The 57,671-nt window shown below is 42.1% G+C and carries 50 protein-coding genes and 1 pseudogene (1 of these 51 running past the window's edge); 28 read left to right on the forward strand and 23 right to left on the reverse strand.

Going from position 1 to position 57,671, the window contains the following annotated elements; genetic code table 11:
• Positions 1-72: 72 nt before the first annotated feature.
• Together MSHOH_RS08635 and MSHOH_RS08640 are read right to left on the reverse strand one after the other, a co-directional pair.
• Positions 73-1,569, reverse strand: coding sequence for a C45 family autoproteolytic acyltransferase/hydolase (locus MSHOH_RS08635; RefSeq protein ID WP_082089284.1), 1,497 nt, complete (start codon positions 1,567-1,569; stop codon positions 73-75).
• Positions 1,570-1,757: 188 nt separating this feature from the next.
• Positions 1,758-2,639 (reverse strand): damage-control phosphatase ARMT1 family protein, encoded by an 882-nt coding sequence (locus MSHOH_RS08640; protein WP_048138947.1) that lies wholly within the window; start codon positions 2,637-2,639, stop codon positions 1,758-1,760.
• Between the two features lie 317 nt (positions 2,640-2,956).
• Between MSHOH_RS08640 and MSHOH_RS08645 the strand changes: the two genes are divergently transcribed.
• Together MSHOH_RS08645 and MSHOH_RS08650 are read left to right on the forward strand one after the other, a co-directional pair.
• Positions 2,957-4,477 carry an alkaline phosphatase family protein gene (locus tag MSHOH_RS08645; RefSeq protein WP_048138948.1) on the forward strand — a complete coding sequence of 507 codons (1,521 nt, stop codon included), beginning with the start codon at positions 2,957-2,959 and terminating at the stop codon, positions 4,475-4,477.
• A gap of 680 nt (positions 4,478-5,157) precedes the next feature.
• Positions 5,158-6,168 carry a cation diffusion facilitator family transporter gene (locus MSHOH_RS08650; RefSeq protein WP_158024098.1) on the forward strand — a complete coding sequence of 337 codons (1,011 nt, stop codon included), beginning with the start codon at positions 5,158-5,160 and terminating at the stop codon, positions 6,166-6,168.
• A gap of 59 nt (positions 6,169-6,227) precedes the next feature.
• Here MSHOH_RS08650 and MSHOH_RS08655 read toward each other — a convergent pair whose 3' ends face one another.
• From MSHOH_RS08655 to MSHOH_RS08665, 3 genes are all read right to left on the reverse strand, one after another.
• A complete protein-coding gene (locus MSHOH_RS08655; protein ID WP_048138950.1) occupies positions 6,228-6,506 on the reverse strand; it encodes an acylphosphatase in 279 nt (92 codons plus the stop codon).
• Between the two features lie 571 nt (positions 6,507-7,077).
• Positions 7,078-7,293, reverse strand: a complete 216-nt coding sequence (locus MSHOH_RS08660) for a hypothetical protein (protein WP_048138952.1) — start codon at positions 7,291-7,293, stop codon at positions 7,078-7,080.
• A gap of 411 nt (positions 7,294-7,704) precedes the next feature.
• Positions 7,705-8,280 (reverse strand): MBL fold metallo-hydrolase, encoded by a 576-nt coding sequence (locus MSHOH_RS08665; RefSeq protein ID WP_048138954.1) that lies wholly within the window; start codon positions 8,278-8,280, stop codon positions 7,705-7,707.
• Positions 8,281-8,571: 291 nt separating this feature from the next.
• On the opposite strand from MSHOH_RS08665, the gene MSHOH_RS08670 reads away from it, so the two are divergent.
• From MSHOH_RS08670 to MSHOH_RS22715, 5 genes are all read left to right on the forward strand, one after another.
• Positions 8,572-8,979: a PKD domain-containing protein gene (locus MSHOH_RS08670; protein ID WP_048138956.1), complete on the forward strand. Its 408-nt coding sequence runs from the start codon at positions 8,572-8,574 to the stop codon at positions 8,977-8,979.
• A gap of 617 nt (positions 8,980-9,596) precedes the next feature.
• A complete protein-coding gene (locus MSHOH_RS08675; protein WP_052730777.1) occupies positions 9,597-12,074 on the forward strand; it encodes a PAS domain S-box protein in 2,478 nt (825 codons plus the stop codon).
• A 536-nt stretch (positions 12,075-12,610) separates the two neighbouring features.
• Positions 12,611-12,718 carry a PAS domain-containing protein gene (locus MSHOH_RS26000; RefSeq protein ID WP_394297767.1) on the forward strand — a complete coding sequence of 36 codons (108 nt, stop codon included), beginning with the start codon at positions 12,611-12,613 and terminating at the stop codon, positions 12,716-12,718.
• A 29-nt stretch (positions 12,719-12,747) separates the two neighbouring features.
• A complete protein-coding gene (locus MSHOH_RS08685) occupies positions 12,748-13,194 on the forward strand; it encodes a response regulator (protein ID WP_048138960.1) in 447 nt (148 codons plus the stop codon).
• A gap of 32 nt (positions 13,195-13,226) precedes the next feature.
• Positions 13,227-14,756, forward strand: a complete 1,530-nt coding sequence (locus MSHOH_RS22715) for a hybrid sensor histidine kinase/response regulator (RefSeq protein WP_082089285.1) — start codon at positions 13,227-13,229, stop codon at positions 14,754-14,756.
• A 213-nt stretch (positions 14,757-14,969) separates the two neighbouring features.
• On the opposite strand, the gene MSHOH_RS08695 is transcribed toward MSHOH_RS22715, so the two are convergent.
• The 4 genes from MSHOH_RS08695 to MSHOH_RS08710 all read right to left on the reverse strand — a co-directional run bounded on the left by MSHOH_RS08695 (position 14,970) and on the right by MSHOH_RS08710 (position 19,344).
• The gene (locus MSHOH_RS08695; RefSeq protein ID WP_048138961.1) at positions 14,970-15,872 is read right to left on the reverse strand and encodes a PrsW family intramembrane metalloprotease; all 903 of its coding nucleotides are present in this window, start codon (positions 15,870-15,872) and stop codon (positions 14,970-14,972) included.
• Between the two features lie 437 nt (positions 15,873-16,309).
• Positions 16,310-16,792, reverse strand: a complete 483-nt coding sequence (locus MSHOH_RS08700; protein ID WP_239451284.1) for a hypothetical protein — start codon at positions 16,790-16,792, stop codon at positions 16,310-16,312.
• A 252-nt stretch (positions 16,793-17,044) separates the two neighbouring features.
• Positions 17,045-18,421: a COG1361 S-layer family protein gene (locus tag MSHOH_RS08705; RefSeq protein WP_048138963.1), complete on the reverse strand. Its 1,377-nt coding sequence runs from the start codon at positions 18,419-18,421 to the stop codon at positions 17,045-17,047.
• A complete protein-coding gene (locus MSHOH_RS08710; RefSeq protein WP_204245405.1) occupies positions 18,418-19,344 on the reverse strand; it encodes an ABC transporter ATP-binding protein in 927 nt (308 codons plus the stop codon). Before MSHOH_RS08710 ends, MSHOH_RS08705 begins: the two co-directional genes overlap by 4 nt.
• A gap of 704 nt (positions 19,345-20,048) precedes the next feature.
• On the opposite strand from MSHOH_RS08710, the gene MSHOH_RS08715 reads away from it, so the two are divergent.
• Positions 20,049-21,515 (forward strand): right-handed parallel beta-helix repeat-containing protein, encoded by a 1,467-nt coding sequence (locus MSHOH_RS08715; RefSeq protein ID WP_048138964.1) that lies wholly within the window; start codon positions 20,049-20,051, stop codon positions 21,513-21,515.
• 290 nt (positions 21,516-21,805) lie between these two features.
• A complete protein-coding gene (locus tag MSHOH_RS08720; RefSeq protein ID WP_048138965.1) occupies positions 21,806-22,066 on the forward strand; it encodes a hypothetical protein in 261 nt (86 codons plus the stop codon).
• Between the two features lie 108 nt (positions 22,067-22,174).
• Here the strand turns inward: MSHOH_RS08720 and anfO are convergent, their stop codons facing one another.
• The 5 genes from anfO to MSHOH_RS08750 form a co-directional block, all read right to left on the reverse strand.
• Complete coding sequence (anfO, locus tag MSHOH_RS08725; RefSeq protein ID WP_048138966.1) at positions 22,175-22,804, reverse strand: Fe-only nitrogenase accessory protein AnfO; 630 nt, start codon at positions 22,802-22,804, stop codon at positions 22,175-22,177.
• Positions 22,805-23,205: 401 nt separating this feature from the next.
• The gene (locus MSHOH_RS08730) at positions 23,206-23,478 is read right to left on the reverse strand and encodes a winged helix-turn-helix domain-containing protein (RefSeq protein WP_052730778.1); all 273 of its coding nucleotides are present in this window, start codon (positions 23,476-23,478) and stop codon (positions 23,206-23,208) included.
• Positions 23,479-24,639: 1,161 nt separating this feature from the next.
• Positions 24,640-25,890: an ABC transporter permease gene (locus tag MSHOH_RS08740; RefSeq protein WP_048138970.1), complete on the reverse strand. Its 1,251-nt coding sequence runs from the start codon at positions 25,888-25,890 to the stop codon at positions 24,640-24,642.
• Between the two features lie 33 nt (positions 25,891-25,923).
• Positions 25,924-27,252, reverse strand: coding sequence for a COG1361 S-layer family protein (locus MSHOH_RS08745; RefSeq protein WP_048138972.1), 1,329 nt, complete (start codon positions 27,250-27,252; stop codon positions 25,924-25,926).
• Positions 27,253-27,300: 48 nt separating this feature from the next.
• The gene (locus MSHOH_RS08750) at positions 27,301-28,245 is read right to left on the reverse strand and encodes an ABC transporter ATP-binding protein (RefSeq protein WP_048138974.1); all 945 of its coding nucleotides are present in this window, start codon (positions 28,243-28,245) and stop codon (positions 27,301-27,303) included.
• A 738-nt stretch (positions 28,246-28,983) separates the two neighbouring features.
• Between MSHOH_RS08750 and MSHOH_RS08755 the strand changes: the two genes are divergently transcribed.
• Positions 28,984-29,196, forward strand: coding sequence for a DUF2795 domain-containing protein (locus tag MSHOH_RS08755; protein WP_449405456.1), 213 nt, complete (start codon positions 28,984-28,986; stop codon positions 29,194-29,196).
• A 299-nt stretch (positions 29,197-29,495) separates the two neighbouring features.
• On the opposite strand, the gene MSHOH_RS08760 is transcribed toward MSHOH_RS08755, so the two are convergent.
• From MSHOH_RS08760 to MSHOH_RS08785, 6 genes are all read right to left on the reverse strand, one after another.
• The gene (locus MSHOH_RS08760; RefSeq protein WP_048138978.1) at positions 29,496-29,777 is read right to left on the reverse strand and encodes a helix-turn-helix domain-containing protein; all 282 of its coding nucleotides are present in this window, start codon (positions 29,775-29,777) and stop codon (positions 29,496-29,498) included.
• A gap of 289 nt (positions 29,778-30,066) precedes the next feature.
• Positions 30,067-31,086: a glycoside hydrolase family 130 protein gene (locus MSHOH_RS08765; protein ID WP_048138980.1), complete on the reverse strand. Its 1,020-nt coding sequence runs from the start codon at positions 31,084-31,086 to the stop codon at positions 30,067-30,069.
• A gap of 143 nt (positions 31,087-31,229) precedes the next feature.
• Positions 31,230-33,209 carry an amylo-alpha-1,6-glucosidase gene (locus MSHOH_RS08770; RefSeq protein WP_048138982.1) on the reverse strand — a complete coding sequence of 660 codons (1,980 nt, stop codon included), beginning with the start codon at positions 33,207-33,209 and terminating at the stop codon, positions 31,230-31,232.
• A gap of 282 nt (positions 33,210-33,491) precedes the next feature.
• The gene (locus MSHOH_RS08775; protein ID WP_048138985.1) at positions 33,492-35,471 is read right to left on the reverse strand and encodes an amylo-alpha-1,6-glucosidase; all 1,980 of its coding nucleotides are present in this window, start codon (positions 35,469-35,471) and stop codon (positions 33,492-33,494) included.
• Between the two features lie 175 nt (positions 35,472-35,646).
• The gene (locus MSHOH_RS08780) at positions 35,647-36,612 is read right to left on the reverse strand and encodes an alpha/beta hydrolase (protein WP_048138987.1); all 966 of its coding nucleotides are present in this window, start codon (positions 36,610-36,612) and stop codon (positions 35,647-35,649) included.
• Between the two features lie 81 nt (positions 36,613-36,693).
• Entirely contained in the window at positions 36,694-37,503 is an 810-nt protein-coding gene (locus MSHOH_RS08785; protein ID WP_082089286.1) for an alpha/beta fold hydrolase, read from the reverse strand.
• Between the two features lie 599 nt (positions 37,504-38,102).
• Between MSHOH_RS08785 and MSHOH_RS08790 the strand changes: the two genes are divergently transcribed.
• The 3 genes from MSHOH_RS08790 (at position 38,103) to MSHOH_RS08800 (ending at position 41,028) form a co-directional block, all read left to right on the forward strand.
• A complete protein-coding gene (locus MSHOH_RS08790) occupies positions 38,103-39,263 on the forward strand; it encodes an iron-containing alcohol dehydrogenase (protein ID WP_204245406.1) in 1,161 nt (386 codons plus the stop codon).
• A 16-nt stretch (positions 39,264-39,279) separates the two neighbouring features.
• Entirely contained in the window at positions 39,280-39,858 is a 579-nt protein-coding gene (locus MSHOH_RS08795) for an LURP-one-related/scramblase family protein (protein ID WP_239451285.1), read from the forward strand.
• A gap of 147 nt (positions 39,859-40,005) precedes the next feature.
• On the forward strand, positions 40,006-41,028 hold the full coding sequence (locus MSHOH_RS08800) for an AI-2E family transporter (RefSeq protein WP_048138988.1): 1,023 nt from the start codon (positions 40,006-40,008) through the stop codon (positions 41,026-41,028).
• A 443-nt stretch (positions 41,029-41,471) separates the two neighbouring features.
• On the opposite strand, the gene MSHOH_RS08805 is transcribed toward MSHOH_RS08800, so the two are convergent.
• Both MSHOH_RS08805 and MSHOH_RS24295 read right to left on the reverse strand, forming a co-directional pair.
• Positions 41,472-41,735, reverse strand: a complete 264-nt coding sequence (locus MSHOH_RS08805; protein WP_048138990.1) for a hypothetical protein — start codon at positions 41,733-41,735, stop codon at positions 41,472-41,474.
• A gap of 43 nt (positions 41,736-41,778) precedes the next feature.
• Positions 41,779-42,111 carry a hypothetical protein gene (locus MSHOH_RS24295; protein WP_162197620.1) on the reverse strand — a complete coding sequence of 111 codons (333 nt, stop codon included), beginning with the start codon at positions 42,109-42,111 and terminating at the stop codon, positions 41,779-41,781.
• A 154-nt stretch (positions 42,112-42,265) separates the two neighbouring features.
• On the opposite strand from MSHOH_RS24295, the gene MSHOH_RS08815 reads away from it, so the two are divergent.
• Positions 42,266-43,315 carry an AI-2E family transporter gene (locus MSHOH_RS08815; protein WP_048138993.1) on the forward strand — a complete coding sequence of 350 codons (1,050 nt, stop codon included), beginning with the start codon at positions 42,266-42,268 and terminating at the stop codon, positions 43,313-43,315.
• A 278-nt stretch (positions 43,316-43,593) separates the two neighbouring features.
• On the opposite strand, the gene MSHOH_RS08820 is transcribed toward MSHOH_RS08815, so the two are convergent.
• Positions 43,594-45,486: a DUF1254 domain-containing protein gene (locus tag MSHOH_RS08820; protein WP_052730780.1), complete on the reverse strand. Its 1,893-nt coding sequence runs from the start codon at positions 45,484-45,486 to the stop codon at positions 43,594-43,596.
• A 382-nt stretch (positions 45,487-45,868) separates the two neighbouring features.
• Here MSHOH_RS08820 and MSHOH_RS08825 point away from each other — a divergent pair, with 382 nt between their 5' ends.
• From MSHOH_RS08825 to MSHOH_RS08880, 14 genes and pseudogenes are all read left to right on the forward strand, one after another.
• Positions 45,869-46,888 carry an AI-2E family transporter gene (locus tag MSHOH_RS08825; protein ID WP_394297768.1) on the forward strand — a complete coding sequence of 340 codons (1,020 nt, stop codon included), beginning with the start codon at positions 45,869-45,871 and terminating at the stop codon, positions 46,886-46,888.
• A gap of 245 nt (positions 46,889-47,133) precedes the next feature.
• Positions 47,134-47,268 (forward strand): hypothetical protein, encoded by a 135-nt coding sequence (locus tag MSHOH_RS25610; RefSeq protein WP_269849907.1) that lies wholly within the window; start codon positions 47,134-47,136, stop codon positions 47,266-47,268.
• Between the two features lie 41 nt (positions 47,269-47,309).
• Complete coding sequence (locus MSHOH_RS08830) at positions 47,310-47,867, forward strand: DUF1269 domain-containing protein (RefSeq protein ID WP_048138996.1); 558 nt, start codon at positions 47,310-47,312, stop codon at positions 47,865-47,867.
• Between the two features lie 994 nt (positions 47,868-48,861).
• Positions 48,862-49,302: a DUF1269 domain-containing protein gene (locus MSHOH_RS08835; protein ID WP_239451287.1), complete on the forward strand. Its 441-nt coding sequence runs from the start codon at positions 48,862-48,864 to the stop codon at positions 49,300-49,302.
• A gap of 404 nt (positions 49,303-49,706) precedes the next feature.
• Positions 49,707-49,904: pseudogene (locus MSHOH_RS25110) on the forward strand (S-layer protein domain-containing protein); the annotation flags it as partial.
• Between the two features lie 654 nt (positions 49,905-50,558).
• Entirely contained in the window at positions 50,559-51,071 is a 513-nt protein-coding gene (locus MSHOH_RS08840; protein WP_239451288.1) for a DUF1269 domain-containing protein, read from the forward strand.
• A gap of 228 nt (positions 51,072-51,299) precedes the next feature.
• Positions 51,300-51,587, forward strand: coding sequence for a hypothetical protein (locus MSHOH_RS08845; RefSeq protein WP_239451289.1), 288 nt, complete (start codon positions 51,300-51,302; stop codon positions 51,585-51,587).
• Positions 51,588-51,714: 127 nt separating this feature from the next.
• A complete protein-coding gene (locus tag MSHOH_RS08850; protein ID WP_048139000.1) occupies positions 51,715-52,080 on the forward strand; it encodes an AI-2E family transporter in 366 nt (121 codons plus the stop codon).
• A 150-nt stretch (positions 52,081-52,230) separates the two neighbouring features.
• Positions 52,231-53,547 (forward strand): anaerobic sulfatase maturase, encoded by a 1,317-nt coding sequence (locus MSHOH_RS08855; RefSeq protein ID WP_048139002.1) that lies wholly within the window; start codon positions 52,231-52,233, stop codon positions 53,545-53,547.
• Between the two features lie 69 nt (positions 53,548-53,616).
• Positions 53,617-55,107: an arylsulfatase gene (locus MSHOH_RS08860; RefSeq protein ID WP_048139004.1), complete on the forward strand. Its 1,491-nt coding sequence runs from the start codon at positions 53,617-53,619 to the stop codon at positions 55,105-55,107.
• A 368-nt stretch (positions 55,108-55,475) separates the two neighbouring features.
• Entirely contained in the window at positions 55,476-55,604 is a 129-nt protein-coding gene (locus MSHOH_RS25615; protein WP_269849916.1) for a hypothetical protein, read from the forward strand.
• A 32-nt stretch (positions 55,605-55,636) separates the two neighbouring features.
• Complete coding sequence (locus MSHOH_RS08870; RefSeq protein ID WP_048139007.1) at positions 55,637-56,554, forward strand: HAD family hydrolase; 918 nt, start codon at positions 55,637-55,639, stop codon at positions 56,552-56,554.
• A 490-nt stretch (positions 56,555-57,044) separates the two neighbouring features.
• On the forward strand, positions 57,045-57,572 hold the full coding sequence (locus MSHOH_RS08875; protein WP_048139009.1) for an LURP-one-related/scramblase family protein: 528 nt from the start codon (positions 57,045-57,047) through the stop codon (positions 57,570-57,572).
• A 20-nt stretch (positions 57,573-57,592) separates the two neighbouring features.
• A protein-coding gene (locus MSHOH_RS08880; RefSeq protein WP_048139013.1) for a bile acid:sodium symporter family protein crosses the window boundary here: on the forward strand, positions 57,593-57,671 show its start. The gene runs 833 nt beyond the window's last position; 79 of the gene's 912 nt are visible here — the first part of the coding sequence; it begins with the start codon at positions 57,593-57,595; its stop codon lies beyond the right edge, outside the window.

The raw sequence follows: 57,671 nt of genomic DNA on the forward strand, positions 1-57,671 counted from the left end.
CCCGAGTCCCTTCTAATATATTGCCCGCTTGATAATTTGATACCCCCTGATTGACCAAAAGATGAAAGCAATTCAATGTTCGATCTCAAAATTTTGTCCATTTTTACACTGATAACCGGCACTATTTTCTAGACGCAACAGTTCTTTTAAATTTAAGTGTACGTACCCTCCGTATTGTGCAGGAAAGTCGTTAATTGCAAGCCAGAAGTCTCCGGTTTCAGGATAAGCAACCAGACTCCACATGTTTGCGATATGCGCTTTAAACGGACCCACAGGTTCTTTTGCTTCGTAGGAGAAATCAGGATATAATGCGCAAATTGTACAGAGGATATTGTTTGTCCAGGATGGAAAAAATTTGTCACGTGTCAGACGGGTATAAGGATCATAGCAGTCGCTCAAGATTTTAATTGCATTCTCAACAGTGATATTTCCATAGTACTCGTGAATCAGCTCTTGATAACGCTCAAAACGGCTGGGTGCCTGGACATAGAAGTTATAAGGCTCTTTAAGGCTGTTCTGCCAGTTTTCTATTGTGGAAATGTCCTTGAGCTGGTTTACCGGGACCTGGTCAGCTACCATATTGTAACCGGAGTAGCCCATCCAGCCCGGATAGCAATTGGAATGATTTGTCTGCCACAGGGCTTCAACACCCGGCATTGGGTAACGGCAACATACATTCCTGGAAGAAGTTTCTACTACTACTGCTTTTTTAGCCTTGGCATCAGCTACATGGTAAGCAATCCCGGCGCAGCGAGGATAATTCTGGAAAATCCTTATCGCATCTTCCACTGTCCGTGCATGGGTCAACAACAAACGAGTAAATATTGCAATTCCGCAGCCTTTCATGCTTTCATATTGCATGGAGTTTAGCTGGGTCATCATCGCGAAGCCATCCGCATTTATACCTCCGTCAAGTCCGATCATTCCCGGATACGTTAAGAAAGCATGCCCTATTCCATCATCTGGACTGGCTACGACCAGTATTCTGTTAGCCAACTGTTTCGGCATATTGAAATTGTCTTCATTTTTTCCGAAGATCAGTTTTCCATCACCTCCAGCCCATTCTCCCCAGGCACAAAAACTGCTGCAACCTCCCCCAGCTAATGTAATTACATTCTGTTGTGAACCTTCACTGTTTTCAATTTTATTAGTTATCTGGTTGTCATTCTGGTTATCACCCTGCCAGTAATCAGGATGGCAGTAAATGCACCACTGGTCATAGTTGGTATTCCAGAGCAAAATCTGCTCAAGGGTTACTTCTATTCCGGCATCCTTCACACCATCAGCAATTCCTCTCATTTCTTCTTTGAACTCCTGTGGTAAAAAAGGTTCAGCTGCCTTTTGCCCCATCCACAAGGTTTTCTCCGCTTTATCGAGGTCCGAGCCGGTCTGTGCAGCAACATAAGCAGCAGTAGCTAAAAGTGTCCTGTTAATCATCAGGTCGGTTTTGTCTGCCAGCAGATAACCATGTTGATAACCCATTTCATAAGGCTTGCCTTTAAGACGCAGTACCTTGATTCCTTTTATCTCTTCAAAACTTGCTTTTCTCAGGATTTCACTTTTATTCATAATAAATACTCCCTTTCACTCTAAAATTATTTATATACAAATAAATTGAACAGAATAGGTTTAAAACCCTTTGGTCATCAGAAAAAGTAATGTTACCAGAAAAAGCTGTTTTTACCGATGGACTCTCCCTCCTCCATCTCAGAATGAGGGGTATTCCTACTCACCTACAAAGGGAACAGGTAATCAGTTCACGGATAGTTCATCAGTTTTGCAACCGACAGGCCCTGCTCAAGCCCGAGATCTTCAGCCACACACTCGCATTTTGTAAGAAGCATATAAGCAATAGGTCCGAAGTTGTGCTCTGAGAGGGTTTCGTAGTTTGCCATGCCCTTACTGATTATCAAAGTCGCATCCTTCATGGCTTTGAGAAGTTCGGCAGGAGCTTCTTCTACGAGGATACCCACAGCATTTGAACCCGTAGTCATCACCCTGTCGACCTTTTTATCTATTTCGAACTCTGTTACTTCTTCCATAGTCACGTCTGTAAGGATAGGGGCTCCGCGCACAACCAGGGTAATCTTCCCGCCGAGCTTTTTAATCACGTCAAAAACAATCATATCAAAAAGAATCTCTCCGCAGTTGTCAGCAATATAGACAACATCCTGAAGGAGACAAAGCATTTTCGGAGTGTCATCTACATCAAGCCCCTGCTCGAAAAATTTCAGAAAAGCAGCTTCAAATTTATCCTCGCTGGCATCAAACCCCATAATCCCGAAATCAAAGTAATTGGCAACAACCGATGCCAGCACTGCCCGCCTGAAGAGTTCCCGGTCATCAGGAGAATTTTCGTAAATCTTTTCTTTTGCTACAGGCAGAACTTTCAATGCGGCCTGGTTGATTAGCTTTTTAGTAACTGCATACGGGTCACTGTCTTCCAGGACTTCATAGCATTTTCTATGGATCTTTGTGGCCACGCTTGCTGATACTGCCTCAGGGCTGTAATGTTTGTTCATCACTCCAAGGCATTCATGTAGCGTCTTGCTTATCAGATCCTCGTCGTCAGTAGAAAGCTTTGATTGAAAATGCACTCGGGAAAGAAGGCAGTAAGTACAGCGTGGGTTCATCTTCATGTGAATTCTTCCTGTTTTTTGGATTATGATATAGATTTTTCAGGATTTTTCGGAATATTACTGATATGTGCGGCAAATATTATACATTTACTTTTCCAGTATAATAAACCTAAAAAATGAACCTTTAAAAAGGTAACCTGAAATCCGTGTCTGAAGTAAGAAGTTTAGATTTAAACATTCCATTGCAGATCCATGTATACCTCCCTCCATATCTCACAAAACCGATAAAACAATAGCCTTTGAAGCAGGGAACTTTGCCAGCAGGATTCTTAGAAAAGGTAAATTCTTTATAGCTGATATGTGTAAAATAATTTACGATGTTAGTTGGAACCCGAAATCTCAAACCATTCTCAATTCTTTATTTACTTACAATTGCACTGCTAATCTTCTCTGCGGCTTTTTCATTTCCGGCCTGCGCACTTACCGAAGTAGATGTAAGTCCTGTCAATACACCTGATGGTGCAGTCGTGCTGATCATAGACGGCTTAAGCTCGCCTTTTATCTATTCTGAACTTACGCCGCATGCACTTGACGGCGCAACGCTTGAAAAAGCAAGGCTTGAGAATATTCCTGAGATAGGAAAAAATAGTGCCAGGATTCTCGAATTTCGTGCTCCTCAGACCTTTACCGAAGGAGGGCACTCGGTTCTTGTTACCGGAAACCGGGGTGCAGACAGTGAATTTGTCAGTTTTAAAGACGCAAACATTTTCGATATCTTACATAGCAGGGGATATCTCTGCATCGCAGTAATGGAAAAAGGAGATTCCTGGTCAATCTGTGCAGAGCAGGATGCTGTCCTGAGAGATGAAAACAACTCCATAAAGAATATGGAAATAGTACTTGACCAGTATGAACATTCTCAGGATCTTTCCGTACCATCCGGGCTTTTGCAGTTAATGCAGGGCAGAGCTGACAGGGCTCCCGGATATGTTACTTCTAAAGAGACAAGGGACAGGTATAACGGGTATAACAGGTGGGGTATTGAAACCGCCTGCGCTGTTGTGGAGTACATGGCAAAAAACAGTCCAGAACAGAAGTACCTGCTGACCGTCAACGTGGGGGCAGTCGACATGAGTGGGCATTACAGAGACAATTATGGGTACATAGACTGCATTGAAAGCCTTGACTCCGAACTTCTGCCTCTCTACAACCTGTGCGAAAAAAACAACCTTGCCTTTGTCCTGACCGCAGACCACGGGATGGCTTTTCCGGCAGAGGGTTCCAAGGGAGGTCACCAGTCCGAAAAATACTCCGTTTCGGACGAAGCGCAACTGGTTCCACTCATCGTATCTGCGCAGGATGTTGAAATCGGGGTTATCGAAGGAGAGTTCGGACAGGAGGACTTTGCTCCGACTCTGCTTGGAATCCTTGATATCCCGGACAGGCCCAGGTTTGCCGAAGGAGAACAGATCCTGCTTACAGGGCACGTAAACCTTGAAGTCATACTCCCGGAAAAAGGAACTGTAGAAATCAGGAAAGATGGAAAAGTTCTCGAATCTTCAGGAAGCGATAACCAGTTCGTTTTCTACGGACTTGAGCCGGAGAAATCATATACGATCAGGGCTGTGCTTGATTCCGGAAAGGGCCTTGCAGAAAAGGAAAAAGAGGTTTTTCTTAAAACTGACTCCGTGATCGATTTCGGCAAAAAAGGAACCGGGGAAGGGAAAAGCGCGTACTCGTCGACGGAATCAAAAGCAGGAATAAACTTTGCGGGTATTTCAGAAGAAGGAAATTCAATTTTTGGCAGGAACTCAAATCACCTGATAGGATATTTCCTGATAGGAGCAATAAACCTTGCAGGATTTTTTATCATCATGAAAATTCTAAAAAAATACTGAAGAACCACTTAAGACCATTAAAAAACTTCATATCTCTTAAAAAGCCTCAAACCTTAAAAAACTGTTCTGAAAAACGGAAACATCTGTCTTTCGGTTAAGATTCCTGGATTCCCTGTTAAGATTTCCGAATAAAAGTTCCTGTTCAGTTAATGCTTTCGTTTTTTACAAATGGTAAAGTTGAAGAAATAGTAAAGCGATCAAAGTGGTTAAAATATATAACATAAATTTTACATTTTTGTTATATAAGATATGAGCCTATCCCAAAACTCTAAATTTCCTCCCTTAATCTCGAGTTTGGAATAACCACTCCCCCCTCTGACAATGAACACAATTATGAAACTCTTATTGATATGAAAATAAAATTGGTTTTGGGATGAGCTTTATATTTAATATAGCTTGTAGAGACATATATATTATGTCCCCATTGAGCGAAAATCATTTAGCGAATGTTATAGAGCAAATACTATTGAGCCAATCTGAAGTTGCCTGATACTGATTGGCCTTAAAATGCTGAATATCCCTGGCTTCCTGGAGTGGCCATTGAAGATAAGTTCCTGACTCAGCTGCAGTACAACCCGGCTGTGTACATCACTTTATGGTTCTAATATAAAGACCTGCAGAACCGCAGAGATGGAAAAAAAGCCCGAAAAATTGATTCCCTTCAGCGGAAGTGACCAAAAATGGAATATGAAGAAAGATTTGAGAAGGCTGTCCAGGTTACAGGCGTCGGGCTCCTTGTGAATCTCGGGCTAACTCTTTTCAAGTTATTTGCAGGAATTCTTGGGAGCAGTGCGGCAATGGTCGCAGATGCTGTCCATTCCCTTTCGGATTTTCTGACCGACATTGTGGTGATCTTTGGCTTCAAGGTCGCAAAAAAACCGGTAGACAAAAGTCATAACTACGGGCACGGAAAAATTGAAACTCTGAGTGCAAGCCTTGTCGGGCTCATGCTTTTAATTGTAGCCGGGCAGATTTTATTTTACGGACTCCGGAAAATTCTGCTGTTCGTGGAAGGAGAAAACCTTGAGCAGCCTGCTCTTATTGCCCTGTATGCAGCTCTGCTTTCCGTAATCTTAAAAGAGCTCATGTACCACTATACAATCCTTGAGTCCCGAAAGATCAACAGCATGGCCCTGACCGCGAATGCCTGGCACCACCGCTCTGATGCTTTTTCTTCTCTTTGCACCATGATTGGGATCGGGGCTGCAATCTTCCTGGGAGGAAAATGGGTTGTGCTAGACCCTCTTATGGCGGTTTTTCTGAGTTTCATCATCCTTAAAGTCGCCCTGAAGATATTCCGTAGCAGCATAAACGAACTCATAGAAGCATCACTTGATGAGGAAACCGAGGGCAAGATCAGGCAGATTATCCAGAATACCGAAGGAGTAAAAGCTCTTTCAAACCTCAAGACACGGAGAATAGGAAATAATATTGCAGTGGATATCCGCATCAAAGTTGACAGTGCCCTAGACATCGGAGAAGCAAACCGTATTTCCATTCATGTAGAACACAACCTGAAAAAAGCCTTCGGGCCCTATACCTATGTCCTTGTGAAAGCCGAGCCCTATGAACGCGAACCCGCAGGAAAACCTGAGGACGGGAAAATTCCCGAACATGCAGAGCATTCTGAAAAACATGACATCTGCCTTAGAAAGCAGCCGATAAAAGAGGGCAAAAACAACAGGTTCTAAGGATTCAAAAATGCCGCAAAGTTCACAGAATCGTGAGCCTCAAAAAGATCACTTTCATCTCAGGAAAGATCATATACATTTCCCAGGGCTTCTTTAAAGGTAACATCAACATCTTCTACGTGGGCAAAAGTCGGCCCTCTTCGAAGCTCGTTTATCAGGAGTTCAAGAGCTTCCCGCCTGCCTTCAGCGAGAATAAAAACCCTCCCGTTCCTGAGGTTTATGGGGTTGCAGTCCACTCCAAAGCGCTCGGCAGCATTTCTTGCAAACCTTCGAAAACCAACGCCCTGTACCCTGCCGGATACAAGGATTTCCGCCCGCACAGTTTCTCCAGAGGTCACAACTGGCTATTTTGAATAACCCTGATATATATCTATGGTTATTTCAAGACCGGGAATCTGGCGGGAAGTGGTTTTTGGGATAAGAGAAAAAGATACTTAATATAAAAATAAAATAAGTAAATGTTTTCTTAACCTATATTAGAAAGATCAATCGAGAATAAACAGGTTGGAAATGTACTAAATACAGGATCGAGTACCAAAGAGGATGTATGCAATTGTTTTGGGCAGCTACACAAATCATGCGATTTGACAAGTTCCCGATAACCCCTAACTCTTAAAAAAGATTCCTTAAATTCTACAGAATTTTTCCTGCTCTTTCTCTAATTCTCCTAAAATTCTTTAATTCTCCTAAAAAGCCCTATTTCTTCGCCTACATAATCTTTTCCGGATACGCATATCCAGAGGTAAGAACAGCATGTCACTGCTTTTACTCGCTCCATAATTCTGCTTGAGCTCTTTCCAGGCTGCCTTATCCAGTGAATGAAATTTTTTAGATAGTTTTTCAGTTATTATTTTTCAGGAAGATAAGGAATGAAAAATAACGGTGCTGGATAATTCAACCAGCTTGTAATCAGGATATCTCACTCCTTGGGACCCCACTATCCAGATAGTGGAGTGTAATGTCATCTCCATTACGGTCAACCTGAACAAGTTCGTATATCTCTGCAAACATTAAAATATCCAATTCAAAATCGTTATCACTTATAGGGACATCTTCAGGAACAATTATTCCAGCTTTAGAGAGTTCTTCTGCATCATTATATAGTTTTATTGTTACCGCCCTCATTTTTTAGCACACCCATACCAGTAATTTTCTTCCACGCAGTTTGGCTTACTGCAGTACACTATATAGTATCATTTCTATATAAGCAAAGCATTAGATATTAATTCTAAAAGAGTTCAGATAGTAAAAAGACGAGGGATGGCGGGAAATTTATTATGGGCAGAAGGAGATAATATATTAAAGGAGATAATATATTAATATTGTTGGTACTCGGGTAACGGGTGCGAGTTATTGAAAAACAGTAAACATAAGAATCTCTACGTTTTTCTTAAACATGGGAGATATGCTCACTTTTTCGGAATTGATCAATAACTCACTGACACGACCCATAATTTGGAGGAGAAATTATGAGTATTGGGACGAGCTCAGTAAAAAATAATGTCAGCTAACTTCCTTTAAGTAAAAGACAAATGTTTACACCTCAAAAGAGTGGCCATGCCCGGGATTTACACGTTTGGCTCCAAGTTCTTTAAGCTTAAGCCAGCTGTTTTTTGATACAATATCATCTTCCATTATTTGATTTTCCGGCCGGAGGTCACCTATAAAGGCATCTCCTGAGTCAAGAAAGACAGAAATGCTATCGCCGGAATGTCCTGGTGTATGAATAACTTCTCCTGACAGGCCTATGCTCTGCAGAACCTTTCTGGACTCTGATAGAGTTATTATAATGTTATCCTCCAAATTGATCGGCTTATAACTCATTTTCTTTTGTATCACAGCTTCCATTTGAGCTATACTTTGGATTTGCATATCAAATAAAATAAACTTAACACCTTTATCTTTGAGTTCTTGAACTAAACCTGCATGATCAACGTGGAAGTGGGTAACAATTAGATAATTTATTTCCTGCACCCTTTTTCCTGCAGGGCGTAGTTGCCTGCCGTAATCGTTTATTGTTCCAGGCCATCCGATATCAATTGCCAAACAGTATTGATCAGCATCAATCAGATAATAATTGGAGGATTTATAGCCAACGTTAAATATTTTCATTATCCTCAACTAAACTAACACATTTATTCATAATTGTTTCAAACTCTTTTTATTCAAATTTACCCCTATTATTAAGAAGATAAATCATTTGTCTGTTATATACTTTTTATGTTGATTTTGCAAAAACACCTTTATTCTACTGTATTTTGTAATCTTCACTTGTGAAACAATTCTTATTGGGCTGATAACGTTTATGAAATAGAATTGTTTAAATTAAAGGCGCTAAATGGCAAAACAGCAAAAAGGAACAGTAAGTACTGATTATAGAGAAAATTTAAGGTGGGGGATCATATGAAGCTAAAACAAACGATTGGTATAGTTTTAATCAGCATTCTTTTATTATCTGCAACTGCAATTGCAGCACCTACGAAATATAAAACAAGGTATGACACAACAACGCTTACATCTAACCCTGAAGTCGTTGCCCCAAATCTTATTGCTGCTTTTACTGCAACTCATGACCCAAATAGACCATTGACAATAAGATTCAAAGAAGAGTGTATTGGGGAACCAGTTCCGTACAAGTGGGGCGAGAGAGAATGGACATACTACTGGGGCTTTGGAGATAATACTACAGCAAATCAAAAGAACCCTGTACATCCATTCAAAGAACCAGGAAGGTATAAAGTTAATTTAAGGATAAGAAACGCTGAGGGTCAAGAGAGCAAAGCAGTAATGTACATTAATGTAAAATGGTGAAAAAATAAATTCTCAAAATTGAAAAAAATTATACGAATGAAATTATATATGCAGGGAATTGGTGTGTCAGAAGATTTGGGAGCGTCTAAGGCTAATTCCCGTCATTTTAATGGCAGGATACAGCCGTCAACTCTCCTTTAATATGGTTACAGATAACGTTTTTCTACTTACAAATCTATACTTTATTGTTAAGTTTTGTTCTGGGAGCTGTAAACGCTACAGAAGCCGCTTAACTTTGCTCTGAAACTCCAAGTATAGGGTTCTTTGAAGTAGTTTCAAAGGTAAAACTTGAAACGATTGCTCTTGATGTATAGCTTATCTCAAAAATTTATCATTCTTTTTAAACTTCATCTAGAAGATTAAACTCAGTAATAAACGTTTTTTCTAAGTCAAGTTTTTGTACACAATACATAGAATTGGTCTACTAATATTGGATTTTTGATTAGGTACCTTTTTAAAATTTATACTTTTACGGATAAACAGGCATATCGCCTTAGATTACTAGTTTAAAAGTTAATATGTGATTAATCTCATAAATATATTTAGACAATGTATGGACGATTCGTAGAAAAACAAAATATGTGTACCCTACTTTGAAACAGGGTTGCTGGGGAATTATGACTACTTCTGAACGCCTGAGTGCCGACGAACTGGGAACTCGAGTGCAGGAACAGATCGCCGAACTGGAAAAAGCCAATCAAGCTTTACATACCGAGATTCTCGAATGTAAGAAAGCTAAAGAGGATTTGCGCGCCAGCGAGGAAAGGCTACGCTTCATGAGCGATAATCTACCGGACAGTGCAGTTTATCAGTATACCCATGAGCCCGATGGAAGTGTCCGTTTTCTTTACTGCAGCGCGGGTATTGAGCAGCTTAACGGCGTCAGCCCCACGGACGTACTTCGAGACCCAGGTACACTGCACCGGCAAATCCCTCCGGAATATTTCGAACGGCTCGTAGAAGCCGAGGCACGCAGCGCCCGCGAGCTTTCTGACTTCGACATGGAAACACCTATGCTGCGACCCGATGGTCAGGTGCGCTGGATGAGATTGCATTCCCATCCTCGCCGGCTTCCCGATGGTCGAACAGTCTGGGACGGTGTACAAACCGACATTACCAAATACAAGCTCACTGAGGAAGCTCTTAAAGAAGCATATCAGAGTTTGGAAAAGAAAGTAAAGGAACGTACATCTGAACTTGAAGAAGCTTATAAATCATTAAAAGAGAACGAAAGAAGGCTCTCTGAAGCTCAAAAAATGGCTCATCTCGGAAGCTGGGATCGAAATTTTGCAACTAATGAAATATACTGGTCTGATGAAGCTTATCGTATTTATGGTTATAAACCTCAGGAATTCGAAGTAACTTACAACACATTTTTAGGTCACGTACATCCCGATGATCGGGACTATGTAGCTAATGCTGCTAAAAAAGCTGTAAATGGAAAAACCTACAGTATTGATTTTAGAATAACACGTGCTGATGGAGAAGAGCGTATAGTTCATTCACAGGGTGAAGTCACTTTTGATGAGCAGAATAACCCTGTTCGAGCGAAAGGAACAGTTCAGGATATTACGGGACGCAAAAAAGCAGAAGAGAAGATTCAGGGCCTGGCAAACATAGTGGAGTCATCAAATGATGGAATTATAACTGAGTCTCTCGATAGTGTTATTACCAGCTGGAACAGAGGAGCAGAGCAAATTTTTGGCTACTTGGCAGAAGAAATTCTTGGAAAGCCCATATCCGTGCTGGAACCATCCATATTGGCCGGAGAAACAAAAGAATTGGTCGAACTGGTTAAACAGGGAGAAATGATCCAGCAGTATGAGACTTTAAGGTTAAGAAAGGATGGTAGCATAATAAATGTTTCAATAACTCTGTCTCCGGTTTTTGATATTTATGGAAAGCTTACCAATATCTCGGTTATTTATCGAGATATAACCGAAAGGAAAAGAACAGAAGAAAAGCTTCGAGAAAGTGAGGAAAGATATCGCAACATCGTAGAGACAGCAAACGAAGGCATACTCACAATTAACGATAAAGCCGTAATCACTTACGCTAATAAAAAAATAACGGATATGTTAGGATACAGTATGGAAGAAGGTATCGGTAGACCGATATGGGACTTCATCAGTGAAGAAAGTAAGGCGCTCGCCAAACTGAATCAGGAAAAGAGGCGAGAGGGTATCAATGGGAGCTATGAATTGAAATTAGTACATAAAAATGGCTTACCATTATGGGTGCATATAAACGCTAAATCTCTTTTTGATAAGGATGGCAAGTTTATGGGCTCTCTGAGCATGCTCACTGACATCACCAAGCGAAAAGAAGCTGAAAGAGCTCTCGCAAATATCGGGATAGCCCGCCAGAAGGAAATCCATCACAGGATTAAAAATAACCTTCAGGTAATTTCTTCTCTTCTCGACCTTGAGGCTGAAAAATTCAACAGTAAAAAGCACATTCAGGATTCTGAAGTTCTCGAAGCCTTCAGAGAAAGCCAGGATAGAGTAACATCCATTGCTCTGATCCATGAAGAACTGCACGAAGAGGACGGAACCACCGATGCCCTGAATTTCCCTCTATACTTGCAGAGACTTGTAGAAAACCTTTTCCGGACATACACTCTTGGAAATATCGATATCAGTTTAAACACGGACCTGGAAGAGAATATCTTTTTTGATATGGACACTGCGGTTCCGTTAGGGATAATTGTTAACGAACTTGTTTCAAATTCATTAAAACACGCATTTTCAGGCAGGAAAACGGGGACAATTAAAATTAAACTCTTTAGTGAAGAGGCTGGAGATGAACCTTACGCTGGAAATGAGCCTAAGAGTAAAGAAAAGCTTACTAAAGAGGAGCTTAAGAAAGAAAAGCTTGCTAAAGTGAAATCTGCCAGAAAAGGTGCTGCATATACTCTCATAGTTTCAGACAACGGAACTGGCATTCCAGAAGAAATCGATTTTGAGAACCCGAAAACCCTTGGTCTGCAGCTTGTAAACATTCTGGTGGATCAATTGGACGGTGAAATAAAGCTTGATAAAAGCCACGGAACTGAATTTATCATAGGGTTCAATGTAAAAGAAAAAAGGAATTAATAAATTTCTGTTCTTTTACTTTCGATATCCCCTTTACATAAAATATAATTTTGATCGGATATTTTCAATTTTTTATGTAATATGGATATAACATCGTATTATTCATCATAAATAATATTTTATTTATCATCTTAAAAATTAATATATGATAAGTATCATAAAATATATCTAAAGCTTAATTGATGATTGCCAGAAAGGCAAATTTGCTTTGAGAGAATTCTGGTACGATATTATTGGGGAGTCGCCTGGATCATATTCTTGTCAATTCTATCAGGCAAGAAGATCAGACAAAAAGGGTTTAATTGAGGTACTAATGCCCATTTAAAGCAGGGTTGGGGACTTATGGTTACTTCTAAAAGCATAGCTGCTGACGAACTGGATATCCTGATGAAGGAACGGATTGCCGAATTGGAAAAGTCCAACCAAGAGTTGCGCGCAGAACTTCTTGAACGCATGCGCTCTGAAAAAGCCATGCGTAAATCAGAAGAAAAATACCGCATGCTGTTATCGCCAGGTTTGACAGGCAGAATCGCCACCTGTATGCTAATCCTGCAGCCAGATTACCTTATGGCTGGCTTCCAGAAGAGATCATTGGGAAAACTCACAGCGAACTGGGTATGGACACTGCAAAGGTAAGGTTATGAGAAGAACACCATGAGAAGGGGTTTTAGAAATGAGAACAAAAATAGCAGCTAAACCAGTGGAGATTCTTTTAGTAGAAGATGGTGAAGGAGATGTCGGATTAATCGAAGAAGTTTTTGAAGATGCAAAAATTCGAAATAATCTTCATGTTGTGGCGGACGGAGAAGATGCGATACTCTTTTTACGTGGTGAAGGACAGTTTTCAGATGCCCCCCGCCCGGACATAATACTCCTGGATTTGAATTTGCCGAAAAAAGACGGACGTGAAATTCTTGAAGAAGTAAAGGAAGACGATGACCTTAAAAATATACCAATAGTGGTCTTAACCACCTCCAAAGCTGAAGAAGACATACTTAAGTCTTACAATCTTCATTCTAACGCCTATATTACTAAACCTGTTGACTTTGATCAGTTCATAAAGGTAATTAAATCCATAGAAGACTTCTGGCTTGAAGTTGTGAAATTACCGCCAAAATAAGATCAACATGACCCGGATAGGACGGTTCAGTTATGGATGAAAAAGTTGAAATCTTGCTTTTTGAGGATAACCCAGGGGATGCAGGTCTGATTGAAGAGATGCTCGAAGAATTCGCCAGTTTCCCATATGAGTTTAAAAATGTCGAAACACTGAATGAGGGTTTGAGTCTTCTTAAAGAGCATCCGTTTGATGTTATACTATCAGATCTGAGATTGCCAGATAGCGACGGCATCGACACTTTTCTTGATATTTATGCAGTAAATCCACGAATTCCCATAATAATTTTAACTGGCATGAATGATGAAAAAATTGGAATTGATGCTGTAAAAAGGGGTGCCCAGGATTATCTGGTCAAAGGACAAATAGATGGCAGATTATTAGGACGTTCTATCCGGTATTCTATTGAGCGTAAAAAAACAGAAGAGAGAATTCGAAACCTGGCAAATATAGTGGAATCATCAAATGACGCTATTATAACCGAATCTTTTGATGGTGTTATTATCAGCTGGAATAAAGGGGCAGAGCAGATTTATGGTTATCTGGCTGAAGAAGTTCTGGGAAAAAACGTGTCCATACTTGAACCAGATTATCTTAAAGGAGAAATAAAGCAATTAGCTGACAAGATTAAACAGGGAAAAAGGGTCAAGCATCACGAAACTTTACGGTTGAAAAAGGACGGCACAATATTAAATATTTTATTAACTTTGTCTCCGGTTTTTGACGTATCTGGAAAGCTTGTTGCAATCAGTAATATTGCCGGAGATATCACGGAAAAGAAAATCTCAGAAAACCTGCTTCGTGAAAAACAATTGGCTGAAATCGCAAACCGTACCAAGAGTGAGTTTCTGGCAAATATGAGTCATGAACTTAGAACTCCGCTTAACTCAATAATAGGTTTTTCTGACATGCTCTATGAGCAGGTATACGGAGAATTGAACAAAAAACAGCTGAGAGCCGTAGGAAATATTTCTAACAGCGGAAAGCATCTTCTGAACTTGATCAACGGCATTCTGGACCTTTCTAAAATAGAAGCAAACAAAATGGAGTTTAATTATAGAGAATTTGAGCTTGCTACCAAGCTTGATCTGGTACGGAATGTGCTGTATCCAATAGCAGAGAAGAAAAGTATAGAAATTGAAATAGATATGGATAGCAAGCTTACGAAAATCCGTGCAGATGAGGACAAGTTTACCCGGATAATGTATAACCTTGTAGACAATGCTGTAAAGTTCTCCTATGAAAACAGCCTTGTAAAAATAGGAGCAAGAAAAAAAGGTGATATGGTCGAAATAATGGTGAAGGATACTGGAATAGGAATAAAAGCTGAAGACCAGCATAAACTTTTCAAGCCATTCAGCCAGGTTAACTCATTATCTTCGAAAAAATCCCAGGGCACCGGGCTTGGTCTCTCGCTGGTTAAACAAATTGTTAACTTGCATGGAGGTTATGTTTGGTTCAGAAGCGAGGAGGGAGAGGGAAGCACTTTTGCTTTTGTGATTCCGATAACAGCAAAAAAGTGTTCGCCGGCTGCCATTAAAAAAGTGATTATATGTCCAATGTGATATTGAGAATAAATGACGAATCCCGGGAAACTCTCAAAGCCCGGCCAGAAGATATTCAAAACACTGCTTGAAATTATAAATGGACTTCAGGCTTTGAGCTCTCGAAATCGAGAACCAGTTTCAGCTATAAAAAAAATCAGACCTGAGCGCTCACTTATCCATACCCGCAACAATTCAGATGTTTGATATTCCGTATACTTCTCCTTTCAGGTGTTATATGCTCTCGGTTTCCGGCGGCAAAACAGTTTGTAACCTGACTGCTTCTCGCCAGCGCAGCCAGAGAATTACCAGTCCAACAATACCGATCACACCATCGGTGATGAATACGGCTAACACCGGATTTAAGACAGAACTGATGACCAGGGGCAGCCCGTTCCACATCGCGTGCAGGATAGAAACGAGAATGTAGGCGCCAATTACTTGCAGGTTGATCCGGAAGCAGCAGTTTCTGCTTTCACGGAACAGTACACTGGCTAAAATCGCTGTCCAGGTTCCGTGCCCCAGCGGAGAAAGCAGCCCACGGAGCAGGGTCACTGCCACTGTTGCCGAAACGCTACCATTGCTCGCCAGAAAGGCGGTAAAGGCGTAACCGTTGCTTTCCAGAGCTGCAAATCCCATACCAGACGCTGCGCCCAGGATCAATCCATCCATTTCCGAGTCATGTCGCATGTGGCGTGCAATCACCAGTACTCCGAGGATTTTGGCAAATTCTTCGATGAGTCCTATTCTTAGATTGGCGCCAAGATACAACCTGGGAATAAAAAACGGTTCAAGAAGAGAAGCGGCCAGGACACCCACCAGCCCGCCATACAGGAAAGCCAGGGAAACCGTAGACATTGTCAGAAGGCTGAGATGCCTGCGCTCATAAAAGAATGACACGTAGGCGACAGGAACCATAAAGTTACCGACCATTACCACGGTAGGGAACAGGTTGGGGTTGTTGGTCAACAGCAAGGCTACTAGCAAGAGAACATAGAAAACTGATGAAGTGACTAATACTTTTAGCCAGGCATTCCGCCGAATCACGGGTGCAGGCGGCTGAACTTTTGGCGCATTGTCCGTGGTTTCTTCCCTATTCAATTCGTTCATCTCATCCGGTAAATCAGATTCCTCCAATCTGCTTGCCTCAGTGAGGAAATTGATGCCATAATGTAGATTGATGTCATGATATAGATCAGTAAATCAATTATTGATGACTTATCTAGCGAGGGTCTCGCCTTGTATCAATTAACAGGACCCAAAACATCGTTCCCCCTGTTATCAGATAGTAGTATGAGTGGGGCTTTAAATATTACACCTCTGATAGCCGTTTCCAGCAATAACACTTCCAATAAATTTATGGTATTTGAGTAGGATTGGGAGGTTTGAGTAGAAGCGTGAAGCAGTGAAGTAAAGAGTATCCTTATGGTGGTATCGAGAAGCTCGCTAAAGAATTTAGTGCCTTGAAAAGTGAGAGGACCTCTAGAAATACTGGAGAGAGGATTTCTAGCAATAATGCTGGAGAGAAGCTTCATCGGCACTACATAATGTTCAGGATTAATATCATGAAGTACTCATTTTCCTTGAATATAGGACATCAGTTTCGTTAAAATTTCTGTTCCACGTCTACGTAATTCTTTGATATTTTCCTGGTATACGACAGCTGCCGGCACTAACAGTAATGGAATAGTTGCTGCAGCTTTAATTCCTTCCGAAACAGGCAGTGCGGCTAAAAAGCTCGCTCCGGTAACACCATAAATAGGAACTATAGGAAATAGCATAGCTAAACCAAACGCTCTTCTGAAATGGATACCTAGTTTTGCAGCTAGAAAACCGTTGGAGCCTATGACCACACCAATGCCGATACTGGGCCCTATAGTCTGAAACGGATTGTATGACGGCCCGATATAGAGTCCAAAATCGATGCCAAAAAACGAAACAAGGCCGTTTAATTGATTCCTTCCCTCATTGGAGTTTCCTCCAAGGCCTGATACAACTATACCTATGTCCAGCTGCAGAGGCCCTCTTCCTCTTTCCCTTCCACCCGTTATATCCATTATACTATTACTTTCTCTGATCAATAATATAATTTACCTATCTTCCTATTTTCCAAAAAAGGTACAGCCCTTATCTTGATATTTAGATCTCGTAAAAAATTATTGGAACCAGCTTCCGGATGCTCGAAATAATTGCTTTAAGCTTTTCGGTTCAAAAGAATGGAAGTTTACTATAAATAGAATCCAAGATTCAAAAAAAATGCTCGAAAACAGAATCTTGCATCTTTTTTTTCTCTATTCGTGCTGCTCTTTTCAGTCCTGCCGGTCTTCTGGGTTTTTGTTTCCGGACTGCATCTTTCCTTTTGCTTGCTGTTTCTTCCGATATACAAATATCCCTATTCCTGCAAGCACTATCAGCACAATGTATGAAATGTATGAACCGATACCATTACTGTTCCCAGGACTCTCGGTTCCCCGTACAGTCATATTATCGGTCGTCATTTCAAGTTCTACTTCCTTATCTACTGTTATTCTTTCTCCTTTTGCATCCGTGTACTCGATTCGAACTTTTAAAGGATCTTCGTTCATTGAATATTCATTCATTGAAGCAAAAGTTATATCTCCGGTTTCATCGGTATCTGTCGCTTCTGCACTACCTTCTTCAGTTTCCCCGGTAACCTGTGTGCTCATAATGTCAAAGGAAGCGATTGTATAGTCACCTTTCTCAAGATTTCCAACGATAGTAGAAGAGCTTCCCAATACCGTATAGCTGTCCTGTTTCGGGATTGATACTTTCACTGAGTATGCGATATTGTTCCCCACATTTGCAACTGAAAGAGAAATCTCTCCAGAGTCGCTTTCCGAAAAGGAAACATCAAAGTCCGTTTCTCCACCTACGAAAAGCCCTGCAGTGGTCTGGATGGTTTGTTCACTGGATTCATAGTCTTCATAGCTTAGATTTACATCCAGAGTATATAGGCCAGGGGCTGCGTTTACGTCTGCCATTACAGCGTAAACAACGTTTACTGATTCACCTGCATCCAGGTATTTAATGTACTTGGTGTTATCGGAGTATACAGGGAGAATCACGCTCTTAGGATCATTCCATGATACTACCATATTCTTTATGGAGGAACTTCCGGTGTTTGTGATGATAAATTCCAGAGGTTCTTCTTTTGCGATATCAATATTTGCCTTGCTTATAGTCACCACCTGAGCGTATTCTTTACCCCTTACATCAATAGTAACGGTTTTTGTAGTTGTGTATGTGGTTGACGAGGATCCGGAACCGCTTTTATAGGTACTGACAATGTCTATATCGTATGTTCCTGCAGATGCATTTGAATCTGTCATGAGCTTGAATTTAAGGACAGCTCCTTCATTGTCATCCTGCCGTGCATTCAGATAGGAGATTTCTTTTACAAGATTTTCCCCGGAAATCTTGGTAAAAGGATATTCGGGGTTCACAGCAATAGTAATCTCACTCAGGTCCTTTGTTCCTGTATTCTGTACGCTGACAGTTAGTTCGACAGGCTCTCCGGGACGAGCATAATCAGGGTTCTGATTGGTTAGATTTACCTGCATGGATGGAGAATTTATGTTTCCGTTTGAGCCAAGTGATGTTCCGGTTCCAAAGAGTAAGAATGATGAAAACAGTAGTAAAAATGTTAGTAAAGAGAACTTTTTCACTTTAATTCCTCAGGTTCGCTTTTAGTTCGTTTTTCGATTTTTTCTATCTCTCCGTCCCTGATGTACACAACTCTTGTTGCGTACTTTACCAGGTCAAGGTCATGGGTTACAACGATAACCGTCTTTCCTTCTCTTTCGTGCAAACCGTGCAGAAATTCCAGTATATAGTTCCCTGTTTTTGTGTCCAGATTTCCAGTAGGTTCATCTGCCAGAATTATAGGCGGGTTTACAGCAAGGGAACGAGCTATTGCAACTCGCTGTTTTTGCCCACCTGAAAGCTGGGAAGGCAGGTTGTGTTTTTTGTCCGAGAGCCCTACTATGTCAAGCAGGTATGATGCTTTTTTTCGAGCTATCTGTATGTCTTCCTCCTGGAACTCCATAGGTAAGAGCACATTTTCTTCCGTACGGAGAGTTGGAAGGAGATTAAAACTCTGAAAAATGAATCCTATCATCTGTCCCCGAATACGGGCAAGCTCAGACTCGTCAAACCCTGAAATATCTTCTGAGTTCAGGTAAACTGTGCCTTCTGATGGTATGTCAAGGCAGCCCAGCAGGTTCATAAGAGTGCTTTTACCACTTCCGCTGGGACCCAGAACCACCAGGAACTCCCCTTCGTAGATCTCCAGATTGATTCCTCTAAGGGCTGCAAACTCGACCTCACCCATCTGGTAAATTTTCCAGACGTCAGTTAGTTTGATAAGTGGTTCTTTTTCATCCCGTGTAATTTTGGTAAGTCCAGAGCTTTTGACAGAGTCGCTCGCTGAGTTACTATAGGGGTTATTTTTTAGATCATCCCCGGAATCATCCTCCCCAAAATCGTTATCCGATTCATCGTAGAAACTCGCTGTTTTTTCGAGAGAATCCATAATTTTTGAGGGATTCAGCTTCGTCTTGAACGTCTCTATAATTTCAGTGAGTGTCATAAATTAAATACCTCTAAAAAGCTGGTCATATTTCAGCTGAAGTTTTCAGGCTTAAGCTAAACCTTTTCAGGGTAGCTTGAGCTCAATTTTCTACCTTCCGCAGTTTCAATTGTTCTCCTTAACGATTTTTGAAAATTCTGTACCCCTCAAAAACAAAAACTTGGACTGCATTGCATTATAAGTGCCAGACAATCTGAAATCGTGAAAGCCTCCCAAGCCCTACCACCAATCAGACTGAAAATCCTCTGATTTTTTTATTTCTCCGCAACTGCTCCCGCAATCAAGACTCTTTATACCCCCTATCTATTATATCAAGCCTGATATTATTAAGCCTGATATACTTGCGGTTTTAACATTGGTATTAAATATGCTTGAAACTACATAAGGATGTACAAAATTAATTATAATAAAAGGTACCGATTCAAAGAAACTGAACTTATATGCCAAATCAACGGACAGATCACTTACAAACAACTTTTTCGTTCACTCTAGAATCTCTTATTGTGCAGTATTAAATATATTGTTATATAGTTGACTAAAGTAACAATTATGTATCTTCAGATAACTCAATAAAAATATTAAGCATAATAATTCTTGAATATATTTATAGAATTAATGTTGTGTTTATTTTATCGCTTTCAATCAAGAATTTACTTTCAAAACCTTTTCAAGATTGAGGTTTATATCTCACAGTAGGAGATAATATGAATGAAAAACATTTTAGATATTTACGGCAAAACAGAAAAAAGATAGGAGTTTCCATTGTAGTTCTTGTTTTCCTGACTGCACTGGGAGTATTCTTTCTTTATACCACACAATCCGACTATTCTCTTATTCCGTTAAATAAGACTGTGTATATAGCTTGCGATGGGAGTGGAAACTTCACATGTGATGGGAGTGATGATCAGGTAGAGATCAATAAAGCCCTTGAATACGTTGCAAAAAACCGACACTATTCAACCGTTCATTTAAAGGGTCCACATATATACGTTATCTCTGACAGTATTTTAATTGGAAGCAATACAGTCCTTGAAGGGGACTCTACAGCCGTAATTAAACTTAAAGACAAAGCAGGCTGGCCAGCGGGTAAGCCGATTATAACTCAGATGGACAGTGCAGGAATCCAAGGAGTTACTATAAAAGGATTTGAAATCAACGGAAATCATGACCAGAATGAGGACAAAAAGAAAGGGGAAGGATATTACAATATGATCAGTTTCCTCGATTCAAAGAACATACAGGTTCATAATATGTACATGCATGATGGGCACGGAGACGGGCTGAAAGTAGAGAGGGGATCCAACATCCAATTTTACAATAATACCGTGTATAAGCTCGGCCATGATGGTTTTTATGCCATTGACTGCCAGAATATAGAAGCATGGAACAATACAATAACTTGCAGGACCAACAGCGGTCTTAGAATATGGAACTCAAACTATGTAAAATTCCACGATAATGTAATCGACTCCTTTTACCACTGGAGTGCAGGCGGTCCGGGACTCCTGATCGAGAAATCAACACGTATCGTGAACTGCGTAGAGGTCTATAATAACACTATCCATAACACTTATGGACCTGGAATCTGGCTGATAGGTTATGGAGAGCCTTATCCCGAGGAAGAGGCACAGAATGTCCATATTCATCATAATACCTTTTACAGCACTGGTACGAACCCAAGTATTGACTGGGTAGGAGGTATAGTAACAAGTGGATTTTACGATACTCTCATTGAGAATAACGTATTTGACAGCATATATCATGCTGCCATTCTCAACACGTACCCTTCGGCTTCCACAGGCACAAGTGATCCCGTCGATCTTTCCCCTCAAGGTACGGGATATACAACGATTATCCGCAACAATATAATTGTAAATACCCGGAAACGTACAAAAGATCCTGATGGAACAGGATATGCAACGATCAATTATTTCCCTGAAACTCATACCTTTGTGTTGCAAAATAACTGCCTTTACAATAACTCTGCAGGGGACTATAGAAATGCGAGCTCAAGCACTGATATCTATGCGGATCCTCTCTTTGTAGATCAGAAGAAACATGACTACCACCTGAAACCAGGTTCTCTTTGCATCGGTGCCGGGTATACTACATCAACTTCTTCAATAGCTGGAGAAAATGGTAGCCAGATCAACATAGGGAGATATTGTTAATAGTGCAGGAATTATGCAATAAAACTGGGATATAAAATAGAATTTCAAAAAACCTGAATTATACAGGACTTGTGCAGTTGAACGAAAAATCAAGAGCGTTAATCTTTAAAACATTTATGTACAGCTTTTACTATGAAAGCTATTATACTTGATTTTGTATCTCAACTGTGTAAGTTCTAATAATTTTTGAGGTGAAATTGTCAGATTCAGAATGTGATCAGAAACTATTATATATTTAATACACAGCATAAATATATATTCTTTTAATTGTCGCAAACAGGGAGAATCATATGCATGTTATAGACGAACACATCGTTGACCAGAGTAAGTATATTGTCGATGTTGCTTTGAAACTACGAAATCTCGATCTTGAAATCGCCAAAAATCCAAACTGCCACGAGCTTAAGGCTAGGCGGTTTAAAGTACTGGAAGACCTCCATGACAAAACCCGTGCAGAGATGGTGCAGGCTGCAGCCGAGCTCCGTAAAAACAGGAATCAGGAACATTGTGCTGATTGTATGAGATGTGATTATTATAAGGAGTTTGTTTGAAGTATAACAATGTATCAACTCCCCATCACATCCATAAGTACAGTGGTAGAAGGTAATATCCCCTAAAACACTATATTTGGACTTGCCATTTCCGGACAATCTCACCTTTTACGGGATTTGCGCACGCACAATCCTTACGGTCTTTCTATTCTGCGATTCGTTCACAGTTTCATATTCAAACCCCATGACGCCTAAATCCGTGAGAAACCACTTTGGAACATGACTGCAAATGACATCCAGCCTGTTGAATTCTCCTTTTTTCAGATAGGGGATCAGGATTTTCTTTGAACTCAAATCCGGATTTTTAAACATGATATCTTCGATATTGATCGAAAAATCACCTTTGTTCTCACCGGGTTCCAGAAATTCCATGATATCAAACTTGCGGGGTTCTTCCTTCCGTTTCTCAATTGTCTCAAGCATTTCTTTTTTGATTGAATCAAGGACATCCAGCACGCCACTGTCCACAAGGAAGATGTCAAAGCCCGCTGCCTGAAAAGTGCCGGATGCAATTCCCGGAATTTCACTTGCAACCACTACTTTTACATCACCAAGCTGCTTTACGGTATCAGCTACAACCGTGCGTACCGCAGCTATGCCTTTTGCATTGCAAACTTTATTTTCGAAACGGTTCAGAGTCTTCCATTCCCCGGCTTCTTCCTCATATACTGCAATGAATCCGGGTTCAAATATTGAACTCGTTTTTTGGTTCTCATTTTCCACAACTGCGATTTTCAAGGCTCTTCCTCCTTTAGTATTACAATTCATGATGGTTTCAGGCTGTGATTAAAGCAATTGATCGCCTCTTGAACTTTTGCCCTATTTGCATAAGCGATGCAGAATTAGTTCTGCAATCAAAAGAATATAGTGTTTACGGACGTGTAATTAAAGTTATACCGCCAATCATTGCCAGCAAAAAGACAAAGATGTAAACGTTGAGGCATTCCCAAATCAGGAGTCAGTATTGAGACTGCGAGTCTCAATACTCATTGATATAAATGAGGATTGGATTACTGGAAATAAGTATATAGTAATAATGGAACAGTAATCAGAAAAGAAGACTTTGGGATGGAGAGCAAATTTTACAGAATTTTCGGTACCTACCAATTTCAATCAAGGAGCTTATTTTTTGTATTTGACTAAAGATCAAAATCTTCTATAATTTTTAAGATCACTTTGTATTTATTGATATATTCAAAACCCTTCTTCGTAAGTTTATAATATTTTTTTGAATCAACAACTGAAAATTCAATAAATTTTTTTTCAAGAAGTTCTCGAATATATTTATCGAATTGGCTTGAAGAAAGATTGGATTTTCTAAGGAGTGGAGTAGGTTTCATTTGATTATGATTATTGTTTATTAGAACCAATATATCATATATTATCTCCAGTCTTTCTCGTTTTTTAATCAATTCTTAACCTCATTCCAGATTTTCAAATAAATAAAAATTTGAAATATGTACATTATAATATTAATAAAAACAAGTTTTCCCTTTATGATCGGAAAGAACTCCTCGACTAAATGTATTGTATAAATTAACTGGATTAATTCTATTGTATAAAACAGTATTAGCAGGTTATATATGAGAAAATAATTTAAGCTTTTTTGGCTTTGTTTCATTTTCCTATAAACAAGATAAAAAGCAAAGCATGGGAATAATAAAAATGAAGCTCTGATTACAGGAGTAAAAATTATCCCTAATATAATTACGAATAAGAAAATTAACTTTTCATTCTTTAATACAAAATAGAATATCTTGTTTTTTTCATTTATATCATTAAAATAAAAGGACATATAATAGTAATACCAGAATAAAAAAATGGAGATTGTGAGTGAACTATGTAATAATAACTCATCATTAATCATACTGTGGATATTAAAGAATGAATCAAAATTATTCAAAATTTCAATTGTTTTCCAGACATAAATAGTAATGAAAGAAAATAGCAGAGTTATGAATGAGTTTTTAAAATATTTCAAGCCCTCATAGGCTGTTAGCTCATAATAATTATTGAGTTTTGAATAAATTAAAAAAGAAATTACAAATATAACCAACGTATATGCGGAATCAATCAAGAATAAAGGTTCTAAGAGAATGGGATGCATACCAACACTTCATAAAATTTTAATATGTCTATTTGATAAATACTAGTTGAAGAACTGATTCGACAAATGTCATAAGATACAGAACTGTAGTAGCTGTCTACATGAACAGCAATTAGGGGTTGTAACGAAATAACCTAAGTGATACATATAATTATGGAAGCAAATCGATTGAATCACTAGTGTCATGAAAATTTAATTGTGGATCATCAATTTAAGATCAAAACAATATCAACTGATGAAAGCCACCAAAATATATGTTCCATATTTGAATTTTCACTATACTGGTGAAAATGTAAAGTACAGTGTAAAAATGTACTTAAGTTATTTCGTCGCAGGTACTTTAGTATAATTTTATGGTTTCTCTCCAAACTATTTCTATATTCTCCAAAGTTCATTCAAAAATTACTTTAAATATTTTTTCCTAATCCCGTATCTTTAAGGAACTTAAAACTAGCAAATACTCCGATTATTCGTACCTCAAAGCATCTACAGGTTTCAATTTTGAAGCCCTGTAAGCAGGGATAACTCCAGAGGTCACTCCTGTCAAAACTGCAAGGATAAGTCCTCCAACTATCAGGTAAGGGCTTACTCCACCTCCTAATGTCGTATTTCCCATCATCGACTGAAGACCACTTGAAAGAATCGACCCCAGAAAAACTCCAAGGAAACCGCCAACAAGACCTACCATTGCTGAGTTAAAAAGGAAAATCATAAGGATATCCCTGTTTTTCGCTCCTATGGCTTTCATAGTTCCTATTTCCTTTGTCTTTTCAAGGACAGAGGTAAACATAGTGTTGGCAATACCAACGGATCCTACAAGAATTGACACTGCTGCGATGGCTCCAAGGAAAAGAGTTAATGAACTTAACATTTCGTTGATAGAATCAGCCATAGACTTTGAAGCTGTTACTGAAAAGTCCCTGTCATCTTCCTGGATAATATGTCTTGAAATCATGAGCTTATCTATGATCTCTTCTGATAGTCCATCTACCAGATCTTCATTCTTTGCTTTTACAGTGATGCTATCGTAAACATCATCTTCTGCATCCTCAATAAGCTCTACTGCTCCATCTATTGGCATGTAGATATTTGAGTCGTCCCCCATACCTCCTTCTTTCAGGATTCCGACAACCCGGACCGATTTATTGTTTATAGTTATTACCTGGTTAACTCCAATATCATGGTCAAAAGTTTCACTGGCAATGTCGCTTCCTATGACTGCGACATACTTATCAGCTGGTTCGAGCAATCTTCCTGATTGTGTTTTCAGGGTAGTCATGTATTTCCAAACCTGGGGGTCTACACCTGTAATCGAAAGGGTTGCAGATTTTCCTATATATTTCACCTTTTCACTGCCAGAAATTTCACCAGAAATGTACTGGATACTATCTAAGCCTTGAAGAGCGTCAATGTTATCATCTGTCAATTCAGCATCCGTTGTTGAAGCGCCCGCTCCACTTGTTCCAGGACCGTTTGTAGGATCTCCATCCATCATAGTATTAGATGAAGCCCTGGTATACCCCGGACTTATGGTTATTTTTGTCAGATCAAGATCGGCTAGATTGCTCTGGACGTTTGCCTTCATGGCATCCCCTAAAGAGACAATGCCAATTACGGATCCGACTCCTATTACTATCCCGATAATGGTCAGCCAGCTTCTGAGCTTACTGTGAACAAGCATGTTCATGCCCATTTTCAGATAGGTTGAATTTCTCATATTGCATCCTTCCGCTTTACACTTGTGCTGTTTTCAGTCCTTCTTATCTTCAGGCTTCGGAACACCGGATTTTTCCGCTTTAATTACCTGTATTTTTTCCTGAATATTTTTGCGGAACATGAATACCCCTCCAGCAAGTGCTATTATTGCGATGTATAACAGGTATGAACTAACTCCGCCGCTTCTTGATCCTCCGGCTTCTCCCTGAGTAGTCATATTTCCAGAGTTTACATCTACTTCTTTATCTACCGTTATCCTTTCTCCTTTCGCATCTGTATACTCAATCTGAACTTTTAGCGGATTAGAAGTAGAAGCGCTTTCTCTTTCGTCCTCTGTTCCTTCGATGTTCTTTGTGTTTGTAATGTTAAAGGAAGCAATTGTATAATCTCCTTTCTCGAGGTTTCCTACAATTGTAGATGAACTTCCCGATACCTTGTAGTTGTCCTGTTTCGGAACCGATACTTTCACTGAATATGCAATGTTGTTTCCTACGTTTGCAACTGAAAGCGAGATCTCTCCTTCATCGCTTTCAGAGAACGATACGTCGAAATCAGTTTCTCCGCCTACAAAAACTCCTGCCGTAGTGTTGATAGTTTGCTCGTTTGAGTCGTAGTCTTCAAGTTTGAGATTTATATCCAGAGTGTAAAGTCCAGGATCTGCATTTACATCCGCCATTACGTTGTAAACAACGGTCACTGATTCACCTGCATCCAGGTACTTGATATACTTTGTATTGTCTGAGTATACGGGGAGAATCACTCCATCCAGATCATTCCATGAAACAACCATGTTTTTCAAGGGAGAAGTTCCGGTGTTTGTTACTATGAACTCCAGAGTCTCTTCTTTTGCAATGTCAATATTTGCTTTGTCTATGGTTACAATTTGAGCGTATTCTTTGCCTCTTACATCAATAGTGACAGTTTTTGTGGTCGTGTATGTGGTCGACGAAGATCCGGACCCGCTTTTATAGGTAGTAACGATGTCCACATCGTATGTACCTGCAGATGCGTTGGAATCTGTCATGAGCTTGAACTTAAGGACTCCTCCCTCATTCTTATCCTGCCTCGCATTCAGGTAGGAGATGCTTTTTTCAAGGGATTCTCCAGAAATTTTGGTGAAAGGATATTCCGGATTGACTGTGACTGTAATATCTTTTACATCCTTTGTACCCACATTCTGCACGCTGACAGTGAGTTCAATAGGCTCTCCGGGACGAGCAGCATCAGGGTTTTGATTGGTCAGATTTATATCCAGATTTGAAGAGGTTATGTATCCGTTTGATGCACCAAGTGCTGTTCCAGCTCCAAGGCATGTGAATATTGAAAATAGCAGTAAGATTATAAGTAAAGAAAATTTTTTCATTTCGAATTCCTCTATTTAACGTTTTGTGAGTTTCGTACTATTTATCGGTTAATTTTCATTTTTTGATTCAATTTTCAAGTCGGATTCATTTTTCATTCGCGTTTCTATTTTTTCAATTTCCCCATCTCTAATGTACACAACTCTTGTTGCATATTTTACCAGGTCTAGGTCATGTGTTACGATAATGATTGTTTTGCCTTCTCTTTCGTGGAGCCCGTCCAGAAATTCCAGAATATAGTCTCCGGTCTTGGTGTCCAGGTTTCCTGTAGGCTCGTCTGCCAGAATTATAGGAGGGTTAACAGCCAGAGAACGGGCTATGGCAACTCTCTGCCTCTGTCCGCCTGAGAGCTGAGAAGGAAGGTTTTTCTTCTTGTTCGTAAGTCCGACAATGTCCAGCAAGTATGCTGCTTTTTGTCTGGCTATTTGCCTGTCCTCTTCCTGAAATTCCATGGGTAAGAGTACGTTTTCTTCTGTACTGAGGGTGGGAATGAGGTTGAAACTCTGGAATATGAAACCGATCATCTGCCCTCTTATGAGAGCAAGCTCAGATTCGTCAAGTTTTGAGATATCCTTTGAATTCAGGTAGACACTGCCTTTTGATGGTATATCCAGGCAACCCAGCAGGTTCATAAGAGTACTTTTTCCACTTCCACTGGGTCCAAGAATAATCAGAAATTCCCCCTCGTAAATCTCCAGATTTATTCCTTTAAGAGCTGCAAATTCAACCTCTCCCATCTGGTAAATTTTCCAGACATTGGTTAACTTGATTAGTGGACTTTCCCCGTTTTGATAAATCTTTACTGCACCAGAACTTTTATCAGAATAATCGACTAAATTGCAGTGTGGATTATTTTTTAGATCTTCCCCTAGATCACTCTCCTCGAAATTATCATCTAATTCGTTATAGAAACTGACCGTTCTATCAAGCGAATTAATAACTTTTAAGGAACCAAATTTCATTTTAAATTTATCTATGATTTCAGTAAATGTCATACATAGCCTCTAATCTTACCTGCCACAATATTTTTGGTTTACATCCATTATAGTAGAACCAATATATACTAAAAGTGGAGAAGAAATCCACATTTTCATTTTTGATTAATAATTAGCCCTTTTAAGCTCTGGAACAGATTCACATCATCGTTTCAATTTCACAAAAGAAGAAAACAAATCGTATTTTCACTTATTTTTATGGTTCCGTTGCAAAGAGTCTTTTCTAATCAGGCTGTCTCAAAACTCGACCCATTTCTACAATTGGATAATAGACATTGTTGACATTAAATGCCTGTAGGAAGTTATTCCAAAATTCAGGTATAACTTAACCTTATTGTGAAATAAATTACCCCAATTGTAGAATTAAATGTAGTTTTGAGACAGTTTGTATTATTATATTTTAATTTCCGGAAACTGGAAATTGGATTAAAAATTATTGTAAACTTATTTATCCGAACATTGTTGAAAAGATGGAACTGGACAATTCAATTGCTTCAGTCATTCCTTAAAGGTAGGTTGGTTCGTTCTGATAGTCCAGTCTTCAGGTACTCTAAATTCCCAATTCCACAAGAGAAAACTGAACTCAAGAATCTGCTGATTATCCTCTTAGAAACTTTTGGTTGAACTCTTTTTATATAATTGTCAATATAATATTTAATCGAGGGTAGACAACCAGTGGGAAAGGTAATAGCTACCTGAATCTATGGAGGTGAACTTATTAAAAGAAGTCCAAGCCAGATTGAAGAGATTATAATCGGCAGGGATATGGATTATCCTGCGACCAGAGATGACCTCGTAAAGTTTGCTGAAGGAAAGAAGGCAGAGAGTGATGTTCTGGACCTTTTGAAAGGGATACCTGAGATAGAGTATAATACCCCTGCAGATGTTACTAGAGAAATCGAACATCTGGAAAGACAGCGTAGTAGAGAGTATACTAAACTAGAGTATTAAATCAGAGTACAGAGTCTATTGGATAGGTTTTTTCTCAGGTAAACTCGTTCAAGAGTACATTATAATACGTTATAGTACATTATATAACTTAGCAACAGAAAGAGAATTTCAGAGAAAAACTTCTGAAAGAGTAGAAACGGATCTTAAGTTTTGAGATCGGCTCTTAATAAAAAAAGTAATAAAAAGATATCCAGAATATACAATTATGTAAGTCCGATATCTACGTAAAGCCTGGAAAGAGAGATCACTATGTCTGTTCAATCTCAAATTTCAATTTTCCATTCTTCTTTTGTTTGTACTTAATCTAGCAGCTGGTTGATTTTATTGTGAAAATCCACTATTAACTTTGCTGCCTCGCTTTCCATGTTCAGCTGGAAAGTTCTGATTTGTTTTCCGAGGGGTTTTTCCAGGACAACGCCTGACTCGATCAAAGGTGTGATAACCCTTGATACGCTGGAATTGGATAACCCGGTTTCCTCAGCTATTCCTGAAAGGTAAGTCGGTTCGTTCTGGTTTTCGATCAGATTCTTAAGAACTGTCATCTGTGCAGTTTTCCCGAAGATTTTTTCTAGTGGGTCCATTGATTTCATCTCAGAGGTGGCTTTCTCTATAAGTGACTTTCTTCTGTCCCAATAACTATCCACGGTTATAAACTTATCTCTTCAATAAATAGATTAAAAATTTATAGCCTTACGAATTGCCAAAATTTTTATTTTTTAGTTTTCCGGATAGAATGAAATCTTTTTCTTAATTTTTCAAGCTATTTCGTTTAAAAGAGACTGCTGCTTCGTCTTATCTTTAAGTAGTATTCTTCGATTTGCGATTTTCATTAAATCTTTGAGAAAAAAATCCCGCTATTCAGTTTTATACTCAACCTTTTTTAGGATCGGTATACTTCCCCCTGTGCCCCTCAAAAAATCTGCAGTAATCTTCAGGGCACTGCTCCTCAGGGCACTCGCGGAGATACTTCATGATATCGTCCATTTTTGCGCGTGCCAGGGATACGGAGGTATCCGCGCCTCCGTAATAGATGCGTAATTCATCATTCACCACGACCCACCCGCAGGGGAAAACAACATCATTAACATCTCCACTGCGCTCATAGGATTCGTGAGGCCCGAAGACCCAGCCTTCTGACCTGCGGAGCACTTTTCTGGGATCTTCAAGGTCAAGGAGAGCTAATCCAAGCCGGTAACTTATTTTCGGCGTTGTCTGGCGCACTCCGTGGTACATAATCAGCCATCCCTCGGATGTACGCATTGGCTGCGGGGATAAGCCTATTTTGTAGGCATCCCACCATCCCCCTTCCCGGGCGTACAGAAGGACCTCGTGCCATCCCCAGGCTTTCATATCCGGGGAAAAAGAGATCCAGATATTTGCTTTCATAGTGTGGCCAGTAGGTGCAGGCCTGTGCAGCACTGCCCATTTGCCATTAAAGCTTACAGGGAAAATAGCAGCATCTTTGTTATCAGGCGGCAGGATAGAACCTACTCGCTCAAAGGTATGAAAATCTTCTGTAAGAGCAAGAGCTGGTAAGGGACCGGAATCAGAAAAAGCCGTATATGTCACAGCCCATTTTTTTATCTCATCCATGTAAGTTATACGCGGGTCTTCAATGCCATATATCTCTTCAGGGTATTTTGCAGGCTCAGGAAAGAATGTTGGTTGACTGTCAATTTCCCAGCCATCTACCCCGTTTTTACTCCGGGCTGCCGTAAAATGAGAAAAGCCCCTGTGGTCTTCAACCCTCACCAGCAATAGAGTTATACCATCAACTATAGTGGCTGCGGGATTAAAAACCGAATTAGCCTGATAGGGCCAATCTTCAACGGTAAGTATAGGGTTTCTATTATATCTTACGAAAAGTTCTCCATGGTCTTTCCAGGTCATACTATCCCCTCATTTCCCTTCAACATTATGTTATTCCCTCATTTCTCCTGATTTACTAAAAAACAGATTATTTCTTTTTTAATGGCTTTTTTCCTCTTTCCCTAATTTTAACTAAGATATGGAAACTGTATGTAAACTCCTTTTCAGGGCTTGATCCCGAGTACATCCTCTACATATGCCCTGAAAATTTCTGCAACACTCCATGCCTGGGCAATAGTACCGCCTGGAGAGTGGGGGTAATCTCCATCAAACACCTCAGAGATGGTGCCTATACCTGCCGTTTCAAGATGCTCATCAAAGCCCTCAAGAAGATCTCTCATATATTCAAGACTGCTGTTCGAATAGTCATGTACTTTCAGGTAAGCTTTCACATAAGCTCCAAGGAGCCAGGGCCAGACTGTCCCATTATGATAGGCTGTGTCCCTGTTTAAGGCGTCTCCGAGGTACTGCCCTTTATATAGAGGATGATCACTCGATAGACTTTTGAGCCCGAAGGGGGTAAGAAGATCAGTCTCAACCCTGTCAACGATCGCTTTTTCTTTCTCAGGGGAAAGCATAGTGTAAGGGAGCGAGACAGCAAAGATTTGATTGGGGCGAATTGCAGGGTCTTTAATCTGGTTTCCTGCCTCGTCCTGATATACAAGGTCAAAGAGACAGTTAGTCTCCGGGTTCCAGAAAGCGTTCTCAAAACTCAAAGCTACCCCATCTGCAAGAGTCTCATATAAAGAGACGTCTTCGCCAAGAAGCGTACCAAGGTAGGAAGCCGTTTTCAGGGCATTATACCAGAGGGCATTCACCTCACAGGCTTTACCTACCCTCGGAGTCACAGCCCATTCCCCGATTTTCGCGTCCATCCAGGTCAGTTGAGGTCCCTGCCGAATAAGGTAATCGGAATCCATGCCTATTCCGAAATCCGTACTATTACAATAGTTGTTTATAATCTCATCTACATTGTCCCAGATATCCGAAAGGAAAAGGAAGTCTTTGGTATATGCGAAATAGCGGTCAAGGGCATGAACAAACCAGAGAGATGCATCGACTGTATTATAGACCGGGTCTCCTCCAAAAGCCGGAAAGGTGTTAGGGACCAGACCTCTTCGACAATACCTGGCAAAGTTTCTGAGAGTTGACCTTGCCTCCTGGAAACGGTATGGAATTAAAAGCAATCCGGGTAGAGAAATCATGGCATCTCTCCCCCAGTCAGAGTACCAGTGATATCCCGCAATTACTGTATTTTCCCCTGTAACTCGGTTTTTCACTACAAAAGAGTCGGTTGCCTTTAGAAGTTTGAGAGCAAAAGGCTCGACAAGCTTCGAATCGAGAGCTAGAAGGTTCTGCCGATTTGCTTCCCTTATATAGAGTTTATCAACCTTCTCGAGGGTAAGAGAAGAAATATCTCCTGTTGAAGCAGCAACAAAAAAGCGGGAAGTCCCGGGTTCGAGTTTGCCTTCAAAATAACCAGGATTGAAGTTATCCTCCTGAAAATTAAGCCCCCGTTGCTTCTCGGTATCGTACTCAAGGTTATAGTACCATACAGGAGCAGGGTGATACTGAAGATTGGATGAAATCGAGAAAGTAAAACCAGTAGAGCTTGCCAGCCGTACTTCCGTAGACCCGGATCTCTGGAAGAAAGAAAGGTATCCTGAACGAGCAGTCAGATTAAAATCTCTTGAGCTTACCAGAGGGAAAATTTTCAGCAAAGCTCCCTCTCTTCTGGATGTAATATCATAGAGGACATAGGTTGTGTTACTGTTATGGGCCATGAAGACCTTTTTCTTTATGGTAAAATCACCGGGATGGTAAACCCAGAGAGGAAACGGGTTACGAATAAATTCAGAAAGATACTCAAAGCCTGTAGGACTGATAGTATCCGGATATTTATGGACGGCAAGTTTATAAATTTCTTCATTAATAGAAATTTCCTCATCAAGGGAAGAAAGCAGCAAAAGCCTTCCAGGAGAATTCTCCGGAGTTGCTACAAGCAGTCCGTGATAAGTCCTTGTCCCTGCCCCGATAATTGTAGAAGAAGCATATCCTCCAAGCCCGTTTCCTATAACCCATTCTCTTTTTATTCCTTCTTCGTATGTTGAAAGAAAATCTGTTCCAAACCTGCCCCCATTCATGTATATTTGATTAGAGTTGATTTATTAAATAGCTGTACGTTTGGAAAAAGCTAGCTCGGTCTTCGGTAGTATCGCAATTTTACTGTAATTCTAAGTCAAATTTTGCATATTGCAATTTGGCTCCTATGATATCCGCACACTGTCACCAGAGTGCATTATTTTAGGGGGCGGAGTTAGGAACGATCCATAATGCTTCCGTTGATCCGAGACGAGGTAAAAAAACTGCCGAATAATTATGTCAACAAACCAGAGATTACAAAAAGTTGTACACAAACTCCTTTTTCAAGGCTTGATCTCAATTATATCCTCTACATATGCCCTGAGAATTTCTGCAACGCTCCAAGCCTGGGCAATAGTACCTCCAGGAGAGTGAGGGTAGTCACCATCAAACACTTCGGAAATGGTACCTATGCCTGCGGTTTCAAGATGTATGTCAAAGCCCTGGAGAAGAGCCTTCATATCCTCAAGGCTGCTTTCCGAATAATTATTTACCTTTCTGTAAGCTTTCACGTAAGCTCCGAGGAGCCAAGGCCAGACTGTCCCGTTGTGGTAGGCTGTATCTCTGGTAAGGGCGTCTCCGCGATACTGTCCTTTATATAAAAGATGATCTCTCGAGAGAGTTCTGAGCCCGAAAGGAGTAAGAAGATCGCTTTTAACCCGATCTACGATAGTTCTTTCTTTTTCAGGAGAAAGCATGGTATAGGGAAGTGATACAGCAAATATCTGGTTCGGGCGGATTGCAGGGTCTTTAATCTGGTTTCCTGCTTCATCCTGATATACGAGATCGAAGAGACAGTTAGCCTCAGGGTTCCAGAATACGTTCTCGAAATTTGAAGCGACTCCAGCTGCAAGAGTCTCATATAAGGAGGTATCCTTGCCGAGAAGGGTACCCAGGTAGGAAGCCGTTTTTAAGGCGTTATACCAGAGAGCATTTATCTCACAGGCTTTACCTGCTCTTGGAGTCACTGCCCACTCTCCAATCTTCGCATCCATCCAGGTTAGTTGGGGTCCCTGCTTAATAAGGTAATCTGAATCCATACCTATTCCAAAATCCGTGCCATTACGGTAGTTGTCTATAATATTGTCTACAGTGTCCCAGATGTCCGTGAGGAAAAGGAAGTCTTTGGTATATGCGAAATAGCGGCAAAGGGCATGGATAAACCAGAGAGAAGCGTCCACTGCATTGTAGACCGGCTCTCCTCCAAAAGATGAGTAAGTGTTGGGAATCAAGCCTTTTCGAGAGTGTCTGGAAAAATATTCGAGAGCGGATCTGGCTTCTTTGAAACGATACGGAATTAAAAACAGGCCAGGCAGAGAAATCATGGCATCCCTTCCCCAATCAGAGTACCAGTGATATCCTGCAATCACTGTATTTTCACCTGAAGAAGGATGTTTTACTATAAAAAGATCAGTTGCTTTTAGAAGTTTGAGAGCAAAAGGTTCGGTAAGCTTCGAATTGAGAGCAAGAAGGTTCTGCCGATTTGCTTCTCTTGAATAAAGTTCGTCAACATGCTCGAGGGTAAAAGAAGAAATATCTCCTGTTGAAGCAGCAATAAAGAAGTGGGAAGTCCCGGGTTCGAGTTTGCTTTCAAAATAGCCGGGAGTGAAATCGTCTTCTTCGAAGTTGCATGCCCGTTGTTTCTCGATATCATATTCTAAATTATAGTACCATTTGGGGTCAGCATGATACTCGAGATTGGATGAAAGAGAGAAAATAAAACCATTGGAGCTTTCCAGTTCTACTCCCGCAGGGTTAGTTTTCTGGGAAAAGGAAAGGTATCCTGAGCGAATAGTATAATGGAAGTCTCTTGAGTTTACCAGAGGGTAAATTCTTAACATAGCTCCTTCTTTTCTGGATGTAATATCATAGAGAATACAGGTTGTATTACTATTATGCACCATGAAAACTTTTTTCTTTACAGTAAAATCCCCGGGCTGGTAAACCCAGAGAGGAAATGGGTTGGGGATAAATTCGGAAAGATAATTAAAGCCCTCAGGAGAAATTATGTCCGGGTATTTATGGGCTGCAAGTTTATAAATTTCTTCGTTGATAGAGATTTCCTCGTCAAGGGAAGAAAGAAACAAAAACCTTCCAGGGGGATTTTCGGAAGCTGCTACAAGCAGCCCGTGGTAAGTCCTTGTCCCTGCCCCGATGACCGTAGAGGAAGCATATCCTCCAAGTCCGTTTCCTGTAACCCATTCTCTTTTTATTCCTTCTTCGTATGTTGAAAGAAAATCTGCTCCAAACCTGCCCTCACTCATGTATATTGATAAGAGTCGATTTATTAAATAAATGCACGTTTGAAAAACTAGCCGGGTCTTCGGCAGTATCGCAATTTTGCTGTAAATGCCAAGGGACCCTTACCTGAAATATCACATCCTCAAGTGCTTTCTTTCATGCTAAACAGCCAGCTTACAGCAAGCAAGAGCTGCAAAATTACGATCTGGCAAAAACGATCTTGAGATTTTCATTCGCCAGACCGACTGCGCTGCAGGTTGCAGGCGTGCCTGCAAGTGCGTTTAGCATCACGAAATCGTGTATAGTTCCCATGTATCGAACGGCTGTAACATTGACCCCTGCCTGAATCAGTTTATGTGCGTATGCCTCGCCTTCGTCGCGAAGCACATCATTTTCATCAGTAATAATAAGAGCCGGAGGCTGTCCCTTAAGCTGTTCAATAGATGCCTGTAGAGGAGATGCTGTCGGCTGCTTTCGTGCTTCTTCATCAGGTAAATAATTGTCCCAGAACCACTTCATTGCTTCCCTGGTAAGCCAGATTCCGGTTGAATACTGCTGATATGACTGAGTATCAAAATTAGCATCAGTCACAGGATAGAAGAGCACCTGATAATCAATTTTAGGCCCACCCCTCTCTTTTACCAGGAGCATGACAGCTGCAACCATATTCCCGCCTACACTGTCTCCAGCAACTGCAAGCCGTGAGCTGTCCAGTCTGAGTTCTTTTCCGTTTTCAGCAATATATTTAGTCGCAGCATATGCCTCTTCGATCTGCGCAGGATACTTTGCCTCAGGAGCCGGCGTGAAATTGACAAATACAACCGCAGCGTTAGCTCCATTGGCGATTTCCCTGACCAGCCGATCATGCGTATCTTTTCCCCCGAGAACCCAGCCGGCGCCATGAAAATACATCACGACCGGTAAGTTTTCCTTACTTCCTTCTGGTCTTAGTATTCTAATCGAAACTTTTCCCTGAGGACCGACCGGAATATCCATGTCTTCGATGTCTGCAGGCAGTTTTGCGACATCACTAGCCTGCAAATCTGAAAGAACTTTACGGGCATCTTTCGGAGAAAGTTTGTAGATTGGCGTTCCACCCTGCTTGTTGACATTTTCTACAAATTCTCTGGTAGCTGGTTCGAGTAGCTCAATAGTATGATTCATTGATAATCCTCCTGTATGAAAATCTGATTAAGCTGACAATCATACCTGGTTTTTATTCGGTTTATTGTATTACCTCATTGCCTAGCACTTTGTCGTGGCATTTGCTGCATCTGTTATCAGCCTGGTTACCTCATCAGGATGTGAGACTAAAGAGGCGTGGTCGGATGATATTGAGACAACTTCCCTTGCTCCAATGCGTTCTGCCATAAAACGCTCCAGGTCGGGATTGATAATCCTGTCGTTCTCTGATATCAGGTACCAGGAAGGCTTGGACTTCCATGCTGCCTGAGTGGTTTTTTCGCCGAAAATGCTTGCTGGGACAGGTTTTTGTACTGCGGCCATCACCCTGGCCTGAACAGGATCGACATCCTGAGCAAACGATTCCGGAAAAGCCTCTGGATCAATCCATAGAAAGCCCTCGGAGTCAGGGAGAAGATTTGCCATGCCAGGTGCAGCGGGCATTCGCTCATTGAGCTCACCAAGGACTTCTCCTTCGTCAGGAGCAAATGCAGAAATATAAACCAACCCGACAACATTGGACGCATTAGCCCCCGCCTCAGTAATCACCGCGCCACCGTATGAGTGGCCGACAAGGATTGTAGGGCCGCTTTGCATAGCTAATACGCGGCGTGTTACTGCAGCATCCTCAGCTAGTGAGGTCAAAGGGATCTGGACAGCTGTAACATTATACCCTTTTTCCTGAAGTAGCGGAATAACCTTGCTCCAGCTTGACCCATCAGCCCAGGCACCGTGCACCAGGACAATGTTCGGTTTGGAGAGCGTTTCGGAATCTCTGGAGACGTTAGCAGGTTGTGCCTGAGCATTTATGAAAGCAATACTTACTACAAAAATGATCGCGGATAATGCGACAAGTAAATACTTCTTTGTCATCTGAATCCATCCCCATTCGTTATAGCTGAATGACCAAATATAAATCATGGAATTAAAGAAATATGCGAACGATCAAACCCCACATCAAATGACAGCCTTATATCCCGCGATCGTTCACTGATTGATGTTTCAAATTTTAATTATAGTCCTCACAGTAAACATCCACAGTAAAAATTCACAATAAATATTTACAGTAAACATTGACACTTCATAATCCAGCACTGTGCTGTGGAGTGACAGTTAAAATGTACTTAATTCGTGAGTTGACTATTAATCACTCTCACTTTTAACTAACTACTTTCATTTTTGACTAAAAATTTAAATTTCGATTGCTGATGAATAGTGTATAAATTACTGGAAAATATATAAATTAAATCGAATAAATTTTCCTTATAATTAACAATTCTGGAAAGTATGGACAAAAGAAATCAAAAAATATTTGCCATTTGTCAACTGCATTTTTATGCACCGGTTTCAGAAACCCTATCCCGGAGCAAAACTTTAATAGCTTTCGGGAAAAATCATTTCCATTAATATTCTGTATTTTTAATAAAAATTTTAGGAAGATATAAAGGATTTCTAAAGGGGAGTAGAAAAGCGTGGCAGAAAACAGGACATACACTTACCTGAACCCAAAAGTAGCCCTTATGGGGCCTGGATGCGTAAAAGAAATCGGCAGGCATGCAAAAGACTTTGGGGCTACGAAAGCCCTAATAGTTTCAGGGAAAAGCAGACATGGAGAAGAGCTTGCACTGGACATATATAAAATTCTTGAAAAAGCAGGCATAGAAGCAGTAATCTTTCCGGGAGCGGACCCGAACCCTACTGATACGTCAGTTATGGAAGGAGCAGATCTTTACAGGAAAGAAGACTGTAATGTGATAGTTGCTGTCGGGGGAGGAAGCCCTATGGATTGTGCAAAAGCGGTCGGCATTGTGGTATATAATGGTAAAAGGATTAATGATTACGAAGGTGTGGGAAAAGTTACGAAAGGAATTCCTCCTCTTATTACAGTAAATACGACTGCGGGTACTGCGAGTGAAATGACGAGTTTTACAATTATTACGGATACGGATAGGCACATCAAAATGGCTATTGTTGACCCGCGGATCACACCCGATGTAGCAGTCAACGACCCCGAATTAATGGTAAGCATGCCTCCTGCGCTAACGGCTGCAACAGGAATGGACGCGCTGACACACGCAGTCGAAGCTTATGTTTCCACAATGGCTACCCCGACAACAGACGCAGCTGCTATCAAGTCCATAGAACTCATTTCAAAATATTTACGTGAAGCCGTTGCCCATGGGGAAGATGTGCAGACAAGGGACATGATGGCACACGCCGAATATCTTGCAGGCATCGCTTTCAATAATGCAAGCCTTGGTTATGTACATTCTATGGCTCACCAGCTAGGAGGTTTTTATAACCTTCCGCACGGGGTCTGCAATGCTATCCTTCTGCCTTATGTCGAGGCATACAGTAAGCAGGTTGTCCCGGAACGCTTTGCCGATATCGCAAAAGCAATGGGAGAAAAAGTTGAAGGGCTAAGTCCGGAAGAGGCTGCAGACCGGGCTATAGACGTAATCAGGAAACTTGCATCCGATATAGGAATTCCTTCAGGCTTAAAAGAGCTTGGCGCAAAAGAAGAAGATCTCGAACTTCTGGCGAAAAATGCCATGCAGGATGTTTGCCGCCTCACAAGTCCAAGAGAATTCTCGAAAGAGGAGATTATTGAGATTTACCAGAAAGCTATGTAACCTGAAAGAGTACCTTATGAACGATCTGGAATCAAAAATCAGGGTTGAAGATAAAAAAGAGAGGAATTTTATGATCGGTTATGGTGGGCTTAAAGGCCGTGGGGGAGAAAGCAGGCACATCTACAGGATGCATGAAAAACTCATTTCCATTGGAGACGATTACTGGATTGAGGACGAAAACGGAAAAAAAGCTTTCTATGTGGATGGAAAAGCCCTCAGCCTGCGCAATACCCTGGTTTTAAAAGATACACAGGGAAATGATCTTTACAAAATTCAGAAAAGATTGCTTAAAATAAGGGATACGATGGATATCAAGCGGGCTGACGGTGGTCTCGCAGCAACAATTAAAAAAGCCTTCATTAAGATTTTACGGGGCAGATGGATAGTTGAAGTTCCAGACGGGCCAAATATGGAGATCCGGGGCAATATTCTGGATTACAATTATGAGATTGATTCCAATGGACAGAGAATTGCACAGGTCTCAAAAAAATGGTTCCGCATGCGGGATACCTACGGAGTGGAGATTGAGCCCGGACAGGATGCTGCTCTGATCCTGGCAATTGCAGCTACTCTTGACCAGATGGAGCATGATTGATAGGACTACAATTTTGAGATAGACTACTATTGATATCGGAGAGCATACTGTTGTAATCTTCTCTTCCATGATAGTCTTTTCTTCCATGCGAATCTTATTGACAAGTTAGAAAAGAAACACCTTAATGAAAATAAATACGTGGGAGGTATGGACATAAATGTAAGCAATTTTTCAATGCAAACTAAAGTTATGATCTACAGTATTGCTGCGGTTATCCTGACAATCGGAATGCGAGATATAGCCACTATACTCATACCTATTTTTTTCTCGGTTTTTATTTTTCTAATCTTTGCCCCTCTCATCTACTGGCTCAAGAGGAAAGGAATTCCGGGGGGAGTAAGTATTGGTCTGGTAATCCTCTTCTTTATCATGGTTTTTACTGGTACCGGAGTTCTGCTTATGGAATTTTTACCTCAATTCACCAGCCAGATCCCTGACTATCAGATCCAATTAACGGAAAGCATGGAAAGCCTTGCAGGATATCTGCCGGTAGGAATGCCACTGGAAGGATTTCTACCTGATATAGGAGTGTTTATTGTTGGCCTGACAGCTGGACTCCTTACAACGATTTTGAATGCCGGAACCACCGTAGGCCTCATTATCATAACGACAATTTTTTTACTTCTGGACATTGCAGTCCCGGGAAAAATTCGAAAAGAAGCTAAAAAACACCCTTTCCTGTTATCCCGAACTAATGATCTTGGGAGTAAGCTTGTGGACTATATCGTTATAAGAACAGGAATTAACCTGGTAGGAGGTATAGGGGCTGCCCTAATTCTTTTCATAGGTGGTATAGATTTTGCGATTCTCTGGGGTATATTAACATTTATTCTCGGTTACATTCCTTACATTGGATTTTTTCTGGCCGTTCTTCCACCGACACTCCTCGGATTATTTAAGTACGGAATTGCAGGAGCGATGGCCGTTTTTGTCGCTATATGGCTTCTTAACCTGCTTATAGAAAACATCCTTTTTCCATCCGTTGCAGGGAAAGGTTTTGAATTACCTCCGTCAATCATTTTTATATCTCTTATGTACTGGACTTATGTACTGGGTACTCCTGGTGCACTTATAGCCGTACCCCTTACAATGGTTGTGAAAATGGTCATAGAAAGTTCCGGTGATATGCGATGGAGGACAGAGTTGAGAGAGTCTGAAAAAGAGGATTAATAAAAAGGAGATTAGTAAAAAGAGGTAAATAAAAAGGATTAATAAAAAAGAGCAAGCGGAGTAAATGTAAGAGAGCAAGCGGAGTAACTGCAAGCAAAAATAATTTTTTGAAAAATCCGAAGATTTTTCGACAGGACAGGATGGAAATCAGTTGATTATCTGGCACTTCTTTCAAATCTATTTTTTCTCAAAAGACATATAAATAGATGCAAAATTATAAATCGAGTAAATATATTTATTAATATATCTGTAATTAGGATAGGAAATATCTTTGACCGATTCAGGGTAACTTTTACTACCGATATCCAGAAGAGTATGCCTCGTTGGATACCGAAACCAAGGTATTTACTAAGTTCATATGGGAAAAAGGATCAGAGGAAAATAAGGAATCCTTTAGCATATCAGGAAAGTTCAGGACTGAGATAAAACAGAGGGAGTAACTTTCAAAGAATAGAGATGGATGAGCTGAAGCGGTAGACTACACAACAATGAGAGCAACCTGAGACAAAAGGAATTTCCATGACATCAGAAATTGCAAATTTTGTCATAGCTTTTGCAGTGTTGCTCTTTGTCTTTGGCATTGTCTCCCGAAAGATCTCAGGTACTGCAGTCACCGCCCCCATGATTTTTGTAGCAGCTGGAATGTTGCTCAGCCCTGAGGGGCTTGACCCTGCAGGTCTCACTCCAAGAAGCAGTCTAGTTCTCATGATAGCTGAGCTTGCACCTGTCCTGACTTTATTTCCGGATGCCTCAAAAATTGAACTTCAGACACTGTTGCGTGAAGAGAAACTTCCAGGCCGGCTTCTTATTTCTTGGAACGTCACTTACAATTGCCTTTGGGGCTATTGTTGCTGCTTTTCTTTTAAAAGGTATTACACTTGCAAAAGCGGTACTGAGCCTCACGCTTATTTGTATGATACCTGTGGCAATCTCCCTGATTGGCATGAAGTTGAATACTGAAACCGTATTTTTCCTGGGCTGGTTTGGGCCCGGAGGCCTTGCATCCGTTGTTCTGTTATTGACTGCTATGGAAGAAACGGGAGGAATTGGGGGAAGTGAAACTGTAAGTCTTTCAGTGATCACGACTGTTTTTCTAAATGTTTTTGTCCAGGGGGCTACAGATAAAAGAACATCAGATAGTTGTTTATCTGAAAACGTGAACCAATCAAATTTGCATTAACTGATTATGAAAGAAAAGGATTAGTTACTATAAACCGACATGGGGGAGTTGTAAAATATGGAAACAAATAGCAGTACAGTACCAGCCAAGATTTTAGTATACACTACTTTTGCTGTTGTCCTTACAATCGGAATGAGAGAAATATCTTCTATACTCACAACCGTTATCTTTTCTATATTCGTTGCACTGCTTTTCACCCCGCTCGTTCGCTGGCTAAAACAAAAGGGAGTTCCAGGTTGGTTGAGCATTATTATGGCAATTTCTTTATTCACTGTAATTATCCTGGTCCTCGGGGTAATAGTTGTCAGAGCAGCATTTCAGTTTGGGAGCCAGATCCCTATTTACCAGGATCAATTAACTGCTTTAGCGAACAACTATGCAAAATACATTCCTTCATACGAAGGTTTTTCCATACAGTCAATTGTTCGCGGTATCGTGTCAATCACGATTTCTCTTATGATAAACATCGTTAACGGGATTGTGAACGCTTCGACAACAGCTGGAATCGTCATAGTCACAGCAGCCTTCTTGCTAATAGATGCCGCTAATGCTCCTGAAAAAGTAAATCAGGAAATTGGGAAGCAATCTGAACTCCGATTTAGGCTGAGTAATTTTAGCAAGAAGCTGGTAAAATTTATTGTCATAAGAGCAGAAGTAAACATTATCACATCCTTTGTAATTGCTCTTCTTCTCTTTATAGGTGGTATAGACTATGCTGTCCTCTGGGGAGTTCTTATATTCCTGCTAAGTTATATCCCCTATATTGGTCTGGTTATAGCTTCTATTCCTCCCATAATGCTTGCACTTTTCAAGTATGGGCCTTTAGGGGCTCTTGCAGTCATTATCATTATCTTTGCTGTCGATGCGCTTACAGAAAATGTTCTTTTCCCGTCAATGATGGGAAAAGGCCTGCAATTATCCCCTGCTTTTTTATTTGTTGCTCTTCTCTACTGGAATTTCGTACTTGGACTTGGAGGTGTGCTGCTTTCCATACCTCTTACATTAGTTTTGAAGATTTTACTTGAGAGTTTTGAGGAAACAAAATGGATGGCCAGATTAATGGGTCCGGCAGAAGATATGGACGAGGGAGAAATAAGCAGCGGGTGAGGATAAGAAAGAGGGAAATTGCAAAAACAAGAAAATAGAAGGGGGGAGACGAATGGGATGGCAATTGTGCAGAGAATTGTCGCCCTGGCGTCAAAAGCACGTGGTTATTAAGCAGCCGATCGTCTCACTGGCAGACAGGACGAAATCCCGATTATAACTGGTAGCTGCAAGTTTCCTCATTGCACATGTTATATACGTTTTGCATTTAAGCCATAGGATGAAAGACCTCCGCTTCTGGGAGCGGAAGCAAATCAAATATTAACCGGGTTTTGTCCATATTAGTCTACTTTTGTAATCGGCGGACATTTCCATTCCGCATTGATCACCTCAGCGTGTGGAATGTACATGCGCAGAATGATGAACCACGCTTCACTGCCAGTCGGCAGCCAGTTCGACTCTTTATCTGGGCCAGGCGACCCGTTCTGGAAGTAAAAGGTTGTCCCCCCGTCAGCATTCTTCTTGACGCCCGGGGTACGGTCACCGATAGAGTAGCGGTTGATCTGGTTGGGAATTAAGTTATAATCGTTACCGTAGACGGTCATCGACCAGAATGCATCTACGGGCGGCTCGTAGCCCTTGGTGAAAGTTATCTCATACCTGTGAGCGCCCGTCAGCGGCTCGCCGAAATTGTCAGTAAGGTTGACAAGATAGACCGCCTCTACAGGGTCGTTGGCAGCGATCCCGGCCAGAGATTGGTCCGCAGCACGCTTCAGGAGCTCATCCCCAAAGCGGCCCATATTGGATGGAGGGTAGCGCCAGCCGTTGACAAACTTTGCCCAGACCCCACTCATGAACTGCTGCCTGAGCAACGGTATGCCGATGCCCAGCACACGCTGCAGCGCCTTCTTCACTACCTCTGGCTGCTGCTCTACATCCATATCCGGCCCGATCCCGATAGATGCGAACTGTTTGAGTAACACTTCATGGTGGGCTGCCGGGGGGTTCTCAGCCAGCATGGCGTTGAGCGTCTTCCACGGCCCTAGCGGGTCCTCGGTCCCGGCGGGCGCAACAACTGGCTTGTAGACGTCGCGGCTTTCGGGCAGCTTTGCCTCGGGTTTGCCCCAGAAACTCAGTGGTGTCAGCCTGTACTGTGCCTGTAGCGCATGCACGGCTGGCAGGTCATCGATGCCATCCGCCAGAGTGCGGCCAAGAATTAATATCCACGACGTCGGGGAGGACGGCGTAACGGCGGTTACATCCTCAGGTAGATTACCGTGCCAGCCAGGGCCAATGAGAGCATAATTGCCAGCCCTGGAGCCAACCCTCTGGCCGACATAGGCAAAGTTGTCCGAAGTAAAAGACATTAGTTCAAACGTCCAGTAGCGATCAGCCGGGATCTCGGGCACGGTGAGAATTACTGGCTCTTTGCTTAGATCTACCCAGGCGAGTGAGTACAGTGTGTCGTTGTTCGGGCAACCGCCGTCGCGGTAAGTGGCGTCCATGAGTTCGTCAGCATGCCAGAAATGGTTGACAGGCGCGTAAGGAACACGCTTTGGATCCTGCGGGATGTTTGTCCATTTATAGCGTGTGAGAGCATTGTAGACATACGGGAAACCATATATGAACGCCTGCAGGCCCAGCGAGTATGCATATTCCTCCTGCCAGTCAAAAACCAAGGTAGCTGTCTGTGGCTCTGCATGTGGCACTTCAGCTGCCTTAACTGCAAGGTCATTTGTACCCTCAGCCGCACCCGAACCTGCGCCAATTCGCTTCAGATCTTCGACTGTAAGAACCTGGGCACCTGTCTTCCTGATACCGTCCTCGATCTTACCAGCATATTGCGGGTCCATGAACAGGCCGATAGCCACTGCGCCAGGGTTTAAAGCGTGACCCAGGTGAGTTGCCTGTACATTTAGCTCAGTTGGGCTACCCACTGGCTTGTCAGCAACGGCAATCAGGTTCCCTGCAATACGTTCAGCCAGCGCAGCTATATTAACGCCGGAAGTCGAACCAATATCAATGATGCTTGTATCGACTTTGCCCTTATCGTTCTTAGCGAGGACAAGGATGTTGCTGGCGTTCATCATCTGAAGCTGGGAACTAAGACTCTTAATCTTCTCCATAGCAGCGTCTGCAGCCGTCTTGCTGGCGAAGACTCCTGCCACCAGTTGTTGCTTCTCAGATAGAAGCATGTTAGCTTTCGAGACTTCTGTTGTTGGATTTTCTACCACTGATATACCACCCACATAACAAACCAATCAAACTGCGTTTTTTCTTTGTTAAATCTTAATTACAATAGTATATATGCGAACTCATATATATTTTAAATTTTATATATATTTTTTATATTAGAGTACCTCAACTGTTTTTTAACTGCAGAGTTTTCAATAAGGGGAAAGAAATATCGGAAGAAAATGAGGATCAAATGGACTATTCATGTGACACAACAAGGTAGAACTTGCTTCTGGATGTCTGCCAACTCTAATTTATACATAAAAAGATTCAGCACCTAAGCTTTGCTTCAAATCATTATTATAGAAGAAAGTTAGCAGCAAGAGAAAGATTGGGGATGTAAACATAAATACAAATATTTCAATACCAGCCAAAATTCTAATTTACAGCACTGCTGCAGTTCTCCTTACACTTGGTATGAGGGCGATTTCACCAATACTTGTACCGGTCTTTTTCGCTCTTTTTGCCTTTCTAATCTTTGCTCCTCTGGTTCGCTGGCTCATGAGGAAAGGGGTTCCTGGAAAGGCTAGTGTTTTTCTGGTGATCATTCTTTTCATGTTTGTTTTTTTTGGAACCGCAATTCTGTTTGTAAGCTCTTTACTCCAGCTCAGCGACAGGATTCCAAGTTATGATGTTCAGTTGCAGAGTATTCTGAACAGTATTTCAACATATTTGCCTGTATCTGGAGAATCCGTAGAATCAATACTGCGCAGTATTGCAGCATTTGCTTTCAGTGCGAGTGCGGGAATTATTACAGGAGCCTTAAACGCCGGATCAACAGTTGTGCTTATTTTTATCACGACAACATTTTTACTTCTGGATGCTGCAGGTGCTCCAGAAAAAGTGCAAAGAGGAGCTGAAAATCAACCAGTCCACCTTTCACGGTTTGCCGAATTAAGCAGAACCGTCGTAAACTACATGCTCCTGAGGACTGAGACCAATCTGGCTGGGGGTATTGGAGTTGCCATACTTCTCCTCATCGGAGGTATAGATTTTGCTATTCTCTGGGGCCTCCTGTTTTTCCTGTTCGGTTATATCCCTTATCTGGGCTTTTATCTTGCAGCTATTCCACCTATGCTCCTTGGCCTGTTTAAATACGGGCCTATAGGGGCACTGGGCGTCCTTATCGCCATCACCATTGTTAATGCACTGGTAGAAAATGTCGTATTCCCATCTATTGCAGGAAAAGGCCTTAAATTGTCTCCGACGCTGGTATTTCTTTCTTTGTTTTACTGGTCTTATGTGCTTGGGACAGCAGGTGCCCTGATTGCCGTACCCCTTACAATAGTTGTAAAGATAATTCTGGAAAGTTCCGAGGACACACGCCTGATGGCTAAACTGATGGAATCAAGTGGAGATAGAGGTCAGGATGAAGAAAATGCAGGAAAAAACGTACTCTAAAATTATCCCTGCTAGAGGTTATGTACCTGGAACCTAAGGGTGCTGCATCTACATCTCTATACCTGGTTCTGAAGAATCCCTGGAAAAGTTGATCCCAGAATAGGGAGTCACATCCGATCTTTCCAGTTCTTCGGTAAGTTTTAATCTTACATGCATTTTTACATATGCCCAATTTTATATAAACTCGAGTATATGTCATTGATAGTACTGCTCATTGATAGTACTGCTGAAACTGTTTTTCGGACATGGAATTACAGATCAGGGGAAAAAAGAGGGTTACCATTGAAAATATGAGGGAAGATTTCATGGCTTATCCAGATAGCTACTGGACTACCGATGAGAAAAGAGGAAACGGATGGAAATTAACGAAGAACTGGTAAGCAGAAGAAGAGAAAGAAGAATTTCAACAGGGGGAAAATAAATGGCCGAAGTAATGTATGGACCTATGCAAATGTTAGTTATCGCGTTCGATAAACCGGAATTTCACGGCAAGATCCGCCGCGAACTTGAATCAGTCATGGAAAAGGGAGTGATCAGGCTCATTGACCTGCTCTTACTGTGGAAGGACAATGATGGAAATGTCACGGCTCTGGAGGCGTCACAGCTGGACGAAGAAGAGAGAAGGCGTTTCGGAGCGGTTATAGGAGGACTCATCGGTTTTGGAGCAGGAGGGGAAGAGGGAGCCAGAACAGGCACGGAAGAAGGAGCTCTGGCAGCAGCCCAGGAGAACTACGGAATCACTGAAGAAGATATGCTGGAAATAACAGACGCTATCCCTGAAGGGACTGCGGCTCTTATCCTTATTATTGAACATCTCTGGGCAAAAAAGCTTAAACAGGCGCTCCGTGATGCAGGAGGGGTTCTGGTCTCTCAAGGTATGATCACACCCGAACTGCTGATTCTGGTTGGGGAGGAACTGGCAGAAGCAGTTAAATTCGCGGAGAAGAAACGGGGATCTGAGGCAGCACCTGCCGTCTGAAAGACTGCCAGAAAACGGAAGAAACATGGCAAAATGTCCAGAGAAGAATAGTCCTTCTAAAAAGGGGACTATTCACCTGTAGCTTGCGGAATTTCTACATAATCTTACGGAATTTTTACACAATCCGCATTCATAATAAAAAAGGAAGAAAGTAAAGGTTTAATATTCTATTTTTAAGTGCAGTGAATATTTGAAGGTGTAAAATTACTTATTTTTCTTTATTTTCATTATCTGGAATGAGGAAATCAGGCCGCAGGATAGAGAATTTTAGTCTGTACTTGTTGATTCCACGGTTTTCGATTCATTGTTTATCTTGCTGGCCTGGAAAATGGGCTGATAATTTCCGACAGAACAAGAATCTGATAAGAGAATGAGCTTAATAATAAAAAACGAGAGAAGAATGAGCTTAATAATAAAAAACGAGAGAGTCTCAAATTATAAAAAATAATCATGTTCAGCAGACCCGATAAAATAAGTAAACATGCATAGAATAATATGTATAAAAGAAGAATTATATAAAGCAGATTGTTGAACAACGAGGTTGGGGGGCGGTCTCGAAGATCACTATCAGGGGTTAACAACATCAAAACTTATCGGTAGATGTCTGGAAGGTTGTTTTTTAACAGGAATGAAAAAATCATACTGTGGATTTCCCTGCCAGAAGCCAGATTATTCTTCGACCCCCGAAACAAAAGTATTTGTGGATTTTGAGCAAGGCTTTTTCCCGGCTATTATTTTACTGCATGCTCAGACAGCAGAAAGTGTGTAACCAGGGGAAGAAGATATGGTTAACCCAGCTTTTTCAAGATTTACAAAATAACAGTGAAGATTATGGCTTCGCCTCTATTGGCGAACTAACATAAAAACACAATAAACAACAAAATATTTGACATAAAATTTGACATAAAAGGAGGCTCGAATTATAGCAACGTTAACAGTTCTGAAGTTTGAGACTGCTGGTGGTGCTGAAAAGGCACTTCATGTGGTAGAGGATTTGAGCAAGAAACAGTTGATTACCCTGCAGGATGCAGCTATAGTCACCTGGCCTGAGGGGAAAAATAAACCAAAAACCAAGCAATTAACCAGTATGTCCGGGGTAGGTGCGCTTAGCGGAGCCTTTTGGGGTATGCTGTTTGGTCTGATTTTCTTTGTCCCGATATTTGGTATGGTTGTTGGAGCTGCACTGGGCGCACTAACCGGTTCCATGGCTGATGTGGGGATCAGTGACGATTTTATCCGGTCGGTCCGCAGCAAAGTGACAGAAGGCACATCAGCCCTCTTCTTGATGACCAGCGATGCCGTACTTGATAAGGTAAAGGAAGCCTTCAAAGGAATGGACTTTGAACTCATTGCTTCCAACCTGTCCAAAGAAGAAGAGGACAAGCTGCGTGCAGCCTTTGCAGAAGAAGGAGAAGAAGTAGCTCCAGCATACTGAATATTGACCTGAAAACCGCCTTTCCGGGAATTAAAGTATTTTCGGAAATTGGTTGTAAGTAAAGAACAATGATTTCCGAATAGAGTTAAGCTTGAGGTGGGAGCGAAAAGTCAGTCTTTCCCTCTACTCTTATTTTTCCCTCCATTCTGTATTTTATACTTTTCTTAAAGTTTCAAAGCTCTTTTATAGATCAACTCAACTGCGTAAGTTATTTCTTTATTTCAGCCATGTATTTAAGTCCTGCTTTCCTGGTCCCGGCACAAAATCAATTATTAGCCAGAATTGAGGTGAAAACTCATCCACACCCATATTCCATCATCTTCAATTTCTGTTACTGATTTCTATTACTGATTTCTGTTACTGATTTCTGTTACTGATTTCTGTTACTGATTTGATATTACAGCATGATCGTTTCGGTGCACCGAAGTTCATCCCACTCAAATCTGACAAAGCTGACAAACTTGCCAGGCTCGTTCTTGACAGTTTTAAGAGTACATGTCAACCAGGTCTTCCAGGGAGAAGTCGACAGCATTGCTCAGATCGAAGGGCTCTGGCTCATTGACTACGCAAATGCAATTACCATCGAGTCTGATGACGAATTCGACGACAAGCGAACATGAAATTCTTAGAATAACAGGCACAAACAAATGAAAGTGCTTAAAAGCATTTTCATACTAAATTAGTTTGCTTGAGCGAAGCGAAACAGACCTCTGTTTTTGCACTTGCAGTGCAACTAAAAGAAAAATCATAGATTTTTCTGATCCCGAAGCGAGACTCGGACAGGTCAGAAAAAACTGCAACTTAATCATCTTTTCCAATAGAAAGGAGCAATCCATTTCATCAGACCCGATAAAATAAATCAACATGCATAGGATAATATATATAAAAGAATAATTATATAAAGCAAAATATTAATATCGAGCTTGGGGGGAGCAGGCTCGAAGGTTCCTTAGGGGTTAACAGCATCAAAATTTACGGTAGATACCTGGCAAGCAGTTTTCAGAGTAATAAAAGACATCTGACAAAATCTCAAGCTTTCAGGTTCAAACCGATAATCAAAAAGGCATTTTAATGGAATTTATTTCGCTCAGGATAGCTTTGTCTATGGCAGGATACCAGTATCTCTAGATACCAGTATCTATGAACCGTAAGGCCATGAGGAAACAACCCATGAAGAAAGCATACTGCATTAATGGAGATAACGGTTACACCTTGATTGGCGAGCTGGCATAAAAACAAAGCAACGAAGAAAAAAAGTGAATATAAAAGGAGGTTTAAACATAGCAACTCTAACAGTTCTAAAATTTAACACTCCTCGCGGTGCAGAAGATGCACTTGCAGTGGTAGAGGATTTAAGTAAGAGGCAACTGATCACTCTGCAAGACGCAGCCATCGTCTCCTGGCCTGAGGGAAAAAAGAAGCCAGAGACAAGCCAATTAACCAGCATGGCCGGGGCAGGCGCACTGAGCGGGGCATTCTGGGGCATGCTGTTAGGCCTGATCTTTCTGGTTCCGATCTTCGGGATAGTCGTCGGAACAGCTATTGGTGCACTGTCCGGCTCCTTTGCCGACGTGGGGATCAGTGATGATTTCATAAAGTCGGTCCGCAGCAAAGTGACAGAAGGCACATCAGCCCTGTTTTTGATGACCAGCGATGCCGTACAGGATAAGGTAAAGGAAGCTTTCAAAGGAATGGACTTTGAGCTCATTGCTTCCAACCTGTCCAAAGAAGAAGAAGACAAATTGCGTGAAGCCTTTGCTGAAGAATAAACTTAGTATATAAAATCAGGTTTGACCAGGGAGAATCTCTCTGGAAACCACTTTAGATTTCTCGAAATTGATAGTTAGGCAAGAAAATTGCTGATTATAAATAAAAAGGATGTAGAGAGGAAAAAAGTTCACTTTCTATTTGCTTTTGTTCCAGAATTTTTCAAAACATCAACTAACAATCGGGAGGAAACAGATATACCGCTTAAAGAATACCGCTTCGAGTTCGAGGTGACCGGGGAACCGGATGTTGCCAGCGGAAAAGGCGCACCTGGAAGGGCTCAGCTCTATATAGACGAAAACTTAGTCGGGCAGGCTGAGGTCCCGGTAACGACCCCACTTATGCTTGGGCTAACAAGCGAGGTTACCTGCGGGTCAGCTCCCGGGGCTCCGGTCACACCCGACTACCAGCCTCCCTTTGAGTTTACAGGCAAAATTTACAGCGTGACCGTGGATGTGAGCGGCAAACTGATCGAGGACAAAGAAGCTGAAACACGCATGGTCATGGCGAGGCAGTAAAGATAGGATAGAGGCCTGGCGGTCCGGTAACTGCCAGACCTATCACAGGGGAGAAATCATCACGGACAAAGGTCATCGAAGCGAATTTTCCAGAAGCACACCATACTGGCTGCGTCGAGCAGGCATTATGAGCTGGCTCTTCCTGGGCATCTTGCTCGCCGCTAGCACAATATTAAGCATCATTACAACGGTGAGCGGTATTATAGTCCCGTTGCTCGTTGCTGTAGTGATAGGAATTGTTTTCAGGCCGCTGGTAGACATGCTGGAACGGCGGCATGTTCAACGTAATACTGGCACGGTGCTGACAATGTTTCTTATATTTCTGGGTGCCGCTATCCTGTTTATGGTCCTGGTCAGAGGTTTCATTGATCAGGGAGCCGAGATCGTTCGCCAGCTCAATGCCGGATGGGCCAGCCTTGAGGCATGGTTACTGCAGTTCGAGGTACAAACAGTGCACCGCTTACAGGAGGAGGGAGTTTTTGCGGAGGACTAAGCGGTTCGGATACACGGGACAAAAGGAGAATATCGAGTGGCAGAAAACACAGGAAGATCTTACGAAACCCGAATCATGGCCCAAATGATTATCCGAGTCATGGAGTTAAAATCCAAGCAGGGAACCCAGGCTCAGGGGAGGGACTGCTAAATGACAAACTCTCTACCCCCCCGAATCCACGTGCTGGCCAAGCCGACAGGAGCTATCTGCAACCTGGCTTGTTCCTACTGCTTCTACCTGCATAAAAAGCTACTCTATCCTGAAAGCAGGTTCCGCATGTCAGACGAAGTGCTGGAGAACTACATCCGGCAGCTTATCGCAGCCCACCGCAGCCAGCAGGTAACTGTTGCCTGGCAGGGAGGAGAACCCACCCTGATGGGAATCGACTTTTACAGGCGTGCAATCGAACTTCAGGAAAAGTACAGAAAACCGGAAATGGTATTCGAAAACACGATGCAGACCAACGGCACGCTTCTGGACGACGAATGGTGCCGATTCTTTAAGGAAAATGACTTTCTCATTGGCATCAGCATCGACGGCCCGCGAGAACTACACGACGCCTGCCGGGTGGACAAAAAAGGGGAAGGAAGCTTCGAGCGGGTTATGGAGGGACTTCATCTCCTGCAAAAATACGGCGTAGAGTACAATGTCCTGACAACAGTAAACAGGGTCAATGCCGATTATCCGCTGGAAGTCTATCGCTTCCTGCGGGATGAAGCCGGAACAGATTGGATTCAGTTTATTCCGGTTGTAGAACGAATCAATGAGGGAGGACGTGCCCTTTACCAGAAAGGAGACACGGTCTCGGACCGCTCAGTCCAGCCCCAACAATTCGGAAAGTTTCTGAGCTGCATTTTTGACGAATGGGTGAGAGAGGATGTTGGAAAGGTCTTTGTGCAGACCTTTGAGGCTTCTGCACGCCGATGGCTCGGGCTGCCTTCAGGAATGTGCGTTTTTGAGGAAACATGCGGGATGGGGCTTGCTCTGGAGCACAACGGAGACCTCTACTCATGCGACCATTTTGTAGAGCCGGACTATCTGCTGGGCAATATAATGGAAAAACAGATAGGCGAGCTTGCCGCTTCGGAAAAACAGTACAGGTTTGGGCAGGACAAACGCGACACTCTCCCGCAGACATGCCGGGAGTGTGAGGTGTTCTTTGCCTGCAGAGGGGAATGCCCTAAAAACCGCTTCCTCACCACTCCTGCCGGGGAACCCGGACTGAACTACCTCTGTGAGGGCTGGAAAGCTTTCTTCCGGCACATCGACTTTCCAATGAAGATCCTAGCAGGCCTGATACGCAGGGGCTACCCGGCATCAGAGGTGATGCAGGTCCTTGCTCTTGAAGACGCTTTTGCGAGGGCCGGACGAAACGAGCCCTGTCCCTGCGGCAGCGGGCTCAAGTTCAAACGCTGTCACGGTAGCGAGAAAAAAGAATCTGGAAAGAAGGACCGGAAGGTTTCTTAAAAGAGCTGCCTCGAGACATCAATCATCAATTAGTCAATCAATAAACCAATTTATCCAGGGGGATTAAGAATGACAGAAAAGAAACCGAATATTCTGGTCATATGGGGAGATGACATTGGCATTAGCAACCTTAGCTGCTACAGCGACGGTTTGATGGGCTACAGAACACCGAATATTGATAGAATTGCTGATGAAGGTATCAGGTTTACGGACTCTTACGGAGAGCAGAGCTGCACTGCCGGCAGGGCATCTTTTATCACCGGGCAGAGTGCCTTCCGTACAGGGTTGAGCAAGGTGGGAATGCCAGGAGCCAAAGTGGGACTTCAGCCCGAAGACCCTACAATTGCCGAACTGCTTAAACCGCTGGGTTATGCGACTGGCCAGTTTGGAAAGAACCATCTCGGGGACCGGGACGAACACCTGCCCACAAACCATGGTTTTGACGAGTTCTTTGGCAACCTTTATCATTTGAATGCTGAAGAGGAACCCGAAGAACGCGATTATCCGCCTGAAAAAGACTTTCCTAATTTCAGAAAGAACTATGGCCCAAGGGGTGTAATCCATAGTTATGCCGACGGCCGCATCGAGGATACCGGCCCGTTGACCAGAAAACGTATGGAAGAAGTAGACCAGGAGTTTCTGGATGCTGCCATCGATTTTATAAAACGTCAGCATGAGGCGGACAAGCCTTTCTTTGTCTGGTTCAATACCACAAAAATGCATTTCAGGACACACATCCCGGACAGGATACGGGGACAGTCGGGGCGCTGGCAATCCGCGTACCATGACGCCATGATTGAGCACGATCGGCAGGTAGGCGTGCTTCTCGACCTGCTGGACGAAATAGATATTGCGGATGATACCATTGTTATCTACAGTACGGACAACGGACCACATATGAACTCCTGGCCCGATGCGGCCATGACTCCGTTCCGCAACGAGAAAAACTCCTGCTGGGAGGGAGCTTTCCGTGTTCCTGAGGTAATACGCTGGCCTGGCAAGATCCCGGCAGGCACGATTTCTAATGAGATTGTGAGCCACCTGGACTGGCTGCCCACTTTGCTTGCCGCAGCAGGAGAACCGGATATTAAGGAGAAGCTCAAAAAAGGCCACAAAGAAGGAGACAAAACTTTCAAGGTGCATCTTGACGGTTATAACCTGCTTCCTTACCTGACCGGAAAGGAGAAAAAATCACCCCGGGATGAGTTCTTTTACTTCTCCGACGATGGAGATCTGGTAGCTCTACGGTACGACAACTGGAAAATGGTCTTTTTGGAGCAACGCGCCATCGGCACGCTCCTGGTCTGGGCAGAACCTTTTGTCCCTCTGCGTGTACCAAAAATATTCAACCTGCGTACTGACCCTTATGAAAGGGCGGATCGGACCTCAAACACTTATTACGACTGGTTGCTCGACCACGCATTCCTGCTGGTGCCTGCCCAGGGTGTAGTGGGAAACTTTCTGGCAACGTTTAAAGAATTCCCTCCACGCCAGAAAGCGGCAAGTTTTACCGTTGACAGGGTAATGGAAAAGCTTTTGCAGGGAATCGGGAGCACCTGAAGGTTGAAGTCCCGTATCCGGAACATTCTACTCCTTCAGGGTAATGCTCAGTAACATGAGTAGACTGTTCTTATATGGAACCAAAAACAGATTTTCAGGAAATTCAAACTGGATAATGCCTGTTCGGGATTTCAGGAGCCCCTCATCATTTGAGCCTTGCTTCGGTTCCTGTATAGGTGGTGGGCTATTGGTTGAGGAGTCGCTGCTTGCAAGTACTCCACCGACGGCCCGATAATAGGATGCGGAATCTGTGAGTTGATGCAATTGGTTGCTCGCGGGTGTCGTTCTTCATCCAGCTTCCCAAAAGAACCGATTTCAGATTCAACGGCGTTTAGAAACGGGAGTGAACCGCCAGTACGGGAAGTTGGATGGGCGATCGCATCGCAGGTGTTCCATACAGGGAATGTCAAATCGGCAGGGTAAGCCTCAGCCTTCACCAGCGAGTGCACACTCCAGCACTTTACCTCCACCGCCACAAAAGGCAGTGGATTTTATGACTTCATCTGAAATAAAGTAAGAGGAATTGATAATGTCCGAAAGTCTCTCTTTGTGGAACGAAACACCAGCTAAGAAAGCAATCATCAATTACGTAAACGTCATCTCAAATCCTGAGAGCGCTGATTTTGTTCCAGAAGCCGAGCGAATTGCCGTCCTGGACAACGATGGAACCATGTGGGTGGAGAAGCCCGTCTATGTTCAGGTTTTCTTTGTCATAGACCGGCTGAAACAGCTGGCTGAGGCAGACCCTACACTCCTGGACCAGCCACATTTTAAGGCAGCAGCAACGGGCGACCTGACCTACTTTTTCAAGATTGATCCCCATGCTGGCGGCGATATTAAAGTGCTGATGCAGATCGTCTTTGATTCTCACGCCGGCATGTCTCAGGACGATTTTATGCTTATGGCTAAAGAGTTTATGGAGACCGCCAAGCATCCCCGTTTTGGCGTGTTGTACAAGGACCTGACGTACAAGCCAATGGTTGAGCTTGCACGCTACCTTGGTGATAACGGCTTTAAGGTCTTCCTGGCTTCTGGAGGCGGCATGAGTTTTATGCGTACAGTCTCGGAGGAGATCTACAACATTCCAAGAGAGCGGGTTATCGGCAGCAACATCTCATTTGAGACCCGGATGACTGATAAGGGGCCGGTAGTTTTCCGCAGGAGAGGTCTGGTCGATCCCATCGACGACGGAGCAGGCAAGCCGGTCAATATCGAGCTGCATATCGGCCGCAAGCCCATCCTGGCCGCCGGCAATTCGGATGGAGATCTGCATATGCTGTGGCTGGCACAGAAAAGTGGTTACCGCTCTCTATCGTTGCTGCTCCGCCATGACGATGCAAAGCGCGAGTACGCCTATGACGAGGGAAGCGAGAAGACGCTGCAGATGGCAAAGGAACGTGGCTGGATCGTGGTCAGCATGAAGGATGATTGGAAGACTGTGTTCTGAGATATTTCAGTTCAACGCCAAAGAAGGTGCAAGGTATGAAAACCACAAGAAACAGGATGAAAAGGACTACAATATCCCAGCAAATGTTAGTAAAAGAGATTGAGCCTTTGAACAATAAGGAAGGGCGGCTATTCGATAGAATAAGTCACTTGATCTAGCTTATGAATAAAAAAACGAAAATTTGTAATTAAATAATTCATTATTTGTTGGATTGGACTGCTTACTTTAAAAAACTTCTGTACCATTATTGTAAATAATATAATTATATATTATTGTATATATAAACTGTTTTGTATCCGTGGGGGGAACAATCTGGAATAGTCCAAAGAGCCAGCAGCCTGGATCAGAAGCAGCCTGGACCAGACTTGGAAGTAAGTTCCAGTGTTACTACAGTTTCAGGCTAACCAGTATCATCCTCCTCTGGTCTATAACAAAAAATAGACACTGCAAGGCAGGTAAGTGAATTTAGTAAACAAAGGGAGTGATTTTGATGAAGCGAATCATGGGCGGTCTCAGGGGCCGTGGAGAAGAAAGCGTACAACGCTACAAAATGCACGAAAAACTTGTTACCATCGGAGACGACTACTGGATAGAAAACGAAGCTGGGGAGCGGGCATTCTATGTTGATGGTAAAGCTCTCCGGATTCGCGACACTCTGATCATCAAAGATGTGCAGGGAAATGAAGTGTATAAACTCAAGGAGAAACTTCTCAGGATAAAGGATACGATGGACATCGAGGATGCGGATGGAAAAACAGCCGCAACAATTAAAAAAGCCCTGGTTACACCTCTCCGAGACCGATTTAAAGTTGAAGTCGCAAATGGGCCTGAAATGGATGTACAGGGAAATATCCTGGATCATGAATACGAGATCAAGGAAGGGAGGGAAAAAGTTGCAGAGATTTCGAAAAAATGGTTCCGGATAAGAGATACCTATGGAGTGGAGGTTTCTCCGGGACAGGATGCTGCCCTGATCCTTGCAATTACTGCGGCACTTGACCAGATGGTACATGACTGAAAAGAGATGGGGAGAGAAGAATGGTTGAGACCGTTTCCTTTTTGAACTTTCTTGAAACCATTGGTGTCCTTGCGACTCTGATCTTTGTTCTCACCAGCA

Origin of the sequence: Methanosarcina horonobensis HB-1 = JCM 15518 (assembly GCF_000970285.1) — an archaeon.
Lineage (GTDB): Archaea > Halobacteriota > Methanosarcinia > Methanosarcinales > Methanosarcinaceae > Methanosarcina > Methanosarcina horonobensis.

Bases quoted from the DNA above. Each gene is read 5' to 3' on its own strand.
- MSHOH_RS08795 (WP_239451285.1), top strand. From the start codon at position 39,280: ATGAACGATCTGGAATCAAAAATCAGGGTTGAAGATAAAAAAGAGAGG.
- MSHOH_RS08785 (WP_082089286.1), bottom strand. From the start codon at position 37,503: ATGACAAAGAAGTATTTACTTGTCGCATTATCCGCGATCATTTTTGTA.
- MSHOH_RS08855 (WP_048139002.1), top strand. From the start codon at position 52,231: ATGACAAACTCTCTACCCCCCCGAATCCACGTGCTGGCCAAGCCGACA.
- MSHOH_RS08750 (WP_048138974.1), bottom strand. From the start codon at position 28,245: ATGACATTTACTGAAATCATAGATAAATTTAAAATGAAATTTGGTTCC.
- MSHOH_RS08700 (WP_239451284.1), bottom strand. From the start codon at position 16,792: ATGGATATAACGGGTGGAAGGGAAAGAGGAAGAGGGCCTCTGCAGCTG.
- MSHOH_RS08675 (WP_052730777.1), top strand. From the start codon at position 9,597: ATGACTACTTCTGAACGCCTGAGTGCCGACGAACTGGGAACTCGAGTG.
- MSHOH_RS08815 (WP_048138993.1), top strand. From the start codon at position 42,266: ATGGAAACAAATAGCAGTACAGTACCAGCCAAGATTTTAGTATACACT.
- MSHOH_RS08775 (WP_048138985.1), bottom strand. From the start codon at position 35,471: ATGAGTGAGGGCAGGTTTGGAGCAGATTTTCTTTCAACATACGAAGAA.
- MSHOH_RS08740 (WP_048138970.1), bottom strand. From the start codon at position 25,890: ATGAGAAATTCAACCTATCTGAAAATGGGCATGAACATGCTTGTTCAC.
- MSHOH_RS08685 (WP_048138960.1), top strand. From the start codon at position 12,748: ATGAGAACAAAAATAGCAGCTAAACCAGTGGAGATTCTTTTAGTAGAA.
- MSHOH_RS08765 (WP_048138980.1), bottom strand. From the start codon at position 31,086: ATGACCTGGAAAGACCATGGAGAACTTTTCGTAAGATATAATAGAAAC.
- MSHOH_RS08635 (WP_082089284.1), bottom strand. From the start codon at position 1,569: ATGAATAAAAGTGAAATCCTGAGAAAAGCAAGTTTTGAAGAGATAAAA.
- MSHOH_RS08800 (WP_048138988.1), top strand. From the start codon at position 40,006: ATGGACATAAATGTAAGCAATTTTTCAATGCAAACTAAAGTTATGATC.
- MSHOH_RS08830 (WP_048138996.1), top strand. From the start codon at position 47,310: ATGGCCGAAGTAATGTATGGACCTATGCAAATGTTAGTTATCGCGTTC.
- MSHOH_RS08660 (WP_048138952.1), bottom strand. From the start codon at position 7,293: ATGAGGGCGGTAACAATAAAACTATATAATGATGCAGAAGAACTCTCT.
- MSHOH_RS08720 (WP_048138965.1), top strand. From the start codon at position 21,806: ATGCATGTTATAGACGAACACATCGTTGACCAGAGTAAGTATATTGTC.
- MSHOH_RS08670 (WP_048138956.1), top strand. From the start codon at position 8,572: ATGAAGCTAAAACAAACGATTGGTATAGTTTTAATCAGCATTCTTTTA.
- MSHOH_RS25610 (WP_269849907.1), top strand. From the start codon at position 47,134: ATGGAATTACAGATCAGGGGAAAAAAGAGGGTTACCATTGAAAATATG.
- MSHOH_RS08715 (WP_048138964.1), top strand. From the start codon at position 20,049: ATGAATGAAAAACATTTTAGATATTTACGGCAAAACAGAAAAAAGATA.
- MSHOH_RS25615 (WP_269849916.1), top strand. From the start codon at position 55,476: ATGGGCGATCGCATCGCAGGTGTTCCATACAGGGAATGTCAAATCGGC.
- MSHOH_RS22715 (WP_082089285.1), top strand. From the start codon at position 13,227: ATGGATGAAAAAGTTGAAATCTTGCTTTTTGAGGATAACCCAGGGGAT.
- MSHOH_RS08645 (WP_048138948.1), top strand. From the start codon at position 2,957: ATGTTAGTTGGAACCCGAAATCTCAAACCATTCTCAATTCTTTATTTA.
- MSHOH_RS08640 (WP_048138947.1), bottom strand. From the start codon at position 2,639: ATGAAGATGAACCCACGCTGTACTTACTGCCTTCTTTCCCGAGTGCAT.
- MSHOH_RS08760 (WP_048138978.1), bottom strand. From the start codon at position 29,777: ATGGACCCACTAGAAAAAATCTTCGGGAAAACTGCACAGATGACAGTT.
- MSHOH_RS08860 (WP_048139004.1), top strand. From the start codon at position 53,617: ATGACAGAAAAGAAACCGAATATTCTGGTCATATGGGGAGATGACATT.
- MSHOH_RS08710 (WP_204245405.1), bottom strand. From the start codon at position 19,344: ATGACACTCACTGAAATTATAGAGACGTTCAAGACGAAGCTGAATCCC.
- MSHOH_RS08875 (WP_048139009.1), top strand. From the start codon at position 57,045: ATGAAGCGAATCATGGGCGGTCTCAGGGGCCGTGGAGAAGAAAGCGTA.
- MSHOH_RS08805 (WP_048138990.1), bottom strand. From the start codon at position 41,735: ATGAGAACTAGACTGCTTCTTGGAGTGAGACCTGCAGGGTCAAGCCCC.
- MSHOH_RS08665 (WP_048138954.1), bottom strand. From the start codon at position 8,280: ATGAAAATATTTAACGTTGGCTATAAATCCTCCAATTATTATCTGATT.
- MSHOH_RS08870 (WP_048139007.1), top strand. From the start codon at position 55,637: ATGTCCGAAAGTCTCTCTTTGTGGAACGAAACACCAGCTAAGAAAGCA.
- MSHOH_RS08650 (WP_158024098.1), top strand. From the start codon at position 5,158: ATGGAATATGAAGAAAGATTTGAGAAGGCTGTCCAGGTTACAGGCGTC.
- MSHOH_RS08780 (WP_048138987.1), bottom strand. From the start codon at position 36,612: ATGAATCATACTATTGAGCTACTCGAACCAGCTACCAGAGAATTTGTA.
- MSHOH_RS08745 (WP_048138972.1), bottom strand. From the start codon at position 27,252: ATGAAAAAATTTTCTTTACTTATAATCTTACTGCTATTTTCAATATTC.
- MSHOH_RS08770 (WP_048138982.1), bottom strand. From the start codon at position 33,209: ATGAATGGGGGCAGGTTTGGAACAGATTTTCTTTCAACATACGAAGAA.
- MSHOH_RS08850 (WP_048139000.1), top strand. From the start codon at position 51,715: ATGAGCTGGCTCTTCCTGGGCATCTTGCTCGCCGCTAGCACAATATTA.